Source organism: Moraxella equi, from assembly GCF_002027555.1.
In the GTDB taxonomy this organism is placed as follows: Bacteria; Pseudomonadota; Gammaproteobacteria; order Pseudomonadales; family Moraxellaceae; genus Moraxella; species Moraxella equi.
This window is the reverse complement of record NZ_MXAP01000039.1, coordinates 17,051-69,571: the sequence shown is the minus strand read 5'-3', so window position 1 is coordinate 69,571 and position 52,521 is coordinate 17,051. Positions and strand designations below refer to the sequence as shown.

The window sequence follows — 52,521 nt, the reverse complement described above, 5'->3', positions numbered from 1 at the left end:
GTGAATGTTCAACGTGTTCTTAACTTTTTAAATTAAGTGATCGGATGGCCATTTTTCATGCAAAAATTGATTGAAATTGTTAAACTTTCATCTTATTTTATAAGAGTGCTATCAATGGTAGGCACGCCCTAGTAAATGAGATAAATAATCTATGATAAAAGTGGACTTACACAGTCACAGTGCCTGCTCCGATGGGACATTCTCCCCTGCTTATGTGGTCAAGTTGGCTCATGAGATGGGCATTGAAGTTTTTGCCTTGACCGACCATGACACCACCGCTGGCATTGATGAAGCACGGCAAATGGCGAGTGAGCTGGATATACGCTTGATTGATGGGGTAGAGATTAGTTGTCATCATCAGATGAATGGCGGCTATGGCAAAAATAAATCCACAACCAAGACCATTCATGTGGTTGCCCTTAATTTTAAGGATAAAGAGCGATTAAATCAAAAACTTAATCATTTACAAAACTCTCGGGAAACTCGTGGTCGTGCCATTGTGGTAAAGATGGCGAAGATATTGGCAGACATGGCGGATTTTGCACATATTGATGAGCAGGTATTATGGCAAGCGGTATTGGATAAGGCAAAAGGCAATGCCAAAGCTGTGGGACGGGCTCATATTGGACAAGTATTATTTGAGCTGGGTGTGGTGCGGACGGTGCAGGATGCTTTTGATAAATATCTGGCGGATAATAAGCCAGCTTATGTTGCCATTGATAGCTTAACCATGGGTCAGACCATAGAGCTTATCCATGAATGTGGTGGGATTTCGGTACTGGCTCACCCCACGCGCTATGATTTGTCCGCCACTCGTGTGCGTAAGCTCATCGCTGACTTTGCCATGCTGGGCGGTCAGGCGGTTGAGTTGCCCAGTCCTAGCGAGCCCATGTCTACCCGAGCGATGATAGACGGATGTGTGGCAGAGCATGGGCTCATGGTGTCAGTGGGGTCGGATTTTCACGGGGTAAACATGCCATGGCGAAAACTTGGACAAGTCGCCACACCTAAGGCGGAGCAGGTGGGAGTGTGGGAGCGGTTTGATTAAGCCATTTGATTGCAAAATTATTTTAATGCAAAATTGACCAAAGACAGCCAATTGTTATACAATGCTTACCTGCTTTTGGGCAGATATAGACATATAAGGGGATAGTATGAGTAAATTAGCCAAAGCCTTGCCAGTGGCACTGATGATGGCATTGATGGGGCAAGCACACTCTGCACCACTACTGCAAGCACACTCTGCACCACTACTGCAAACACATGGTGATTATGCGTATGCCAGTCATAAGCACGCCAATGCATGGCTTGAAATTGACGTGGTGACTTTTGAGCAAAACATTGCTTTATTGCAAAGTCGATTGAGTAAAGACACCAAGATTTGTACCATTTTAAAGGCGGACGCTTATGGTAATGGCGTAGATTTGCTCATGCCAAGTATCATCAAGTTGGGCGTGCCTTGTATCGGTATTGCCAGCAATGAAGAGGCGAGAGTGGCTCGGGCTCATGGCTATGAAGGCGCGATTAGTCGTGTGAGAAATGCCAGTCTTGATGAAGTGGCAAGCGGAACAAAATACGATATCCAAGAACTCATTGGCGGATTTGCCCAAGCCCAAGCCATTGACCAAATCGCCCATGAGCAAGGCAAACGTATCGCCTATCATCTGGCTCTAAATGCAGGGGGTATGGATAGAAATGGACTGGATATCAGCACTGATGATGGCAAGGTAGAAGTTCTAGATTTATTAAAATTACCCAACCTTGACATCAAGGGTGTTATGACGCATTACGCCTTTGAAGATGAGGCGTTTGTGCGTGAGCGTTTGGCAGTCTTTAAGGAGCAAGCAGACTGGCTTATTAGTAGTGCCAATCTTGACCGCAGTCAGCTAACACTACACACCGCCAACTCATTTGCGACCGTTACTGTGCCTGAGAGTCATCTGGACATGGTGCGACCTGGTGGGCTTATTTATGGCGATACGGTCAGCAGTGATTATAAGCCCATCATGAGCTTTAAAACCAAAGCGGCAAGCGTGCAATTTTACAAAAAAGGCACAACGGTTGGTTATGATGGTACGCACACCTTGACCCGTGATGCCTATCTTGCCAACCTTCCCTTTGGCTACTCTGATGGCTACCGCCGTGCTTTTACCAATAAAGGCATGGTGCTGATTGCAGGCGAGCGTGTACCTGTGCTTGGCAAAGTATCCATGAACACCACGATGGTGGACATCACGGATATCGCCCATAAGGTCAAAGCAGGCGATGAAGTGGTTATCTATGGCAAGCAGGGCGATAATGCCATTACACAGGCGGAGATTGAAGAGATTAATGACGCTCTACTTGCGGACTTATACACCATTTGGGGGAATTCCAACCCACGCCTAAAAAAGCTGAGTAAATATCTCATCTAATGCTATCAGTCAAAACCCCATTAGCCATTAATGGGGTTTTTGGATTTTCGACCAAATTCTCACACAAGGCGAACAGCACGCTGGTGGCAAAACTACCAGTGGGCAACTCAAAGTCTAGCGTTAGACTGTCATCATGCCATTGCCAATTTAGCCCATGAACTCTTAGGCGTAGGGGACGTTGGGCGAGTTTGACCCCAACTTTTAACAGTCCATTTTTGATAAGCTCAAATTCATCTTGTGCCAATACCGCCTGATAAATGCGTAGGCTCTCATCGGTGTTTTTTGGCTCGCCAACCCCAAACAGTGGAGCGGTGGGGTGAATGTCCTGCTCTGATACTCGTCGAATTATCTCATTGTCAATGTCGGCACAAAAAATAGAACCCGTCCCGTCTAGGTTGAACACATCGCCTGTCACTGCCTTATCCCAACACCCAAGCCGTACTCGCTCACCAAGTAAGGCATTAAACAGCATGCTTCTGGCGGATGACACATATAGGCTGTGCTTATCCATGTCTTTTTTAAAGGGCTTGTAAGGCTTGGTAGATGAGAGTATTTTTTCAAAAAAGGCTTTGGCTTGATTGATGTTATCGCCATCACGCCCAAAGCGTTGCTCACCAAAATAGTTTGGTGCGCCTGCTTGTTTGATGCGAGCAAGTTGTGCGTTGATGGCGGATGTCTCGCCTGCCACTTGTCTTAGGGTGATGGTAAAGGCATTGGCTTTGTGTGTGCCACGGTGGAGTTTTTTGTCATGCCAGTGATGAGCGATGAGCGTTAGGCTTTCACCCTCTTTTAGATGGTTTTTGACAAGCTCATCAAACTCTAATGCAGGCATACCACGCTTGGGTAGTCTTAGGCTAAACCATTGATACGTCTGGGCATGGCGGTCTTTTAGTCCCGAGTAGCCGACATCACGCATAAGAATGCCTGCCCAGTCCGCCAAGAGTTTGGCGACAAAGGCGGTGTTCATGCCGACTTTGCAGACATGTACCCACAAATGCTCGCCTTGCCCACTAAAATCAACAGGCATCAGCTCTTTGACGATAAAATCAGTAGGATAAGTCTTAAAATCAGCCGAGATGATGGCAGGGGCAAAAGGGCGGTGTAGGGCGTGATGAGTCATGATAATGTTCTTTAACAATGATAAAATTAAAAACGCCCAAGCAAAGACTCGGGCGTTAGTATTGTAGCATGTTTGGCGAGGGTATTTAGCTGTTTGCTGTCGGCACTGATTGGCTTGGCTTGTAGTAGCCATTGTACTTGCTCTGAGCAAGGCGGGGTGGTAAGTGAGCCGTTATAGGCATAAGTTTTGCTGTCTTTGGGCATGATGGTGGAGACATCAAAGGCGGATAGTGTGCCTTTATATTTGCCGTCTTTGGGTAGGTCGGTTAGGATTTTGCCAAGGTCAGCATTGGTCGCTCCTTTTTCTACCAAACCGCCAACCACCGCCAAACCGCCATTGGCATTTTGGTGAACAAAGTGAATCTCTAATGGATAAAACGCATTCATCACGGTGTGTTCACTAGGTACATGGTAGTGAAATTGTAGCAGTTTATAGTCCACGCCATTGACATTTAGGGTGTTTTTGTCATCTTTGACATTAAAGACGATGGTGTGACCGTTGTTTTCAACTTCAAAATCGCTGGCGGTGTAGCTCGGGGTTAGGGTGAAGTTGCCTTGTGAGTCAGGACGTGGCTTGACTACGGTGTCAATGTTAATGGGTGACTGCTCTACGCCCGTGCCACACAGTTTGTTCACTTCTAGGTCGCCCCATTTTTCTGGATGGGCATAGTCCCAGCCGTGGTCATGGTTGTGATGATGGTCATGGCTATAAGCATGAGCGTGTTCAGGCTTGACGATTTGGGTAGTGGTACAAGCAGATAAGGCTAGGGCAAGTACGCTGATGGCAAGAGTAGGCTTTAACATAGCAGATCCTTATTAACAATGGGCTAAAAGGCACAAATGTACATGAGAAAAAACATTATAGTCCAAATTTTGCCTATATGTTACCCGTTTATCCCATAAAAAAGACATTTCGTAACTTAACAGCAATAAATAAGGGTAAAAATGTTACTATATATCAATAATTTATAAAAAGCGATGAGATCACTATTGATACATGTCCCTGCCTATTTCAAGCACCAGCATTTGATAAACTACTGCCAATCCTTTATTAAGAAGTTCTACATTATCGGCAGGATTGCCCAGAGCGATAATGGGCGTAAACATATAAACTTCGCCATTTTGCAAATTGCCATGACGTTTTTGGGCGGACAAAAACAAATCCAGTCTTAGCCACTCTTGGCGAAAGTCATCATCGGTTAGGGTTTCGTTAAGAAAATCATCAAAATCCCAATCTAACACTTCATATTTGCGATATTGGATATTTAGCAAGCACACGTCTTCATCACCAACATCGCTTAAGCGGCGATAATAAAACATGTCGCCAAAGGCATTGATTGCAAATGGAGTGTAGTTTTCTTGTTTGTCACCTAGCCATTGCCATAAGTTTTCTTCGTAGTCTTGGGGATTGATAAATTCAATCAGCCCATCACCGTATTTGCCAAAACCTGTCGTTTGCCAAATGTCAATCAGTCTAGGCGGCACTTTATGGCGATAGCTTGCGATGATGTGCGGGGGTACTGCCTGTACATCGGTTGCGGGATAATAACTTTCAAAAGGCGGTTTTTGCTCGCCATGATTGTTCATTTGCATCATAACCGCCTGTGGAGCAGGTGGTGTTTCTTGCATGGCATGATTGATGTTAAGTGGCAACATTTTTATATCCTTGTGTTTTAAAATAAAAGATTTGATAATTAACAAAATATCCAGTATTGATTTAAAAATCAGTAAAAATAAAGCAATAACCGATAATGATAATAAGCGGAAAATGGCATAAAGTAGTTTAAACATATTTATCAATGAGATAGAATGCAGTCCAAATTTTATCATAATTAAGGGCATGTCTGTAAGATTTGCTATAAAATGACAAAACCGCCCAAACTGAGCGGTTTTGCGTAGGTATTATTTTTCCTTTAATCTATTTTCCCAAAACGTGGCGTTTTTGATACCGAGTTTGACAGGGTCAAAGGTGTATTCTTTTACGCCCGCTTTACGTTGATTTTCATAGTCCTTTAACGCATTCATGGTAGGTTTTAGCATAAAAAACATAACCAGAATGCCCACGATGTTTAGCCATGCGGTCATGCCCACACCCACATCGCCCATGTTCCAGATATAGCCTGCACTATTTAGACTGCCATATCCAACCACAAAAACCACCGTAATTTTTGGAATCCAAGCACCAATTTTTTGAGTGCTAAGTTTCATACGGCGGGTAAGATAGGCGATATTTACTTCGGCGATATAATAGTATGCCAAAATTGTGGTAAAGGCAAAAAAGAAAATGGCAATGGCGATAAAGTAGTTGCCAAACACCCCAAAAGTCGTCTCTAATGCCATTTGAGTAAAGGCAGGCGTGCCGATTTCTACCGATTTGTCCACATTTAGCAAGATAAATTCTTTGGTTTTTTCATTTTGAACGTTGTAGGTTCCCATGGTCAAAATCATAAATGCCGTTGCCGAGCAAACCAGCAAGGTATCTACATATACCGAGAATGCTTGTACTAGACCTTGCTGGGCAGGGTGAGACACTTCGGCGGCCCCAGCATGATGTGGACCTGTACCTTGACCGGCTTCGTTAGAATACACGCCACGCTTAACACCCCAGCCAATTGCCGCTCCAAGAGTTGCCATTGGATTTAAGATATCACTCATAATAAGCCCAAACACAGCAGGAACTTTATCAATGTTCATCACCATGACAAACAAGGCAAGGGCGATATAACCCAACGCCATAAATGGCACGACAAGCTCCGCCACACGAGCAATCCGCTTAATCCCGCCAAAGATAATCAGGGCAATGCCCACCACGATGACCGCCATGACCGCCACACGATAATCGCCCACGCTCATGCCCAAAAAGTTCATGGTGTCGCCCTCGCCTGTGATGCGAGTTACTGCACTGACCACGCCATTGGCTTGTACCCCAGGTAGGAACACACCGCATGAGATGACCGCTGAGATGGCAAACAGCACGGCATACCATTTTTGCCCCAAGCCTTTTTCAAAATAATAAGCAGGGCCACCACGGTATTGCCCTGTAATCGGGTCTTTTTCTTTGTAAATCTGGGCAAGTGTGGATTCTACATAAGCGGTGGATGCTCCTAAAAATGCTACCACCCACATCCAAAACACCGCCGAAGGTCCACCAAAACCAATGGCGGCTGCCACCCCTGCGATGTTACCCACGCCCACACGGTTGGCAAGTGCCACCACAAACGCCTGAAAAGATGAGATACCGTCCGCACTTTTGACACCGCTAAACATGAGCTTTATCATCTCGCCCAGCATACGAACTTGTACAAAACGGGTCATGACGGAATAGAACAGACCTGCCCCCAGACACAGATAAATCAGTGCAGGACTCCAAATAACCCCATTTAACCAATCAATAGTCTCACTCACGCTCATGAGAAATCTCCCTATCGCCTTGCCCAGTCAGCGGGCAGTTAAAATATGTTACTAAAATGGTAATTCTTATCCCTTTGTCCAGATGGCGGACAAAACCTAAAAATCCCTGTTGCAATTTGCCATAAAATTGTCATAATTGCTAGTGCTAAATGCAACTTTTTGTTAAAAAATTCATCAAATTTTACAATTTTATTTATCCATCAGCATTTTCATTTAAAATAATAAATAAATACCCTTGTTTTCATCAATTTTTTAAATAAAAATGCTCTTGTAAGGATTCACGCAGGTTGTGTTATGCTTGTGTAAGAGTTAAGCAAATAGACTTGTATTTTGCCAAAAAAGTTGTCATGATACGCACAAATTTTATTTTCCTATTTTGGTTTTTAAAGAAGGTTAAACATGAATCACGCCAAAAAACTCATCACATCAGCCCTGCTTGCCAGTACTTTGAACCTATCAGGTTGTGGCTATAACAACTTACAAGCCTTAGACGAAGACACCAACGCCAAATGGTCGGAAGTGGTGAACCAATACCAACGCCGTGCCGACCTTGTGCCAAACCTTGTGGCGGTGGTGGAGCGTTATGCCGAACACGAAAAAGAAGTCTTGACCGAAGTCGCCCAAGCCCGCTCTCGTGTCGGTAGCGTTCAGCTGACCCCTGAGACCCTAAACGACCCTAACGCCATGAAGCAATATCAAGAAGCTCAGGCGGGCATGACATCTGCCTTATCACGGCTTATGATGGTAACCGAAAATTACCCACAGCTCAAAGCGGACGGTATGTTCCAAGATTTGCAAGCCCAGCTAGAAGGCACCGAAAACCGCATTACGGTGGCTCGCAACAACTACATCCAAAGCGTACAAGGCTATAACACAACGGTTCGCCAGTTCCCAACCAACCTAACCGCCAAAGTGTTCGGTATGCAGACCAAAGCCAATTTTAGCGTAGAAAATGAAAAGGTGATTAGCACCGCCCCAACGGTCAATTTTGGTAATAATAGCAATAATGCCAATACAGGCAACGCCAATTCAGGCTCGGCAACGGCAGGGGCAAATTCAGGTTCGGCAACCGCCACAGCTCAATAACCTTAGGTGTTTTGTAGGGGTGAATCACATTCGCCCTTATTCCCTTTATAAAAATATTCGGTGGTAGCTCAAAAAGTATGCTGAATTAGGTTTTCCGTTCGCCCTGAGCCAAGTCGAAGGGTGAAAGAAAACCTTTTCATGGTTCGACAAGCTCACCACGAACGGTTTTCTGTTTAGCATACTTTGCAAACCAGAGCTAAACATTCATTAAGATTAAGATTATCATAAAAAGGCAACCCATGACCCCAATCACAACCCGTTATCGTTCATTATTTGCCACGCTTGGCATGAGTGTGGTGCTTGGGGTCGGTGTACCTGCTTTTGCCAACAACACGGCAACCGCTACCGCCCCTAGCTCTGAAAACACCGCCATAGCAACCGCTACCGCCCAAAGCGAAGGACAAGCGGTGGAGAATTTGATTGTTTTAAATGAATTAAATAAAGCCAAAAATCAAGCCCAAGCCCAAGCCCAACAAAATGAGACTCAAACAGACAGCCAAAACCAAGCCACACCACGCCAATCCACCGCCCCTGCCGTCTCTCATGACAAGCTGATTTTAAATAACCCAGTTGTTGATGAAGCCCACATTTTGACCGCCAGCGAAAAGGCTCATTTGGAGACTCAGCTTAGACGGATTTATGATGACGGCTTGGCTCAAATGGCGGTGGTCATCGTGCCGACCACAGACGGCATGGACATTTTTGATTATGCTATTAATGTAGCAAACCGTTGGCAACTTGGGCAAAAAGATACCGATGAAGGCATTTTAATGGCGGTGGCGATTAACGACCGCAAGTTGCACATCGTTACAGGCTATGGCGTGGAAGGTGTGTTGCCCGATGCCAGTTTGAACCGCATTATCCGTGAAGACATCACGCCCAGTTTTAAGACAGGGGCATACGCCCAAGGCATATCGGCAGGGATAGCACGCATTGATGAGCGACTGCGAGCCGACCCCGAGACCCTTGCCCGAGCGGACGCACAGCAGGTAAGTGCCGATGAAGAGATTAGCGTGGTGCCGTTTTTTATTTTTGCCATGTTTTTTGGTACGGTGTTAAGCGGTGCTTTGGGGCGGTTTTTGGGGGCGAGCGTGTCCACAGGCGGTTTTGTGCTACTGGCGACTTTGTTTGGTGTGGGGCTACTGACCGCCATTGGGGCAGGCATTTTGCTTTGGATATTGCTCATTCTTGGCGTGTTTTCAAATGGCGGACGCCGTGGCGGTGGTACGTATGTCGGTGGGGGCGGATTTGGTGGCTCTGGCGGATTTGGCGGGGGCGGTGGCGGATTTGGCGGTGGCGGAGCAGGTGGCTCTTGGTAATTGATTGAAAAACAAGGATAAAGTATGAGACACATTCCCCAAAAAAGCCTAGCACGCCTGTTTCGCCAGATTGTTTTTGTGCCATTTTTGCACAATCGCTGGCTAACTGCCGAACTCAAAATTGCCCTTGCCGAGCGTATCGCCCGAGCCGAAAAAGGTCATCGGGGCGAGATACGCCTTATCATTGAAAATCATCTGCCAGTCGGTCTCGCCTATGATAACGACTGCCGTGGGCGTGCCTTACAGCTTTTTGGCGAATATGGCGTGTGGGACACCGCTCACAATACAGGCGTGCTGATTTATGTCAATCTGTGCGAGCATGACCTTGAAATCATTGCTGACCGTGGCATTGATACGTATGCCTGCGATGATTGGCAAAATCTTTGCCAAAACACGCTAGATTATTTCAAAAAAGGCGACATGGCGGACGGCTTGGGGTGGCTTATTGATGAGATTGGGCGACTTTTAAATCAATACTTCCCTTGTGATGATACAAGTGGTAATGAATTGCCTGATAATGTGGTGTATTTAAGGTAGGCAAAAATGAACGCAACACAGCTTTTTATTGGACTTATTGCACTCTTTATCGGGCTGTTTGTCATCGCCCTAATCAAGCCCTATTTTGCCAAAAAGCCTGCCAGTATTGATGATTTTAAACGTGAACTTGGTAGGCTACTGCCCAATCATGACCTGATGATAAAACACGGTTCGCAATCTCGTATCATCGTAAGCCTTGACGGTATCCAAAAGGCGATTGTGATTATGGATAAGCCAAAAGCGGATTATGTCATGGGTGGTTTGCCGATTTTTACTACGGATAAAGTGGGCAAACTAAAACCCATTGCCGATAAAATCGGGGCGAGTGCGGTGGTGGTGAATTAACCAAAAATAAAAAAGGTTGTAGTCTAAAAAGTATGCTGAACTAGGTTTTCCGTTCGCCCTAAGCCTGTCGAAGGGTAGGAAAACCGTCATGGTTCGACAAGCTCACCACGAACGGTTTTCCCTGTAGCATACTTTCTGAACCAAGACCCAAAAAAATAAAAAGGACGAAAACTCGCCCTTTATTTTCATTTAGCACTTAAATCACAAACTATCCAAATATTTCTCTGCATCCAACGCCGCCATACAGCCCGTCCCTGCTGATGTAATCGCTTGGCGGTAGATGTGGTCTGCCACGTCCCCACAAGCAAACACGCCGTCAATACTGGTGGCAGTGGCGTTGCCATCCAGTCCGCTTTTTACCACGATATAGCCGTCTTTCATGGCAAGCTGACCGTCAAAAATGGCGGTGTTGGGCTTATGCCCGATGGCAACAAACATACCCATGGCATCTATTTGCTTAGTGGTTCCGTCTGTGTTTTGGATAACCACGCCTGTTACGCCCATGTCATCGCCCACGACTTCTTTGACACTACTGTTCCACTCTATCGTGATGTTGCCGTTTTTGACTTTTTCAAAGAGTTGGTCTTGCATGATTTTCTCGGCACGCAAACTATCACGGCGGTGGATTAGGGTCACGTGGCTTGCGATGTTGGATAGATACAAGGCTTCTTCGACGGCGGTGTTACCCCCACCGATGACGACTACTTTTTGGTTTTTATAAAAAAAGCCGTCGCAGGTGGCACACGCTGACACGCCACGCCCCATAAATGCCGTCTCACTGTCAAGCCCCAGATATTGGGCGGTTGCCCCTGTGGCGATGATAAGAGCATCGCAAGTATAAGTACCGTTGTCGCCTGTTAGGGTGAAGGGGCGGTTTTGTAGGTCGGCGGTATGGATGTGGTCATAGATAAGCTGTGTCCCAAAACGCTCGGCGTGTTCTTTCATGTTATCCATGAGTTCATTGCCCGTTAAGCCTTCTTTTCCGCCTGTCCAGTTGTCAATCTCGGTGGTGGTGGTGAGCTGCCCACCCAGTTGTAACCCTGTGATGATGACGGGGTTTAGATTGGCTCGGGCGGCATACACCCCCGCTGAGTAGCCTGCTGGCCCTGAACCTAGAATGATGAGTTTGTGATGAGTGGTCATGATATTTCCAAAGGTAAGAAGGTAAGATGAATGCGTTTAACTTTTAAGCCATCAATCAATTAAGGTTATAAAGAAAAACAAAAGCCAAAGAGTAAAGCCATAATATGTGTCTGCCTGCCCAAATTACAAGCACCACACACGCTAAAATTTAAAATCCGATGATTGATAAATGCGATGATGGCTTGTTTGAATGGCGTTTAGACAAAATCAGGCACGCCACTATGAAAACGTAACTCACTGTCAGGGCTATCTATCAGCTCGGCTTCCACCGCCCGAAAAAATGCCACTCGCTCATCTATCGACTCATCAGATACCGACTGAGCAAGAGCCAGATAGTCTTCATAATGACGGCTTTCGGATTTGAGTAGGTATTTATAATATTTTGACAGCTTTTCATCATCGATGACATCCGCCAGTGCTGAGAACCGCTCACACGAACGAGCTTCGATGAACGCCCCGATGATAAGCATGTCTATCATGCCCGCAGGCTCCCACGTGCGTTTGTGCTTTAACAGCCCCTTGGCGTATCGCCCCGCAGGCAGGTGCGACCATGCGATACCACGCTCTTTCATGAGTTCTAGCACTTGCTCGTAGTGGAGCATCTCTTCACGCACCAGCTGAGCAAGTTTTTCTTGCAAATCTCTGTGAAACTCATAACGAAAAATCAAATTCATCGCTGTTCCCGCCGCTTTTTTCTCGCAGTTGGCGTGGTCTTGCATGAGCAGGGGCAGGTTGTTCTTAGCAACTTCTAGCCACTTTTCGCTGGTACTCGCCCCCAAAAAGGCATGGATGTGGCTAATGTCGGTTTTGGCTTTGGCACGGCTTGCGATGGCGTGCAGGTCATCTTCGGGCAGTATGTCGGTCATGATGATTCCAATATCGGTTATGCTAAAATGATGGCATATTTTAGCACGATTTTGATGATTTAATCATAAATAAGAGCCTTTTTGATTGTCACGTATAGTCACAAATTGATGATTTTTTACACAATGGTGCAATATAACACTTGTAAAACATTAATACATTTATCCAAAATTAACACGGATAATCTCGTATTTTGCCAAATAAATACTTCCAATTAAAAAATATTCTCAATGTTTACAAATTTTTTGGAAATCAGTAACATTATAAATTATTGATAAATATATATTTTTTTAAATTTATTTAAAAAAGTGTGAATTTTTGTGATAAAAGGTGTTGCAAAATATGACAAAATTGGTATTCTATACACACGGTATGGGATTAATGCTGTTTTGATTTATTTGTTGCATTTGATGTATGATTTAATCGTGTTTTATTAAAGATTGCAAAGATTGTCATGAATACGTCACGAAACTATGATGAAATACCCATATTGGAAATAACTTAAAAAAAGCCGTGATAAGCCATTGAGCAATTGATAGCTTATCATACTGGGTGCAAGCGTACAGCAGCCCCATCACTAAAAATGTCAGTGGAGAAACCCATGAAAAAACTACTTTTAGCGTCAGCTGTTGCTGCTTTGTCTATCACAGCCGCCAATGCTGCCCCACAAGTTTACGGTAAAGCATTCCTAACTCTTGATGTACAAGATGGCAACAGCAACAGTGCAAGCAAAGACTCTCGCACTCAACTAAACTCTAACGCCTCTCGTATCGGTTTTAAAGGTTCAGAAGCCCTAACTGCCAATACTGACCTTGTTTATCAACTAGAATACCGTGTTGAAGTTGATGATGATACTCGTACCTTCGAAGCTCGTGATAGCTATCTAGGTCTGTCTAACAAGCAATATGGCACCCTACTTGCTGGTCGCCTAACAGCGATTGATGGCATGGTTGACTATGCTACTGTTGCCCAAGGTGGCGTGATTGGTGGCGACAACGTATTGGCATCATTTGATGCCCCACGTGCTAACAATGCTTTTGCTTATGTATCACCCAACTACAATGGCGTTAACTTCCTAGGTATGTATGTTCTTGATGAGAATAATGATGCAACAGATTCTTTGACTCGTGATGCTTGGGGTGTTGGTGCTCAATTTGAACCTGAGAATACTCCATATCGTGCGGGTGCTACCTATATCCAATCAGGTAAGACAAAAGCTATTCGTGTAAGTGGTGCTTATGACCTAAGTCCTGCTACTACTGTAGCTGCCTTATACCAGAATACTCAATATAGCACTCTACATCAAGATGTTTTAGAAACTGGTTCTGAGAAAGAAAATGCATTTACTGTGTCTGCTGAACATAAGTTGGTTCAAACTCCATGGACTGCTTACGGTCAGCTAGATTTTGTTGATAATGCAGAAGGTTTTAAAGATGCTGAGGTTTTCCGTACTGTTGTTGGTAGCAAGTATGCCTTTAACCAAGCAACTACTGGTCATCTGTATGGTGCTTACCAACGTTCTGAAAATGTAAACCTAAGAGCAGATGCTGACGGTAATAAAGCTAACGCCTATGGCATTGGTGCAGGTCTAGAATACAAATTCTAATTTGTATCACACCCTTACAAAAACCCGCCTTATGGTGGGTTTTTGCTGTTTGGATGTTTTATTAGCAACCATAATTATTTGATGGACATAAAAAATTTTGAAAAACCCTGCCATTATCCGATATAATAGACAGCTAAAACTCTTAACCTGCCCCCCAATCATGAAAAAACTATTACAAAATCAAAACATTGCCGAGATTCTTAGCCGTATGCCTGCCATCAAACGCCTGTTTTTTAGTGTGTTTGGTACGGTGGTGCTTGGGTTTTTATTTTTATCATTATTATCTTACAACACCTTAGACCCTGCGTGGTCGCATGTTGGTGGCAGGCAGGAGATCACCAATGTTGGCGGTCGCCTTGGGGCGTGGCTTGCCGATATTTTGCACGTGTTTTTTGGGTATGGGGCATGGTGGCTGGTGCTGGTCATGATGTACGAAGTGGCACTTTTATGGTGGCGACAGTCGCAGGTGATGTGGCAACTTCGGGTGTTGGCGTATGGTTTTTTGTTGGTGTGCCTTAGTGGTCTGCTAGCAGGATGGAGGGTGGCAGGTGAGTATAATACAGGACTGGTAACTGGTGGTGTTTTGGGGTTTGAGCTTTATCAGGGGTTGATGCATCAGTTTGGTAGTGTGGTAACGGCTTTATTTTTATTAACCCTCACGACCATCATTATGATATTGGTGTTTGAGGTGCGTCCTTTGGCAATTTTCCATTGGTTAATGGGATGGCTTGATAATGACAAGGTGGCTAGTCAAGATCGGTCAAGTGCACCATCGGAAGAGGATAACAATCCTTTTGAGTTGATTGAAAATGAATTGACTGAAAAACCAGTGGTTTACACCCAACAGCAACAGGATGATGAGGGTTTGTCAAAGTTCCTGCAAACATCAGGACTTCGTGATGAAATACTGGCAAATGTTCATCAGGGCAAACAAGACGAAGAGCCACAAGCAAGCCGTGTGGAGATCCATGCTGATGAAGTGGTGTTAAAAGTAGATAGTCTGACACTAGATGCCAATCAGTTACACACTCGGCAGACGGATGGCGTTAATCATGAGAGTGAGAGTAAGCCGTTAGCGTCCATGAATGATGATGAGCTGATTGAGATTCTAAATCATGATTCTGATGATATCGTTGAGTTAACATCCAAAACTAAGGTAAAAATTGTCAGTGCGAATGATATTAATGAGCAAGTAAATGTCAATGATAATCAAACTGTTGATGGAGGGATGGGGATTGAGATAGATGTTGATGACGAGGTGGATTTTGTCTACCAAAACAACCGAACTAATCAAACCACTAACATCAGTCGTGATAATGTTTTTGACGATGAGTGGATGAGATTATCAGAGGATTTGCTAAATCAAGAAGTGCAAGAACAGGATTTGCGGGTTGATACGCAAGAGAGATTAAATGGGGACGTGCAAATAAACTCATCAGGTAAAACTGATGTTGAAAACAATGTAATAACAGATGGGATGGCAGGGATATTGGACGAAGAGCTGGCCCAGCCACCTTTACATCCTGATAATTTTATCCCTAAAAAACCGTTGCCTGTAGAAGATACGCCCAAGCAGGCACATTTTAAAGATGTAGAGGCGGATGTACCAAATCCACAGCGGTCACGAGCGATGGATACACTCACCCATCGCATGAGCCTATCGCCCATTCCTGAGCTCTCTATCCTAGATAGACCTGACCCCAACAAACAGCCGAGCTACACCGAACAAGAACTGCAACAGTTATCTGAGCTTTTGGAAATTAAATTAAGAGAGTTTAATATCAAAGCAACCGTAGTCAGTGCCATGGTCGGGCCTGTGGTGACTCGCTTTGAGGTGGAGCTAGCGGCAGGGATTAAAGCAAGCCGAGTAACGGGAGCGGCACAGGATTTGGCACGGTCGCTTTCTATGGCGAGCCTGCGTGTGGTCGAAGTCATACCAGGCAAGCCTTATATCGGTATTGAAGTACCCAACAAAAAGCGAGAGATGGTGCGACTCATTGAACTGCTGGATACCCCTGATTACAAAAACCCTGATAAGCAAATCGGTGTCGCCATCGGTAAAGACATCGGCGGCAAGGTGGTCATCGCTGACCTTGCCAAAGCCCCACATATGCTGGTGGCAGGTACGACAGGCTCAGGTAAGTCGGTTTTTGTGAACTCTATCTTGCTCTCCATGCTCTTTAAATACACCCCTGATGAGCTCAAACTGGTGCTGATTGACCCTAAACAGCTAGAACTTGCCAACTATGGCGACATACCACACCTGCTCACGCCTGTGATTACGGACATGACTGAGGCGACCGCTGCTCTGACGTGGTGCGTGAACGAGATGGAGCGACGTTATCAGCTCATGAGCTTACTGCGTGTGCGTAAAATCTCAGAATTTAACAAAAAAGTGCTACAAGCTGAGACGTCAGGCGAGCCGATATTTGACCCACTGTGGCGAGCGGACGAAAATGTCGGCATCAAGACCGCCCCCAAACTCAAGCCTTTGCCACTCATCGTTATCGTGGCGGATGAATTTGCGGATATGATTATGCAGTTAGGTAAAACTGCCGAAGAGCCGATTGTTCGCCTTGCCCAAAAGGCTCGTGCCGCTGGCATTCATCTGGTGCTTGCCACTCAGCGTCCAACGGTGAATGTCGTCACAGGTCTGATTAAGGCAAATATCCCGTCTCGTGTCGCCCTACGAGTGAACTCAAAGGTGGACAGTCGTACCATCATCGAAGAGGGTGGGGCAGAGAGTATGCTTGGTAACGGTGACATGATGTTCATCGGGCCGGGCGAGAACACTCCACGCCGTGTGCATGGGGCGTATGTGGATGATGATGAGGTTAACCGTGTCTGCGATGCGTGGCGTGAGCGTGGCAGACCTGATTATATTGACCTGTCAAATAGTTACACTTTTGAAGGCGAAGGGTCGGGCGATGGACTGGGTAAGGGTGGTGATGATGAATATTATCATCAGGCGGTGACCTTTGTCATGGAAAGCCGTAAAGTCTCCATATCCAGCATTCAGCGTAAACTGGGCATTGGTTATAACCGTGCCGCCCGTATCGTGGATATGATGGAAGAGGCAGGATTGGTCAGTCCGATGGATAATGCTGGTAAACGGCAGATTTTGATGTGATAAGATGACAATCTGCCTTGTTGTAATAAAAAAAGAGCCTATGCCTAGGCTCTTTTTTAAGGCACTTACGGCAGTTCCCGCCAATTACGTAGCATTGGGTAGCTGACACCAACCTCATTCCGGAAATGATGAGAGACAACCCAATAAGAGCTATCACAATATCGACACAATGGGGATTTTGGTATTATATCTTTATTTTTAAATAGTTGCAAATAATTAGGGCGTGCCTGCCTTTTGTATTTGCAATGAAAAATGAGAAAAATCGTACGTTTTTCAAGGAAACAGCTTGTTTGATAGTCATTCTATCAAACGAGCTTTTATTATGAAAAACGAGATTTAGCCATTTTTCATGCAAAAACATTATTTTATTTCTAAAACATTTCTATGTTTTAAATTGTGTTATAAAGGTTCAGCACGCCCTATTTAGGTCTTATGATGGCAAAACAAAAAATTAAACACTTAAAAAGAGAGTAAATCTAAATTTACTCTCTTGATGGATTATCAACCCTTAACAGTTTTACCTTTTAATTGCATAAAGGCTTGTTCTACACGTTCACTGTGGTCACGGATTTTTTGTTCCACTTGGGCGAACTGTTCTTTTAGGTATTCATCAGCTTCATGCAAGCGGTTGGCAAATTCGGTGCGTTTTAGCTCCATGGATTTGGCTTTTAGGGCGTGCCATTCTTCCACGGTATTGGTAAAGGCGTCGTATTCGGCACTGATTTTATCTTTGAACAGCATGAGCTTATCATCTAAGGACAAATCCCCACCTGCAATGCGAGCTTCGGCACGTTTAAACTGCATGGTAACTTCGGCGTGCTTGATGGTTAGGTCATCGACCGTTTTTAGCTCTTTGGCAAGACCGATTTTGGATAAGCCTGCGATGAGCCATTTGGTTGGGTCGTATTGCCACCATTTGACCCCATTGCGATAGTCGTATTGGAAATAATGATGGTAGTTATGATAGCCTTCGCCCCAAGTAAAAATCGCCAAAATCGGGTTATCACGGGCGGTGTTTTCATCAGTATAAGGGCGTGTGCCGAACATGTGGCACAGCGAGTTGATAAAAAAGGTAAAATGATGGGTTAGTACCATACGCAGTAGCCCCACAATGATAAATGCCCCGAGCATGTCGCCAATGATAAGCCCGACAGCACTTAGGATGATGACATTGGTCAGTAGCACCCACAGTCCATAATGCTCATGTTGGTGTACCAGTACCTTGTCTTTTTTCAGGTCAGGGATGTTTTTGTAGTCGTATTGACCGCTGGGGTATTTTTTTAACATCCACTGCATATGGCTAAACCAAAAACCACGACGTGCCGAGTAGGGGTCATCATATTCATCATCGACATGGCGGTGATGGACACGGTGCCCTGAACACCAGTCAAAGGCAGAGCTTTGTACCGCCAAGGTCGCCCCGATGAGCAAAAAATATTTGACAACGGGGTGAGTTTCATAGGATTTATGGGCAAATAAGCGATGATAGCCTGCGGTGATGGACAGTCCCGTCCACGCCATAAATAGCGAAAAGGCAATCCACAGAGCAGGACTGGTGTCATGCGTCCATAGATACCACGGCACCAAAATCAAGGCGAGCAAAGGCGTGCTGATGAGAAAAACAGCAGGCACCCAGTTGATGGGGGGATTTTCAAAATCTTGGGGGTTGTGTTTGGCAGTCATGGTGTTTTCCTGTGTTGCCTGTTTTGGTGTACTATTATACATGAATTTATCAAGGATGTGAACGCCTATGCACAAAAATTTATTAAAAATGAACATTTGTTAAGCAATAAGAAGTGATTGTTTTTTAATAATTTTTTATCAAAATTTTGGGAATGAATGGTGTGTGGCAGGATGGATGGTTTTAAAATATTTCACAATGTTTAAAATTTTGTTATAATTGAGAAGATTTTACATTTTTGCCCACTCAGGGAATAAAGACATGAGCAGTCGTAAAGAACAGTTTGAGCACCGAGAACGGCAGATTTTGGCGACTGCTGAACAGTTGTTATTAGAATCAGGCGATTATGATTTGACCTTGGACAGTTTGGCACGCCATTTGGATTTGGCAAAGGGGACGTTGTACAAGCATTTTGTGAGTAAGGATGAGCTACTGTTGCGACTGCTCATAGAGTACGAAAAACGCTTGTATGAGATGAACGCCATTGATGATGGGGCAGGGGCGGGTGTGGCTCGTATGGTGTTACAACTGCTTTTGCGTCCACAGCGAGCGATGATGTTTCACCACCTAGAAGACAAGCTGTCATCGACCGCGTCAGGGCTAAACCGCCTGTTCGGTGAGCTGTATAAGATTCGCCGTGAACGCATGAAGCGTATTTATGAGATTGCCGAGCGGTATCTGTCTGAGCAGAACAGCACCATGGCAACCCGAGATTTTTTGGCAAGTATTTGGGCGTTGGGACAAGGCGGGGCAGGGCTGTTAAATTCCAGCTTTTATCAGCGTTATCTGGGTGACAGAGACACCTTAAAGTATGCCTTTGTCGTGCAAATGCTGGACTTACCAAAACTCTACATCCAGGACATTGCCCAACATGCTGTTAAAGACCCCAACCAAGACACTGCGGTCAAGCCAATATCGTCACAGACAAACGACAAGACGGACATTGCCCCCACCAGCGATGAGCAAGCCCCTGCTATCACGCCCAAACTGATTAAGCCATTAACACCGCCTTTGGTGTGATGTTATTGGATTTATTGCCTTATTACTACATTGCATTTACCCCTGATTTTCGGTACAATCATTCATCACCAATAACCACACGACAATTAAGGATTAATGCATGCTCACCATTCTCACCGCCAACCAAAAAGGAGGCTGTGGCAAGACATCAATCAGTCTGACCCTAGCTGTCGCCTTGGCTCATGAAGGCTATAAAGTTGCCATCGCAGACGCCGACCTCCAAAAATCCGCCTTGCGTTTTTTAAAATACCGCCCCGATGACGTCACGCCCATCATGGGCATTGACTGGCGAGACAGCGACGACATTGGTGATTTGCCCAAAAATATGGACAAAGCCAAGCCCGATGTTCTCATCATCGATGCCCCAGGAGCGGTGGCAGGTGAGCGTGCCGAACGGCTTATTGGCGAGTGTGATTTGATGTTTGTGCCGGTGTTGCCGTCCTTTTTTGACATAGACAGCACCAAGCGATTTTTAAAGAACATCGCCGACATCAAGCGAATCAGAAAAGGTAAAGTGGACGTTCATCTCGTCGCCAACCGCATACGTCCACAGCTCATGGATGGGGGTGTGCCAAGCGACAAACTGTTGGCGATATTTGATGAGATAGGGCAACGCCCTTTGGCTTATATCAGTGAAAAAAGTGCCTACGCTCAGCTTGCCGATGACGCCCTAACCATCTTTGACAAGACACAAAAACTCTATCAAGATGCCAAAGGGCAATGGCAACCGATATTAGCACTCATCAAAAATAAGCTGTCAGGCAACGGCAAATGTTCGGGCATGAGTACGGACGGCAGTTGGTTTTAAGATTTGCCCCAAACCTGCTCAAATCATGACTGCTAGATAATACTGATAAAATTATGACAACAAAAATCCCGCCATAAGACGGGATTTTTATAAAGCAGATGATTATACATCTTCTTCTTTATATTGTGGTACAGGTTTTTTGAAACCACCTGTCTTGATACCAAGCCAGATAAAGCCCAAGAACGCCCAGAACAGACCCACACCAAAGGTTGTGCTGTCCACTTCTAGCCACATCAAGAAGATACTGATAAAGCCAATCACAGGTACAACAACATAGCTGATGATTTGTTTAGGCGTTTTAACCATCTTATCACGCACCGCATAGCGGAAAATGACCGATAGGTTTACAAAGCTAAACGCCGTCAATGCACCAAAGCTGATTAGGTTTACCACCGTCTCCAAGCTAATAAAACCTGCGGTCAAAGCCACACCGCCAGCAATCAAAATGTTATTGACAGGGGTTAAGAATTTGGGGCTTAGCTGACCAAAGATTTTGTTGCTAATCACGCCATCACGACCCATCACATACATGAGGCGAGACACGCCAGCGTGAGCCGAGATGCCAGACGCCATCACCGTTACAATGGCAAAGCCCAACACAATCGCTTGGAACGCTGAACCACCCACCAATAGTAGGATTTCGGCTTGGGTCTCGTCCACCGCTTCAAAATACAACTCAGGGTTACTTGGCAAATAAGTCTGCATAAAATAAGCACTGACAATAAACACCGCACCTGCGATTAGGGTGGTTAAAATCATCGCTTTTGGCAAGGTGTTTTTGACGTCTTTGGTCTCTTCGGCAAGGCTGGAGATTGAGTCAAAGCCTGTGAACGAGAAACACAAAATGGTCGCACCCGTAATCAAAGCTCCTACCGAAGTCATCTCACTCCAAAACGGCTTTAAGCTCCACAGCTCATAGATGTCTTCTGGGTTGGTGTTGGCGGCGTACTGTGCCATTTGTAATTTGCTATAAATCAGGTAGGTAAAGACGGCAATCACAAGTAGCTGTACTGCCACAATCCAACTGTTAAAGTAGGCAACGGTTTTTGAGCCAAAGATATTGACCAGAGTCATCAGTCCCGTCAGACCAATCACCCACACCCAGTGGTTCACCGCAGGGAATAGGGCTTCAAGATACAGCACGGCAAGGATAATGTTTACCATGGGCGAGAGCAGATAATCCAGCCAGCTTGACCAGCCGACCATAAAGCCCATAGACGGGTTAATTGCTCTTTGTGTATAAGTGTAAGCTGAACCTGATGACGGATAGGCACGAATCATATGCCCATAGCTGATTGATGTGAGCAAAATGGCAAACAGTGCAAAAAGATAAGACATCGGCACGTGTCCACCACTATCACGGGAGACCATACCAAAAGTATCAAGCAAAGTCATCGGCTGAATATAAGCCAAACCAATGATGATGACGTGCCATAGACCAAGATTTCGCCGCAATTTTGCAGCTTGGGTAGTAACAGGTGTACTCAACGTAGAGTCCTCCAAAAAGCGTGCGTAAACGCAAAACTTCAGAAAAGGCGTTGGGGGTGCTAATACTGTTATCAAACGTACTTTTGGCAGATAAAATCTGTTAGCGGGCGTGTTTGAGATTTGATTAAGCTATCAACTCCGAGTTAAAAAATGATTGACCGAAATGGCAATCTCTTTACAAATTTTTACAGACGTAAAAAAACGGCTAATTTTACCCCAAAAATTGACCCATGCCAATCAATTTTTTAAAAATCTAGCCATATTTAACAAGATTTTTGTAACAATGGTTAAATTCTATTAAGTAAAAATCCCTATAAAAATTAGGGTTTTGCCAATTTTGTTTTTTAATTTCCTGTAAAACCAGTTTTCCGCTCGCCCTGAGCTTGTCGAAGGGTGCAAGGAAAGTCTTTCCTGCAAATTACCCACCCCTTAACGTCAAACTTCGTCCACCGTCCACCGCCAAAATCTGCCCTGTGATATAAGGAGCATTCGCCAAAAATAGCACCGCTTGGGCAATGTCATTAGGCGTACCGATTGTTTGTAAGGGGACGGAACTCACAAGTTCGTCTTTGGTGCTGTCGTTCAATTCATTATTTTTGTTATCTTCTGGAAAAATATTCACACCGGGGGAGACGCCATTGACCCGTACGCTCGGGGCAAGCTCCAACGCCAAGGACTGCACCATGCCCAAATGTGCCGATTTTGCCATGTTATAAATGAGATAACCGATAAAGGGCTTATCTCGTGCATGAATGTCAAGCAGGCTGATAATCGCCCCATGATTTGTGATAAGCTCATCTTTAAAAGCGTGACTTAAAAATAATGGAGCTTTGGCATTGGTCAAAAATAAATCGTCCCAGTCCGTTTGCCATTTATCAAAATCATCATTGACATCACTTGGATAAAAACTTGACGCATTATGCACCAACACATCAATCCGCCCAAATAAAGCTATGGCGTGATTTTTAAAATCTGCCAATGTATTTTTATCATTAACAATACTCAAATCTGCCTTGATGATTTTGGCACTATTATCACAAATGGCATTTAATTCATCTGCCAAATTTTGAGCATCTGTTTGGCTATGATGATAATGGATAATAATGTTAAAGCCGTTACTGTGAAAGGCTTGGACGATTGCCTTGCCAATGCGTTTTGCTCCGCCTGTGATTAGGGCGACTTTTTTCATAAAATTGCCTTTTTTAAAAATTCGCTTAATTTTAATGAACGTAACCGTGTCAGCTCATCGCCAATTTGTTTGCCTTTTAATGATTTATCAATATCGTTAATCGTTACCGATTGATAAAGGCTCATGGCGTGATGAAAAAACTCACGATTGATTGTTTTATTATTTACTATTTCTACCGCATCAATCAAATCAAATAATACCGTTTTGTCTTTTTGGGCTTTGGTATTTTCTATTAACATTAATAATTTATCGGCAGAACTGTCTTGATAATGGGTTAAGTCATCAAAATGCGTGATAAATAATTGGGCAAATTGTGTGATGGCTTTGGGCGTTAATAATCGCTCGCACAGTTTTGATAAATCCGCTTTATTGTCCAAAAATCCATAGGTTAATATGGCAAATTTGATATGCAATGGCTTATCGTGGGCGGTTTTTAATTTGTCAAAAGTGGTTTGGCAAATGGTGTTATCTTGCCAAATGGTGTTTAGCTCGGGTAGAATTTGTTTTAAAATATCTAAGTTAAATAACAACTCAAAAAATGCAAACGCACACGTCTCATCAAAAGCCTTCACGCATTCTGTCCAAATCCGCTCACGGCTAAGGTGCAAAAGCTCCCCCCGACTGGCAATGGTCTGCATAAGGCGAGCGGTGTCAGGGGCGACCGTAAAACCCAGCTCATAAAAGCGGGCATAAAAGCGAGCGACTCGCAACACACGAAGCGGGTCTTCGCTAAATGCAGGGGATACATGGCGTAAGAGCTTGTGGCGTAGGTCATTTTGTCCGCCATAAAAGTCCACCACTTGCCCTGTGCGTGGCGTGTCGTCAAACAGTCCGACAACTTCTATGGCAAGGGCGTTTATCGTCAAGTCTCGGCGAGCCAAGTCATCTTGCAAGCTCACCCCGTCCGTCTGTACGGCAAAGCCTTGATAGCCCTTGCCGTTTTTGCGTTCGGTGCGGGCAAGGGCGTACTCATTATGGGTGTGCGGGTGTAAAAACACAGGAAAATCCGCCCCCACTTGGGTAAAGCCTTGGGTGCGCAGGTCGGCAGGACTTGCCCCCACCACCATAAAATCTTTGTCTTTGATAGGGCGAGATAGGAGCATATCACGCACCGCCCCACCGACCAAATATACTTGCATGGTAAATCTTTTTTTGATAAATTTGGCTCATTGTAGCGTAAATTTAAGCATAAAAAAAGCACCCTGATGAGTGCTTTTTTGGGGTTTGGTAGGCTTATTTTACCATATCCTGAGCGTCCGATACCGAGAGGGCGGTCATGTTGACGATACGGCGAGCGGTCGCAGAAGGTGTCAAGATATGCACTGGCTTGTCCGCACCGAGCAGGATAGGCCCTAGAGCAGCCGAGCCTGTGGCGGTTTTTAGCAAGTTAAAGGCGATGTTGGCACTGTCAAGCGTTGGCATAATGAGTAGGTTTGCCGAGCCTTTTAGGGTGCTAAATGGATAGCTGTGCTGACGCATACGCTCATCCAGGGCGATGTCGCCATGCATTTCGCCATCAAACTCAAAGTCTACGTTCATCTCGGTCAAGATGTCATGTACTTGACGCATTTTGAGAGCAGAAGCACGGTCAGATGCCCCAAAGTTAGAATGCGACAGTAGGGCGACTTTTGGTGTGATGCCAAAACGACGTACTGCTGCCGCTGCCAAAATGGTCATCTCGGCAAGCTCTTCGGCGGTTGGGTCTTCGTTGATGTAGGTATCAGCGATGAACAGGTTGCGGTTTTGCATGAGTACGGCACTCATGGCGTAGAAGTTGGATACGCCGTCTTTTTTGCCAATGACTTGATTTAGGTATTTTAAATGCAAGTGATAAAAACCAAACGTACCACAAATCAAGCCGTCCGCATCGCCAAGCTCGACCATGAGTGAGCCGATAAGCGTGGTTTTACGGCGAACATCACGACGAGCCAGCTCTAGGCTGACACCATTGCGTTGATTGGCTGTGTAGTGATATTCGACATATCTGTCGTAGTGGGGGTTGTTGTTGGGGTTGATGATGGTGATGTTCTGACCATCGACCAAACGCAGACCGAGATTGTCGATTTCTTGGTTGATAATCTCGGGGCGACCGATAAGGATAGGCTGGGCGATTTTCTCGTCCACCACCACTTGCACCGCACGCAACACGTTGATGTCTTCACCTTCGGCATAGACAATGCGTTTGGGGTTGGCTTTTGCCTTGTTGAAGATGGGCTTCATGGCAAGGGCGGTGTTATAGACGAACTCGGACAGTTTTTGGCGATAGGCATCAAAGTCTGCAATCGGCAAGGTTGCCACGCCTGTGTCCATCGCAGCCTTGGCAACAGCAGGGGCAATCTCTAGGATAAGATTTGGCTCCAAAGGACCGGGGATAAGGTACTCACGCCCAAAGCTTTTGCCAGTTTCGTCTTTTTGGCTGTCCATAGACGGGGTGGATTCGGTGTGAGCCATCGCTGCGATGGCGTGTACGCACGCAAGCTTCATCTCTTCATTAACGACTGTCGCCCCAACGTCCAATGCCCCACGGAAAATATAAGGGAAACATAGAGCGTTATTGACTTGGTTGGGGTAGTCTGAGCGACCTGTCGCCATAATCACGTCCGAACGCACCGCATGGGCAAGCTCGGGCATAATCTCAGGGGTTGGGTTGGCTAGGGCAAAGATGATGGGGTCTTTTGCCATTGAGCGTACCATATCTTGGCTGACCACACCTGGCCCTGACAGACCCAAAAATACGTCCGCCCCAACCATGACTTCTGCTAAGGTGGTCTTGTCGGTATCACGAGCAAAGCGGGCTTTGGATTCGTCTAGGTTTTCACGGCTTGTCGTAATAACACCTTTTGAATCAAGCACATAGATGTTGTTTTTGTTGGCTCCAAGTGCCACAATCAAATCAAGGCAACTAATCGCTGCCGCCCCTGCCCCTGAGCAGACAAGCGTAATCTCGCCGATGTTTTTGCCGTTTAATTGTAAGGCGTTTAGCAGAGCGGCGGCTGAGATAATGGCGGTGCCGTGTTGGTCGTCATGGAACACAGGAATGTTCATGCGTTCACGCAGTTCACGCTCGATTTTGAAGCACTCAGGTGCTTTGATGTCTTCTAGGTTGATCCCGCCAAAGGTTGGCTCTAGGCTTGCCACTGTCTCAATGAATTTGTCGGGGTCGGTCTCATTAATCTCAATGTCAAAAACATCAATGCCAGCGAACTTCTTAAATAGCACGCCTTTACCTTCCATTACAGGCTTGGACGCTAACGCACCGATATTACCAAGCCCAAGCACCGCCGTACCGTTGGTAATCACGCCAACTAGATTGGAGCGGGCGGTGTATTTGGCGGCAAGTTTGGGGTCTTTTTCGATTTCAAGGCAAGGCACCGCCACGCCAGGGGAGTAAGCAAGAGCCAAGTCTCGTTGGTTGGCAATTTGTTTGGTGGGGGTGACAGAGATTTTACCAGGGCGGGGGTGTTCGTGGTAATGCAGGGCGTTTTGTTCAAATTGTAAACGCTGGGCGTCCGCTTCGGATAAAAAGGCGGTATCTTGGGTTTTGTCCTGTGCAGGGACATCTTGATGTGCCATAGTGGTTTTCCAAGTTGTTGTGAAATAAAATCGCCCTATTTTAGCATGATTTTGGGGGTCGTGCTAGGTTTTGTTGACGAGTGTCTTGGATGGATGTGATTGATGAGTTGGTTGGGTTGGTGAGTGTGTTCAAAGATGGGCGTGTTTTAAAACACCACCCCAATCCACCTAAATTTCACCGCATTATCATAGATGATTTTTAAGGCGATGACAGTAAGTAGCCACGGTAAGACAGTTTTAACCCATGCCATAGGCAAACGGTTACGCAGTTTGACCCCTGCCCATGAGCCAAAGGAGGCGGACACTACCATAAGTACAATCACTTGCCAATAGTCAAAAAACGCAAACCCCAAAGCGACATAGACCGCAAGTTTTAGGACGTGTACCAACGACATCATGAGCGAGCCGACCGTTACGACCACGTCATTGTTGTCGTATTTTTTCATGAGTAGGGGTAGGTGCAAGGGGCCGGGGGCTCCGACAAATAACCCAATGCCTGTTTGTAAAAAGCCGATGAGATAAAAACTCTCAAAGCTCTTTAATAGGCGATTGACCGTGCTTGACCACTGAGTAAGTAAGATATAAATGGCGATAAATAGGGGGATTAAGTCTAATTTGACAAATTTTACTGCCATCCCAAAAAACGCCATACCCACCACCGCTCCGATGACAAACGGACGAAAATGAGTAAAATCCAAATCACGCCGACCGAACCACACACGGCTGACGTTGCTTGCCAGTTGGGTGGTGCCATGAATGGGGATAATGGCGGATGCAGGCAAAAACATGGGCATAAACCCAAGCAAAATCGTCCCACCGCCAAGCCCTGTAATCCCTGCTAGGGCGGACGTAAAGAAGTTGATGATACCTAAAATGACATCACTCATAAGGGTTATTGAGACCTAGCCCACTCAAAATCTCAATCTCAAAGCCCTCCATCTCGTCCTGCTTCTCCTGCCCAAGCTCATGGTCAAAGCCGAGCAAGTGCAATACACCATGTACGATTAGGTGCGTCAAATGCTTGTCCACCGTTTTGCCTTGCTCATCTGCTTCACGCACCACGACCTCATGACAAATCACCAGCTCGCCCAGTGGTATATTATTCATCATTTGACAGACATCGCTCGGTATGTCGCTTGGGTAGGATAAAATGTTGGTGGCGTAGTCTTTGCCCCGAGCGTCAAGGTTGAGCTCACGCCCCTCGTCTGTGCCACAGACATAAATATCCAAAGATTTTGGCAAATCTATCCAGTTTTGAGCAGGTAGTTCATCAAATGGATAATAGGGCAACGCCAAACCGTGCGTGATTTTGTCATTCATCACCGTTAAGGCATGATTAAAAATCTCTGTAATTTTTATTTCATTATAAATTGGCAACTCAGCAAGACCTGCCACATCATCGGCAAAACTGAGCGTTATCTCATTCATCATTGCCGTCCTTCACCTTGACCGCTTTTGTCGTCTTTTATGCTATTTAAAAAGGACAAGGCGTTTAACGTACGGTTTAGCTCTTGTTCTTGACGTTGTTTTTTGCGGATTTCGGCTCGCTCGCTCTCAATCTGATTCTCCACCACGTCATGAGCGTCATAGGCATCAATAATTTTTTGCACCAGATGATGTCGCACGACATCTTTACTGCTAAACTGCGTGATGTGAATGTCATCAATATTTGCCAAAATTTTGAGAGCCTGAGACAGTCCCGACTTATGACCACGAGGCAAATCCACCTGCGATGTGTCGCCTGTGATGACCGCACGACTCCCAAAGCCTAGCCGTGTCAAAAACATTTTCATCTGCTCAGGCGTGGTGTTTTGGGCTTCATCCAGTATCACAAAGGAGTTATTCAGCGTTCGCCCACGCATATAGGCAAGCGGAGCAACTTCGATGATTTGGCGTTCTAGGAGCTTACCCACCTTTTCAAAACCAAGCATTTCGTACAAGGCATCATACAGAGGGCGTAAATAAGGGTCAATTTTTTGGGTCAAATCGCCCGGCAAAAACCCCAATTTTTCGCCCGCTTCCACCGCAGGGCGGACAAGCAAAATCCGCTCAATCTCGCCACGCTCTAACATATCCACCGCCACCGCCACGGCAAGGTAGGTCTTGCCTGTGCCAGCAGGGCCTACACCAAATGAGATGTCGGAGAGCAGAATATTACGCACATATTCGGCTTGGTTGTGTCCTTTTGGCGTGATTTTGCCCTTGCGAGTCGATAGGTTCACAGGTGTGTGCGTTTGGGTGGTGTGTGGATTTCGTGCAAGGCTTGCTTGGATAAGTAGGTGCAAGTCCTCTGGGGCGATGTCGTCTGATTTTTTGGCAAGCTCATAAAGCTCACCCAGCACATATTGGGCGCGCTCCACTTGGGTCAAATCGCCTGTGAGTATAAAATCATTGCCACGATTGACAATGCTAATATCAAGGCGGTCTTGTAGGTATTTTAGGTGCGTGTTGTATTCGCCAAGCAGGGTGCGAAGCTCAAAGGGGGTCAGCTCAAAACTAAGGGTGCGAGTTAGGCTCAAATGGGTTTCCTTTTTAAAAATAAAATAGGTGTTGTCAATCATGCTTTGGAATATGATTTTGGGGTAAATGCGGTTGATTAACCTTAATATATACCAATTCTGCATTTTAAAAATCATGTTTTTGTAGGGGCGTGCTGAGCAAGCCTGTTGATATACCCCAAATTTAACAACACCAAAACAAAAATCATCAAGGCTTATATGCTTTCAAAAAACAAAAAATCAAGCCGTAAAATAACATTCAAACAACAAAAAACCCTTTTCCAAAATAGAAAAGGGTTTTTTAAATATGGCTCCCCAACCTGGGCTCGAACCAGGGACACACGGATTAACAGTCCGATGCTCTACCGACTGAGCTATTGGGGAATAACTTGTCGTATCAAGTGATTGCGTATTATATAGATTTTTGACAACTTGTCAAGCAAATTTTTCAAAAAATGATAAAAATTTTAATATCAAAAATATTTTTGTTTAAAATCAATATTTTAAAAGCATAAAAAATAAAAAACCGAAACACCGCTGTCAAGTGTTGCCCATGAACCAAGTAGTTCAAGGCGGGTAAATCTTTGCTGTTTTAGGTTTCCCGATACATCAGATGATGCGGGCATACACACCACAGCAAACAGTCATTACCCTGTAAGTGTGATTATCGGCTCAGGTGTATTCTCAACTGGCGAATGTTTCAGTGGCTCTATTGTACGATAATTTTGTAAAAATTTCAAGATTTGGGCGGTTTTTGCCGTGCCGAATGGGGGTATTTTGTGATAAAATGAGAAATGATTTATCATTTTTGATTTGTTAAAAAGGCTTTATCATGAAAAAAATTCCCCATGTTTTGATGATTTTGGACGGTGTCGGACATCGAGAAGACTCCCGAGACAACGCCGTTTATACCGCCAAAAAACCCAATTTAGACATGCTCATGGCGACCTGTCCGCATGGGCTTATCTCAGGCTCAGGGCAGGATGTGGGCTTGCCTGACGGTCAATTTGGCAATTCAGAAGTGGGGCATATGAACCTTGGGGCAGGGCGGATTTTGTACCAAGATTCTACCCGTATCATGAACGACATCAGCTCGGGCGAATTTTTTAATAATGACGTGCTGGTTAAGGCGGTCAAGGACACGATAGACAATGAAGGGGCGGTGCATATTTTGGGCTTGCTGTCGGACGGTGGGGTTCATGCTCACATTGACCACATCAAGGCGACCGCCAAACTTGCCGTAGAGCAGGGGGCAAGCCAAGTGTTTGTTCATGCGTTTTTGGACGGGCGAGACACCCCGCCAAAATCGGCAGACGGCTATGTGGCGGATTTGGAGCGGTATTTGGCAGCTCTTAGCCAAGAGTTTGATGCCGAAGCCAAAATCGCAAGTTGTATCGGGCGCTTTTTTGCCATGGACAGAGACAAGCGGTGGGATAGGGTGGAGCAGGCGTACGACCTGATGACCCAAGCCAAGGCGGTGCGTGAAGCGGACAGTGCCAGTCATGCCATAGAGCTTGCCTATGGGGCGAACGAGACCGATGAATTTGTACAGGCGACCATCATTGATGATAATGGTGTGATAGCGGACAATGACGGCGTGATTTTTGTCAATTTTCGGGCTGACCGTGCCAGAGAGATTAGTGGGGCCTTTGTGAGTGCTGATTTTGATGGCTTTAATCGTAAGGCAACGCCCGAGCTGTCTGCCTTTGTCATGATGACTAAATATTCTGATGAGTTGGAGGCTAACCCCAAAACAACAGTGGCGTATTATCCCACAAGCCTTGCCAACACACTGGGCGAATACCTGCAAAATCACGGCAAAACTCAGCTTCGCATTGCCGAAACCGAAAAGTACGCTCATGTTACGTTCTTTTTTAGTGGTGGACGTGAAGAGCTGTATGACGGCGAAAAGCGTATTTTGGTAAACAGCCCTGATGTTAAAACCTATGACCAAAAGCCCGAGATGAGTGCTTTTGAAGTTACCGATAAGCTAAAAGAGGCGATACTCTCAGGCGAGTTTGATGTGGTCATCATCAACTACGCCAATGGCGACATGGTAGGGCATACGGGCGTGTTTGATGCGGCGGTCAAGGCGGTGGAAGCGGTAGATACCTGTATCGGCGAGATAGTCGGTGCGGTGCGTGAGATGAGAGGTCATCTGCTCATCACTGCCGACCACGGCAACTGCGAGCAAATGCAAGACTATGAGAGCGGGCAGGTGCATACTCAGCACACGACCGAATTTGTGCCGTTTATCTATGTGGGCGACAAGCAGGTGAGCGTGCGGACAGGCGGACGACTGTGTGATGTCGCTCCGACCATTTTACACCTGATGGGTATGCGAAAACCTGCCGAGATGACGGGGATAAGTCTATTGGTGGATTTATGAAACTGACAAAAACACTACTGGCGAGCATGGTGGCGTTGTCGCTAAGTGTGCCGACAACAAGCCATGCCGAGCTACCCAAAGCCATCAGTACGCCCATCAATAAAGTGGCAAATCTGCTTGGCTTTGGCGATGATGTGCAAGCTGACAGCGGTCTGGATGTTGAGGCAAAGACAGGCGAGCAGATGGCAGATGGGGAGCAGATGGATGTCCAGGACCCGACAAGCCCGACACTTGATGCCTTGGAGAGTAAGCCCAATACACTGCATGGCATAGAAGGGCTTCATCAGGGGCGTGTGCCGTTGGGGGCGGTGTCGCCAAACACCCTAAAAACCTTTGTGTCGGTGGTGGATTTGGTGCGTCGTGACTATGTCGAAGAAGTTAGTGATGAGAAGCTCTTTGAAAATGCGATGAGTGGCATGCTGACAGGGCTAGATAGCCATGCTGAGTTTTTGGACAAAGAAGCCTTTGCCAATCTACAATCATTCACCGCAGGCAACGTGGCGAACATCGGACTGTCAGCAGTGTGGCAAGCTGATGAAGAGCATTGGGTTGTCACCGATGTTCATGAAGACTCATCTGCCAAGCGTGCTGGCGTGAAAGTGGGGGACTATCTACATCAAGTGGGTGATACTAAGCTGTCCGACAGTCATAGTGAAAATGACGTCAAGCAGTTATTAAATGGCATTGCAGGCACGCAGGTAGACATTGTAATATCAAGTGCAGGGCGTAACAAAAGACGACTTACCGCTCAGCGTAACGAAGTGATTAAAAGCAATGTTGAAACCAGTATCGTCGGCGGGGTAGCCATCATTAAGCTCCCTGTGTTTCAAAATAACACCCGTCAGCAGATTTTGGAGAGCTTGGGGCGGGCGGGCGTACCCATATCAGGGGTGATATTGGACGTGCGTAATAACCCTGGTGGGGTCTTAGAGTCGGCAGGGGCAGTGGCATCGCTCTTTATGCGTAATCAGACGTTGGTGCAGGTGGCAGGGCGACAAGGGGTGGAGCGAGAGCTAAAAACCGAAGGCTCACCACTGCTGATTGATTTGCCAGTGATGATACTACAAAACCGTTATTCGGCATCGGCCGCCGAAGTGCTTGCCAGTAGCTTGCAGTCGCAAAAGAGAGCATTGATAGTGGGTGAGACGAGCTATGGTAAAGGCTCGGTGCAGTCGGTCATCCCTATCGATGACAATCAAGCGGTCAAGATGACCACCGCTCATTACCTGACTGCTGATGGCAAGCAAATTGATGGGGTAGGGGTCGTGCCTGATGTGGTCTTTGACAATACAACCAGTCGTATTACCACCACTGATATCTCGGGTATAGGCTCGGATGTGTGGTTGTCGCAGGCACTAATTCTGATGAACAGTGCCAAGCTGACCACAGGGATAGATTTTGCTCCTGTGGGTGGTTTTTGAGAAAAGCATGATAATAAAAAAGGACGTTTAATACGTCCTTTTTTGGCAAGCTAAGGAATATTTTGGTACTTATTCGTCATCGTGGTCACTCGTGTCGCCACCGTCATCAATTTCTAGCTTTTTCATGCGATAACGTAGGGAGCGAAAGGTCATGCCAAGCAGTTTGGCAGCTTGGGTTTTATTGCCCTCTGCTTGCTCTAAGGCGGTGCAGATAAGCTGACGTTCTTGGTCAAGCAGGTAGGCTTCAAGTCCTTCATTGGGTAGGGTGTCTTTTTTGGTGGTATCAGCAGGCATGGATGTGCTGATTGATGATTTGTTTTTTGGTAAATCTGTCAGCTCGTTAGTAGATTTATCTTTTTGGCTAGGAGTGGCAAGCGGTGTACCGTAGTTGGCAGTGGCATTAATGTGCAAACCTTGATTGGCACGTTTGGCGATCGGCTCTTTGATGACGGTGTTGGCGATATAGGTGGGACGTTGGTCATGGTAGGGCGATGTTCTGCCATTGCCATTAGGATGAATCTGAGTTATGTCTGCCATGATAGATGTTGTGGGTGAACTATTTTCATCAGCCAGTGGGCTGACAATAGTGAGCGTCTCAATATCGTTATCATCATCTATGATATCGTCCAAATATTCAAGTTCGGCAGGGTTATCATCCAACATGAGATGATGGGCATCAATCTCATCACTGTCGCTCATGGTAACAGCACGTTCTAAGATGTTTCTAAGTTCACGCACGTTGCCTTTAAAATTATGATACGTCAGTACATCAATGGCATCATCGGTCAGGCTAAGATTATCAAGTCCCCAATCTTTGGCAATCAAACCCAGAAAATGCTCGGCCAGCATGGGAATGTCATCACGACGGTCATTTAAGGCAGGGAGTTTCACTTCGATGACGTTAATGCGATAGAATAGGTCTTGACGAAATGCTCCCTTTTGTACTAAATCTGCCAAATCCTTGTGCGTGGCACAGACAATGCGAATGTCCACAGGCACTTCTTTGGTATCGCCAATGGCTCGCACGGTTTTTTCTTGGATGGCACGCAGGAGCTTGACTTGCATGGCAAGCGGTAAATCTGCCACTTCATCTAAGAACAGCGTTCCGCCATTGGCTTGTTGAAACAGTCCGATTTTGTCCGATGTCGCCCCCGTGAAACTGCCTTTTTTATGTCCAAAAAATTCAGATTCCATGAGTTCTGATGGTATCGCCCCGCAGTTGACAGGGACAAAGCTGCCATCACGGCGAGGACTTAGGTCATGAATGAGTCGTGAAACTACTTCTTTGCCCGTGCCCGAACCACCCCACAAAAATACAGGGGCTTGCGAGCGAGCCAGTTTTTTGATGGTAGAGCGTAGCTGTTTCATGGGGCGAGAGTCGCCAATGAGACGACCGCCAAAGATGTCATCATCGCTGATGGATGGGGCAGGGGCGGGCGATTTGTCTTGTTTGGTACTGCTTTTGGTGGGTTTGGGTTTATTTGTGCTTGTCTTGGTGGGTGCAGTGAGAGTGCCTGTCAAAGGGTTGGCGGGAACAGCCGTGTTGGATTTTTGGTTGTCTTGGCTTTTTTGATGGGTCTCTTGTGACTCACTTTCATTTTTGCCATCTTTGACGATGGTTTCATTGACTTTTAGGGCAGACTGAGCCAACTGACGCAGACGTGGCAACTCTAAGGGTTTGTTCACAAAATCAAATGCCCCGATTTTCATGGCTTCAATGGCAACATTAACATCGCCATGAGCGGTAATCACCGCCACGGGCGTGGTTGTGGTGTTGGTGATAAGCTCTACAATCTCCATGCCTGAGCCGTCAGGTAGAGCAAGGTCAGTCAGACAAAAATCATAATGGTTGTTCGCCAAAAAGGCTTTGGCATTTGCCACGTCATAGGCGACGTGCGTATCCACACCCATTTTGTTTAGAGTGATTTGCATGAGACGACACAAGTCGGCTTCATCATCGATGACTAAGGCGAGTGGCTTATCTTGCATGAATGTTCCTAATGACTCAGATAAGGGCTATTATATAGGATTTTTATACAAAACCCAACATGTAGAGATTTTACGGTAAAATTAGGTGGATAAATGCATCAAAAAGATGGTTTTGGCAGTGGATGAATATTAGGGCGTGCCCACCCTTTATAACACAATTTAAAACATAGAAATGTTTTAGAAATAAAACAATGTTTTTGCATGAAAAATGGCTAAATCTTGTTTTTCATCGTCAAAAGCTCGTTTGATAGAACGACTATCAAACTTCACTTTTTCCTTGAAAAACGGGCGATTTTTCTCATTTTTCATTGCAAATACAAAAGGCAGGCACGCCCTAGACAACTGGCGTATTAGAGACGATTAGGCGAAAACAGCTCTTGTTATCTTCTCGAAAATAGCGAATTTTGGCGTTGTTGGCTTCACTAAATGATTGGGATAGATACAGCCCAAGTCCTGTGCCTTTTTTGCTGGTGGTAAAAAAGGGATTAAATAGACTTGCCAAATCTTTCTCGCTTACGCCCTCGCCATGGTCTAGCACATCAATAAAGGCTCCTGTGTCGGTCTTGGTGAGACGTATCTCAACATCATTATCCTGAAACTGATGAATGGTGTGGCGTAAGGCATTATTGATAAGATTGGTCATCACCTGCTCAAGCTGACTAATGTCAAAATAAAAAGAAATGGGCATGTCTGTGTCACCAGTCATGACGATGAATTCATGGGGGTAATGCTCCGCCAAAAACTGAGCCATCCATGTTGAAGCATCAATGATGGATTGATTGGGTGGCTCTTGGCGAGACAGACTTAGCACGTCTAAGATGATGGTATTGACTCGCTTGGTCTGCTGATAAATCATCTTATAAAATTCAGCATTAGTATCATCATCACGCACCTCTTCCATAAGAAGCTGACTGGCTTGGCTGATGGCGGCGAGTGGATTTCTGATTTCGTGAGCGATACTGGCGGAGAGCTGACCGAGACTGGCGAGTTTTAGCTGTTGGGCGTGACTTTGTTCACGGCTTAAATCTTCGATGATGAGAATTTGCCCATGTTCAAGTAGGGGTTTGGAGCTGATACGCAGTTTGTCGGTGACTCGTTCTTGATTGGCGTATACCTCCTCTGCTTTGGGAGGTGGGTCATAGATAAGTTCGGCAGATTGATTGGGGGCGAGTGAACGATACCAACCGATGATGTTAGGATGTTCTTTAATGATGATGCGAGACAGTTCTAGTATTTTAGCAGGGCTGTCACAGGCATTGTCATCAATGGGTAGATGTAGCAAGCTCTGGGCGGCATTATTTATCATGACGATGTTACGCTCAGGGTCAAGCACCAATACGCCATTGACCATGTTCTTGACTACTGCTTGATTGATGATGTGTAGCTTTTCAACTTCGTCTGCATGTAAAAGTAGTGAGCGTTCGGCTGTGGCAAGTCGCTGAGAGATGGACCAACTTAAAAAGCCGACAGCAACAAGACTCACTGACAGCAACAAGCTGTCGTTAAAGGTCAGTAGGTTGTTTTTCTCATTTGCGACGCCATCAAAGAAAAAGCGAAAAAACTGCTGATACAGCACAGATGATACGGTAAGTAGTGTAACGACAGTAGCACGAGACAGCGACAATAGCATGTAGCTTGCAGCGATGACCACCATGTATAGCAAGATGATTTGAAAATCACTGATTTTGCCATATAGAGTAAACAAGGTCAAAAATATCACATCAAGCACAAACCCTGCCATCAGTTGTGATCTTGCTTGCTTTTTTATGATAAAAAAAGCAAGAAGCATGAGCAGGGCGATGATGATGTATAAGCCGAACATCGCCTGCTCAACCGTGTTCGGCTGTGTGGGCAGTCCCATCTGGTCACGATTTAGGACGAAGTTTGCCATCAATAAAAAACTGGCGATGATAAAGCGATACACGCCATACACCAGTCCGAGCTGACGCACTCGTACCGCTGAGATAAGGGCTTCTTCATGGACATTGGCTGATAAGAACCACAGCTTTCTAACCCATGTTTTGGTGTGTTTTAGGGGGGATTTGCTCATGTATTGACCAGTCCATAACGCATGGCAAGATGAGTGAGCTTAACATCAGAGTCTACACCGAGCTTTTCAAAGATGCGATAGCGATAGGTGTTTACGGTCTTAACGCTGACAAATAAACTCTCGGCAATCTCGCTGGCACTTTGGCAGTTTGCCACCATCATGGCGACTTGTTTTTCACGTTCAGACAAACTGTCAAAAGGGTTGGCTTTTTTGTCAAGCACGCTTTGGGCAAGCACATCGGCAATCTCATGACTAAAATATTTACCGCCTGCCTTGACTTTTTTGATGGCGGTTATCATCTCGCCAATGGGCGTGCCTTTGGTGATGTAGCCGTCTACCCCTGCCTTTAAAAGCATGGATGGGTAAGGTTCAGCCACCAAGCTAGACACTGCCATAACCTTGATGTTTTCATCAAGCTGTTTAATCCGTCGTGTCGCCTCTACGCCACCGATGTTGGGCATATTGACATCAAGCAGTACCACGTCAGGAGCGAACTTGCGGGTCATTACCACTGCCGTCTCACCACAGCCTGCTTCACCAACAACTTCAATGTCAGAATCATCGCTAAGCATGCGACTGATGCCCATCCGCACCAATTCGTGGTCGTCTACAATGAGTACTTTTATAGTCATCTTGCCCACCTAACTCTAAATCATGCTAAAATTGTTAAAATCGCTTAAAATGTGTACAATTAAGCACTTAAATTTAAAAAATCATCCAAAATGGCTCAAAAATTGCAACATTCATTGGGCTAATCATTGATTGTTGTTATCTTTAAATAAGCTTGATAATTGTAGCAACTAAATTTTAATCAATCAAACTTTTTTAACAAAATGTTCGCAAATTTTGCTTATAATTTGCCAAAATGTTATAAAAATTTTACCCAATTCTTACGATAAGATATAACTGATAAACTCATCCTTGATTGGTATAAGAATGTGTTAAATTTGCTTACAAATTTACTTAAAAACTTTGATTTTTAACATAAAAAAGTGGTTTTGTTATGTTAGAATAAAAAAATAGGCGGCTCTCGTCTCATGGTATTAGCCACTGGCGTTAAGGAGGATGCTAAGTGGTGTAGAGGACTGTATTACTGACCTAAGCTAGGTTGCCAAGGTCTAAAAGCAAGTCCGCATTTCGTCACACACCAACCAGAGTAACATTTATGTCATACAGCCCAAAACCTAGCCGCGCCAAGCGTCTTATCAGCTCCCTGAGTGTATCAGTACTGTCATTGATGACGGTGTCTGCCCATGCCTTTTTGGTTGATAATAGTCAGCAAAAGACCATCTATATTGGCAAGGGTGATGCCCACAATATGCAAGCGGTCAAAGTCCAAGAGATCCAATCAGTCCCACCTGCAACCACCACCGTCCAGCAAACTCGTACATATGGCAATACCAATACAGCACCTGCCAACACTTATAACCAAGGCTACACCAACACTCAGGTAACCCGAAGCTCTGTTCCTGCTGGTACGACCACTTCTCAGCCCTTTGCCATTCAGCCTTATGGACAGCAGACCAGTTATGGCAGTAGTTACCAATATGGCGAGCAGTTGCCTATTAGCACAAAGTCTGCCGCCGCCATCGTATTTGACCTACAAACCGGTCAGCCCATCTATCAAAAAAATGCCGATGCTGTACGCTCTATCGCCTCTGTAACCAAGATTATGACAGCGATGGTGCTGATGGATGCAGGGCTTGACATGCGTGAAGAGATTGTGATTATACCATCTGACTTGGTTGGAGCGAAAAAAGCAAGCTCTAACCTACGCTCGGGCGACCGCATGAGTCGTAGTGAGTTCATGCTCCTTATGCTCATGAAATCAGAGAACCCTGCTGCCAAAGCTCTAGCCCGTACTTACCCTGGTGGTTATGATAACTTTATCTGGGCGATGAACCAAAAAGCCAAAAGCCTGGGCATGAACAGTACCAGTTATTCAGACTCATCAGGTCTAGACCCACGCAACCGCTCATCAGCGAACGACCTAGTGAAGATGATGCGAGCGGTGAATTCTGACCCACGTTATCAGACTGTGCGTAACTTCTCAACCGCCCCAAACTATGACTTTTATGTCAATAACTACAATTCAGGTTCACGCACTTACAAAGCTCAAAATACCAGTCGCCTTGTCCGTGCAGGCAATCACCCGATTGGCGTGTCAAAGACAGGCTTTATCCGTGAGGCAGGTTATTGCTATGTGATGGAGACCCACGTCAATAACCGTCCTGCCGTCGTTGTACTGCTCGGTGCCAGTGCCTCTAACAGCCGTTGGGATGACGCTGAGGACATCCTAACTCAGCTTGCTTATCGTTATTAATCGTCCTGTCGACAGCGAAAAAAGACCCGACCATTGGGTCTTTTTGTTATTTATTATTTTGATAAATTGACTATAATATCAATATATCCAAGAAACATTAAAGTTACTACAAACGCAATGATGTGTGGATGTAGGGGCATGCTGAGCATGCCTTATAAAAAACGACACATCAAAGGGTGTGCTCAGCACACCCCGACAAAACCCGTGGTAAATATCAAGTTCGTTAGGCATACCAACCAGCCCCACTCCAAGGATGACCCATGACCGCCCCTAAATTATACCTGCTTACCAATGATGAAGACATTCATACCCTAAGCGACAAATTAGAACGTGCCTTTGATACAGGCGTGGTGTCGCTACTACAAGTCCGCCGTCAGCAGACCGCCCATGTTTTTGATTTGATTACACTCTATCAAGAGACTGAGATTCTCATCAGTTTAGCGGACAAATACGACATTCCCACGGTCATTAATGAAAACCTAGAACTCGCCTCTCACTTTAACACAGGGCTACATCTGTCAGGGACGATGAGTGTGCGAGTGGCACGAGAGATACTGGGCGATGGTGTGCATGTCGGTCGCAGTTGTCATGGCGATGTGGCGGTATTTAGAGAAGCCAAAAAACAAGGGGCAAGCTACGGGGCGATGGGAGCGATGTTTGGCACGATGACCAAGCCACTGGCTAAGACCGTCAGTAGCGAGACGCTATCTCGTGCTCACAAAGTGGGCTTGCCCCTATGTCTGATTGGCGGGATAAGCCTAAATAGCATGGACGAGCTTCGCCAAAAGGTCGGTGAGATACCTATTGATTATGTCGCTGTGACCACGGACATCCTGCACCACAGCCCTGAGATGGTCACAGCCAAATGCCAAGCATGGCGTCGCTACCTAGAAACATGGGATTGATGGTTTTTAAAAACAAAAGAACATCATTATAAAAAATACCATCATTTGCTATCATGATAACATTGAGAAAATCCAAAAAGTTATGCTAAAATAGCGTTACTTTATGTCACCATTCATATCATGACCAAAAGGAAGACCCATGAGCATTACTTATCTCTCTGGCTTAGACGTATCGGGCAAGACCGTCCTTATCCGTGAAGATTTAAACGTACCCATCAAAGACGGTGTCATCACCAGCGATGTCCGTTTACAAGCCTCCCTACCCACCATCAAAGCATGCCTTAACCAGGGGGCGGGCGTGATTGTTTGCTCGCACCTAGGTAGACCCACCGAAGGCGAGAGCGAGAGCAAATATTCATTGGCTCCGATTGCCGACTATTTGGCGGACAAATTGGGCGTGAATGTGGCGTTCTCCACCGATTATCTGGATAATGGCGTGTCGGTCAAATCAGGCGAGGCGGTGCTACTAGAAAACGTCCGTTTTAACGTGGGCGAGAAGAAAAACAGCCCTAAGCTGTCCAAGCAATACGCCGACTTATGCGACATCTTTGTCATGGACGCTTTTGGCACCGCTCACCGAGCCCAAGCGTCCACCGAAGGGGTGATTCGTGCGTGTATCGCAGACGGTAAGCCTGTGTGTGCAGGTAACTTACTCTCTGCCGAGCTTGATGCCCTATCCAAAGCCTTAGACAATCCCGCCAAACCTGTACTATCTATCGTGGGTGGCTCAAAGGTGTCCACCAAACTTGACGTGCTAAACAGCCTAGCTAAGCTATGCGATAGTATCCTAGTCGGTGGTGGTATCGCCAACACCTTTTTGGTGGCGAGTGGCAAAAATGTCGGTGCCTCCCTATACGAAGCCGACCTTGTGGATACCGCTCGTGACATCATGACCAAAACAAACATCCTACTACCCACTCATGTCGTGGTCGCGGACAAAGGCGAGATTGATTTTGATGACTTTTTGGACTCACTTAGCCGAGCGACTGCCATCATCAAATCCGTGGATGAGATTGGCGAGCATGACATGATACTAGACATCGCCCCTGAGTCGGCGAGTAAGCTGGGCGAGCATATCAAATCCGCCAAAACCATTCTATTTAATGGGCCTGTGGGCGTATTTGAGGTGGACGCATTCGGTCAAGGTACTGCCATCATCTGTCAAGCGGTGGCAGACAGCGAAGGATTTAGCATCGCTGGCGGTGGCGACACCTTAGCTGCCATTGACAAATATAGCGTGGCAGATGGTGTGGACTACCTATCCACAGGTGGCGGGGCGTTCCTAGAATTTGTTGAAGGTAAGCCCCTGCCTGCCATCACTGCGTTAGATACGCCCTAATAAGTATCTGATTGATATATAAAAATGATAAAATACAACAAAAACATTTGTTAATTTTTGTTGTATTTTTTATGTTTGCCCTTGCCAAATACCATCATTCTGCTAAACTATGACTAGATTTTAAGACATCTTTAAATGTTGGTGTTTTTATCACTTTAAAGATGTACTGCCATTACTAATACATACTTCCTTTGGAGTACTTTATGAAAAAATTAATCCTAACCACGCTTGTCGCTACCCTTGCTTTGACAGCGTGTAGCAAAGAAGCCAGCGATAAAGCTGCCGAGACGGCTCAGTCTGCTGCCACTGACACCGCCAATAACGCCAAAGCCGCTGCTGATACTGTGGCTGCCGAAGCCGAGGCTGCCGCGAACAATGTGGCTGCCACCGCTAATGATGTGGCGACCAATGGTGTGGAGAACGCCAAGAACACTGCCGAAGCTGCCGCAGGCGTGGTAACTGACGCTGCCAACGCAACCGCCAATGCCGCTGTTGCCACAGCTGATGCTGCCAAAGATGCTGTAACCGGTGAGAACACTGCCGAGGCGACCGCTGAGCAAAAAGCCCCAGAAGACCAAAAATACTAATAGTTACTATAACTATATAAGTGATAAATGCAAAACCCCGAGCGATGTTCGGGGTTTTGTTTTGTAAAAAACTTCCTGCAAAAATACAATCAAAGAATTTTGAAGTTATCACAGATTTATGATACGCCCAACGAATTTGATATTTACCACGGCTTTGTAGGGACTGGCTCTGCACGTCCTTTGATAACACACCAATTTTTATAGGCGTGCGAAGCTATCCCCCACACACATCATAAATTTGTGGTAATTTTAAAGTTTTTTTGATTGTATATGGGTGTAAGGGTGTGTTGAATACGCCCTTTGGTGGTGCTAAATGTTAAAAACTGACAAAATTCGACACTTTTATCACATATTAGTGCATATATGTATCAAAACTTCATCAAAAACTGACAAATTTCGCCCATTGATGGCTAGGCTGTCAAATTTTGCTAACATTTTTTGGTAGGGCAAAAAATGTCCATGTTAAAAATTTTAATGATTGTGAAAAATTATCACCAATCTTACAAAAATTGCCAAATTGACAAAATTTGCCACTCAAAAATTAACAAACAATGGTTAAAATTCAGTCAAATTTCAAATTTTCAAAAATCATAGCAATAAAATGATATTCGAGCGAAGGTATTTTTGCATAAAATTTAATCTAATTAAAAAGTAAATTTAAAAAATGACTAATTTTTGGGCAAAAATATCAAAAATTCTGAAAATTTTTCTAAATTTTTAGCAAAATAATGACTTTTTGGTAAAAATAGCCAAAAAGTTGGCACAGACAATGCAACAGTATTAGTGTAAGTAACAACAACTAACTTCCAAAAGTTGTTCGCTTAAGTACTAAACTTAATATTAATCTCGGGCAATATCGCCCACCATGAACGAAGGAGTTCACCATGAACGCTCAAAAAGGTTTCACCCTTATCGAACTAATGATTGTTATCGCCATTATTGGTATCCTAGCTGCAATCGCTCTACCTGCTTATCAAGACTATATCTCCAAGTCTCAAACTACTCGTGTAGTTGGCGAACTAGCTGCTGGTAAAACTGCTGTAGATGCTGCTTTGTTTGAGGGTAAAACTCCCAAACTAGGTAAAGCTGCTAACGACACTGAAGAAGACATCGGCCTTACCACTACTGGCGGTACCGCTCGTTCTAACTTGATGTCTGGTGTTAATATCGGTGGTGATGCATTTGCAACTGGTGCTGGCACTCTAGAAGCTACTTTGGGTAACCGTGCCAATAAAGACATCGCTGGTGCTGTCATTACTCAATCTCGTGATGCGGAAGGTGTATGGACCTGCACCATTAAAGGTTCTGCCGCTCCAGGTTGGAAATCTAAGTTCGTACCTACTGGTTGTAAAGAGTAATCCAAACTCGTACAATGTGTACAAAAACCATCTCGTTTTGAGGTGGTTTTTTGCATAAATACATCATCAGCATCGCTACACAACAGACCACTATTAACATCTCTTAAAAAGAGTGATTAACATCAAATATAAGAAAAACCGCCACTCAAAGAAGTGTTAGCGTACCAGCTCAGGTTGCACATTCAAGTCTAACCACACTCAATTCATATCAAAATCATACAAAAACCGTTCGCTCTGAGCCTGCCTGCGGGTGAAGCGGTTCTCCGTTATGGGCGGGCCTTACCACGAACGGAAAACCTTTGTTGTGCTTTGAATAGAATTTACCATACAAATTGTCAAATATTGCTTATTCTTGGTGGTATATTTGTGCTGATAGTTGGTTTTTATAGGGTAGGTAAGGAGATGGTGTGATGTGTATGGTGTAATGATTTAAGGTTTTTCGATGAAAAAAGATAAAATGACTGTTATGCTTGATGTTCTCACCCAAGATAAACTCTTCATCACCGTTTGCCACCAAGATATAATAAGGGCGATTCTCTACTTCAATAATATCATAACCCGTAAAAAAGCTGAACGCAAATACCCTATCGAAAACGCAGAAACGACCACATACACAAAAATAAAAGCCATAAAAATCTGATAATATTTTTCGTTACTCATCAACTCCCTAAGACGAATAGAAAAAGAGATTGCCCGTCCGAACTTATGGCAAACTAAAGAAATGGCTAAAATAGAAAGCACACATCCCATCAGACGGTATGATGACAAAATACCAACATAAAAATACAGTAGCAACATGATGGGTGTTGATACGATCGCCAATAAAATAAAAATTTTGACAAACCCCAAATGAGATGCACCCCAAGAGACATGTAGTAGCTCAAAAAATCTCTTAATAAACTTAAACGCCTGATATCCGATCAAATAGCCAATAACAAAAACCATGGATACCACACAGACATAAGCCAAACTTCTGGCAATCATGCTACCACCTTGCACCACATGCCACCATGGGTAGCCATGATATGCTGCTTGACCCCAACCATAAGCGTAAGCCGTCGCCCAACTTAATACAGCCAAATACGCCATTGATACCGACGAGGCGACAAATTTATTAAAATTATTTAGCATGACTTGAGTATCTTTTAAAACAAGAATAAAAAGAAATGGATAATAATTGTGATTGATTATTTTAGATAAAAAATATACAAGTGTTTTCTTATTTTTGTATATTTATTGTAAATATTATGTCTTTATGTTAAAAAACACCACTCCATAAGGAGTGGTGTTTGGTAGCCCAAAGTTGGACTTGTTATTAGTTACTTGTACAACCAGTTGGGTTGAACTTCTCTTTGTATTTAGCTGCTTGAGAACCATTGATTTTGCAAGTCCATACACCGTCAGTAGTACGTTCTTGTGTAATAACAGTTTTGGCGATGTCTTTATTAGCTTTGTTACCCAAAGTAGCAGAAATAGTACCTGCACCATTGTCAGCAAAACCAGTTAGTTCAACAGAAGCCATCAGATTGGAACGTGGTTTTGCGCTAGTTTCTGAGCTAGTCAAACCAATATTTTCTTTTGAAGTGCTAGATGCTTCACTTAGCACAGGAGTTTTACCTTCAAATAGAGCAGCATCTACAGCAGTTTTACCAGCAGCTAGCTCACCAGAAACACGAGTAGTTTGAGACTTNNTGCAGCTAGGATACCAATAAATGTTATTCATGAATGCGTTTGTCAAAAGGGCGATTTTGGCGAATAACGGCATGGCTGATGGTGAGTAATTTGCGCATGATGGCGATGATAATTTGTTTTTTGGTTTTGCCTTTTTGTTCCATGCGTTTGACGAACTTTTGAAAAGCGGGATATCGACCAAAGCTGACTATGACAGCGGGCATAAAAAGGGCTGAACGTAGTTCTTTTTGTCCGCTAAATCCAATGGAAGACTGCTTGTGAATACTAATGCCTGATTGATGATGACGAGGGGCAAGCCCAGCATAGCTTGCTAGATGTTTGGCACTTTGAAATGATGAACCATCTCCAATGGCAACCAGTAAATGTGGCAGTGTCTTTTTGCCAATTCCAGGTATTGTGGCAAGTAGGCTGGCACGGTGATTTAGCTCGGGCGTGCAATTGATGAGTTGCCAAATTTGATGATCGAGCTGTGTGATGCTGTCACTCCAATGACGAATGTTGTCATCAGTATACGATTTCACATAAATAGACAGAGCTTCCTGTCGAGTGCGTTCTTTGATGAGTTGCCGTTTGTGGTGTTCACGTTGTCTTAGAAGGGCAGTCAGTTTTATTTCGTTGTCTGATTTAGGCTGCCATAAAGGTGGATTTTCTTTTGCACCATAGCGTGCCAAGAGAATGGCATCCTGCTTATCTGTCTTGGTGCGTATGCCTAGACTTTTGGCGTATGCATGAATATATAAGGGGTTGACAATACTTACCTTATGATGATGAGAGATTGCCCAATGAGCTAATTTTTCCCAATAAGCCCCCGTTGCCTCAATAATCAAATGTAAGGTAGATGTGTTATAATGATGTGCTTGAATCCACAATGTTAGCTCCATAAAACCCTGGTGGTTATTTGTGAATGTACAGTTTTGCCAAGTGTTATGGATAATAAAGCAGGCATCAAATGTGTTTTTGGCGATATCAATCCCAATGTAAGTTTTAGACATGGTAGTATAAAGCACCAAACTAGTTTGGTAAAGGAGTTATCTCAACCTAGCTTGCGGGTTTTGCTCCCAGGATACCAAGCGAGTTTTCCCCAATATTATTGCACAATGCATGAATTATAGAGGATTTGATCTATAAATGCAAATTTAACGGTAATTGTTCTATGACCATAAAAAAGAATTCTTCTAAAAAATATCCCGATTGGCTCGTTCATGATTACAAACTGCCAAAGCTTGATTGGTTGCTTTTGGCACAGGCATTGATTTTTTTGCTGATTCCCAATGTTTTTTTGCTGATTGGTGCGTATTTTGTGGGTGTGTCTCGGCCTCTTATTAACATTGATTATTTTGTGGCATGTGTGCTATTTGCTCTGCCTTATCGGTTTTTTCGTGTGTTGGCGATGTTGGTGCTGCTTTGCACCATAAGTCTTGATGTTGTGATGATGACCATGCAATTATTCCCATTTTTGGATATTTTTGCAGCAATATCACTTGCTCCATTTTTGGTCAATGCCCCCTTGCGTTATATGGTGCTTGTAGGAATTGTGGCGACATATCTTACCGTTATGCCCTTTATTATGAGACGACTTGCCAAACCTTTTATGATTAAGACAGGATGGCTTTATGTGTTATTTGTGTCACTCGTTGGTTTTTTTGCGTATAGCCACTTTAATGAAATCAAATATGTAGATAGACATGGTGAACGATTTGCTCAGTCAGATTACTTTGTCATTCATAGCCAGTACAAACGCTATCGGTGGGTGGTAGATAGTGAATTTGTTAAACATTTTGGCAAAGTACCAACCATGATCCCCATCGACATTGATAACGCTTCTGGCTATTTTGGCAATTCTGATAAAAAATTACTCATTGTGGCAGAGTCATGGGGGGTGGCACGTCATGATAGCACTCAAAAAGATATTTTGGCAGGTATTTACAATCAAACTGACAGACTGGAGTTTATCAAGGACGGTTATTTTGACTTTGCAGGAGCAACGGTGGAAGGTGAGCTTAGGGAGCTGTGTTTGCTTGACGTAGAGGGTGGTTATGCCTTTAATAAAGTTGCTAATAAAGAATTTGACAACTGTTTGCCTAATCAATTAAAGCGGATGGGGTATCATACCATAGGCATGCATGGTGGATTTAGTCAGATTTATGAAAGAGATTTCTTGTATCCAAAAATGGGTTTTGCTGAGACGGTCTTTGCTGAACATCATGGCGACAAAAAACGTTGTGAGGCTTTTAATGGTATTTGTGATAACGAACTGTTTGATATTGTTGCAGAAAGTTTTGCCACCCATGATAAAAACTTCTTTTATTGGCTAACCCTAACCAGTCATTCCCACTACCCTAGAGGTGACATCATCAATCACCGACTAGACTGCAATAAGCACAACCTACCCAAAGGCGATATTTGTAATAACTTTATGCTACACGCCCAGTTTTTTGATGGATTAGGCGAACTTATCAAACGCCCTGAGATGGCAGGTGTTGAGGTAATTGTTGTGGGCGATCATATGCCTCCGCTGATGATGCGGGAGCCTATCCATCCGCACATTCATTGGCAGCGGGTGAGCTGGTTGCATTTTAAGGTTAAAGCATGATGTTAAGAGATTGGTTTTTCGCCAAATTTTGCTACCAAGTTAAAGTCTTCATCAAGGGCGAAGTATGCTCCATTGTATTTTGCCATGACAGATAAGATATACAGCTTGCCGTATTGTTTTTCCAAACTTTGCAGGACGGCTGAATCATCCATATTTTGAGCAAGAGTACGTCGATTGGCTAGATCGGTTTCTTTAATAACATCCAAAGATTGTAACATGGACTGATAAGGGTGCTTTCGATCTGGTGTATAGACAGCCGCAGGTAATTTGCCTAGTTTTTCATATTGCGATAATTCGCCCAATTCAAAATCGGTCATCTCGCGTTTATTGATAACCGTTGCTGAGCTTTTGGGGTAGATGATGACTGCTTGAGGTTGTTCTTTGTAGAGTGTGGTCAGACCATATACCAAGGCGGCAATCTGAACGGCACCAATGATAACCAAGTCAGAGATGATTTCTTTTTTGGGTTTGGCAGGATTGTACACCAAAAATGACAACAAAGGGCCTAGCACGACATCTATCAAGAAGACCAAGGTAAGCCCCTGTATCGCCCCCGCCATGGTAAAGTACACGTCAGGATAAGCAAAAAAGTATACCCAAGCTACCACAAAACAGAAGATGAGCAACGAGATGGTAAAGTGAGTGATACCGGCGTTAGCTTTGGTTTTTATCAAAGAGAGGGTAAGTGATGTCATAAAATAAAAGTTGGTACAGAAATTGCTTAATTATATCAGATATTAATTTCTTTACTAGAGTTATGATGAAAAACAATTTAAATGCCCAACAGGGCTTCACCTTAATAGAGTTGATGATTGTGGTAGCAATCATTGGGACGTTGGCAGCGATTGCCTTACCTATGTACCAAGACTATATCGCCAAAGCTCAGGTGAATCGTGTGCATTACGAGGTTAATGCGACACGCACCATCATTGATTCCATTTTGGCAGATGGACGATTGCCCACACTTGATCCGCAGGTTGCCAATAGCAATGATAATTATGAATATATTGGTATGACCGAAGATCCTACTTCCAATTTGGTATATATTGCTAGTATTGATATTACTGGCAATAGATTTAATAAATTAACAGCTGAATTTGGCAAGCAGTCCTATGTTGCACTAAAGGGAGCAAAAATATCAATGGTGCGTAATGTAGATGGATTGTGGTCGTGTGTATTGGAAGAAAGATCATCTGGCTGGAAGGATAAATATACGCCAATATCATGCAGAGAATGATAAAATAAAACCACTCATCATGAGTGGTTTTATTTTTTGGGTTATTTAGGTACTATCAAAACAACACACGCACCTTGATGGTCTGCGGTACGGAACGCAGGCGTTCTAGGGCTTTGGCAGAGTCGTTGTCGTCCACGTCCATGACCAGATAGCCGACATCGCCACGAGTCATCATCGACTGAGCGGTGATGTTGATACCAGCGTCCGCAAAGGAGGCATTGACCTGCGAGAGTACACCAGGGACGTTTTGGTGAATGTGTAGCAGGCGGTGGCTCTTGTCCGTGAACGGAATGGATACGTTGGGGAAGTTTACGCTACTTGTCGTGTCGCCCATGTCAGAGTAGCGGACGAATTTGTCAGCGACTTCTAGACCGATGTTGGCTTGGGCTTCTTGGGTAGAACCGCCGACATGAGGGGTGAGAATGACGTTTTCAAAGGCACGAAGGGGCGAGATAAACTCTTCATCAGCCGATTTTGGCTCTTTGGGGAATACGTCAATGGCAGCCCCGAGCAGTTTGCCACTCTCCAAGGCGGCGGCTAAGTCGTCAATGTTCACACACCCGCCACGAGCAGCGTTGATAAAGAACGAGCCGTCTTTCATAAAACCAAACTCACGAGCGGTCATCATATTACAGGTGCTAGGCAGGTCAGGGACGTGCAGGGTTACCACGTCAGCTTTTTTTAGGAGTTCATCAAAACTGCCTACTTGCACGGCATTACCCAGTGGCAGTTTGGTTAGCACGTCATGATAGATGACTTTCATGCCCAGTCCTTCGCACAGGACGGACAGCTGTGAGCCGATAGAGCCATAGCCCACGATACCCATGGTCTTGCCACGCACTTCATAGCTGTCTTTGGCGGATTTGTTCCAGCCACCACGATGGACGACCGCATTTTTCTCAGGAATGCCACGCATGAGCATGATGGTCTCAGCAAGCACCAGCTCCGCAACCGAGCGAGTGTTTGAGTAGGGGGCGTTAAAGACGGGAATGCCCAGCTCCAAGGCAGCATCCAAATCCACTTGGTTGGTACCGATACAAAAACAGCCGATACAGATGAGTTTTTCGGCAGATTCTAGCACTTTGCGAGTCAGCTGAGTGCGCGAGCGGATGCCGATGAAATGGGCGTCTTTGATTTTTTCGATGAGTTCATCTTCATCAAGGGCGGTTTTGATGTATTCGATGTTGGTGTAGCCAGCTTCGTTTAGCACTTTTAGGGCGTTGTCATGCACGCCTTCTAAGAGCAAAAAGCGGATTTTGTCTTTGTTAAGGGATAAAGTCATGAAAAATCCTTACAATAAAGAGTGGTTGGCAAAGACATAGTTATACACCCATTTGGCAGATTTTGCAAAGGATTTTGGGGGTTTTTTGTAACTTAATTAGAAATAAGGTCATTGGCAACTTGACTTTTGCAAAATTTTAAAGGAAATTTAAAAAATTCTCATCATGTATGTAAATGTTGGTTATCGGTAACTTTTTGTTTTGTCCTAAAAAACCATGATACAATAACTTAAATCGGCAGCAAAATGAAATTTTAGTTGTCAAATTTTGAACATGTGCTATAATTTGCCACTTTTAAATTTTTAATAAGTTTACATTTGTTCTATTAAATTTAAAAGTGTATTGCCGTGCAAGCGGTCAAATCATTATTTATGATTACTCTTGCAAAACTGGTGTGCAATGGATGTTCATTTTTCCTTCATGGTCCATTGAACCACACGCCGAACGTCATGACCTTGTTAAACCCAAATTTTATTGATAAATTGGGTTTGGGTTTAGGGATACAGTCATCAAATTTTCATATGTGATTGATAAGATTGAGATTGTATTCATAGGTTTTTCTTTTAACCCTTATCTGAGATGGTAATCCGATATGAGCGTTCATTCTGTAAATCATGCCCCAACAGCCCCCAAAGACGGTGCAACCAACGACTACTATTTGACTCGTCAAAACCAAATGGAGTCAAATGTCCGTAGCTACCCCCGTAAACTTCCACTAGCCATTGCCAAAGCACAAGGGTGCTGGGTAACAGATGTCGAAGGCAACGAATTCCTTGACTGTTTGGCAGGGGCTGGCACGCTAGCCCTAGGACACAATCACCCTGCTACCATCAACGCCATTAAAGACGTGCTAGAAAGCGGTTTGCCACTGCATACCCTTGATATTACCACGCCGATTAAAGACGCATTTACCGAAAAATTGTTGTCATTTTTTCCAAAAGATTTTGTCCTACAATTCTGCGGCCCAACAGGGGCAGACGGCACAGAAGCCGCCATCAAACTTGCCAAAACCTACACAGGGCGTGATAATGTCATCGCATTCTCTGGCGGTTATCACGGCATGACGCACGGCTCACTTGCCATGACAGGCAATTTGTCCGCCAAAGAAAAAGTCGGCAATCTTATGGCGGGCGTGCAGTTTATGCCTTATCCGCACGAATACCGCTGTCCGCTTGGGCTTGGTGGGGAAGCGGGCGTGGACGCATTGACTTATTATTTTGAAAACTTCATCGAGGATGTAGAAAGTGGGGTTGTTAAGCCTGCTGCCGTTATCCTAGAGGCGATCCAAGGCGAAGGCGGTGTTGTCCCTGCTCCCAAAAAATGGCTCCAAAAAATCCGTGAAGTTACCGCCCGCCACGACATCGTGTTAATCCTAGACGAAGTACAAGCAGGCTTTGCCCGCTCTGGCAAAATGTTCGCCTTTGAACATTCTGAAATCGTCCCTGATGTGGTGGTGATGTCTAAGGCGGTGGGCGGCGGTTTGCCACTTTGCGTATTGGCGATTAACAAAAAATTTGACGCATGGGCACCAGCAGGACATACAGGTACTTTCCGTGGCAATCAGCTGGCAATGGCGGCAGGTTATAATGTTTTAGAACAAATCACCAACAACAACCTTGCCGAAAATTCACGCATTCAAGGCGAATTTTTGCGTGATGAACTGCGTAAAATTGCACAAGAATTCCCCTGTATCGGTCATGTGCGTGGACGTGGTCTGATGACTGGTATTGAGATTGTAGACGAGCGTAAATCCGCCGACCACATGGGGTCATACCCTGCTGACAGTGAGCTTGCGGTCGCTATCCAAAAAGCGTGCTTTGATAATAAGCTGTTATTGGAGCGGGGCGGTCGTGGCGGTACGGTGGTGCGTTTGCTGTGTCCGATTACCATTACTCGTGAAGAGTGCCAAGAGGTCATCACTCGCTTTAAAAAGGCGGTGGGCGAAGCGGTGAAAGCGGTGCGTGGCTAGGCGTTAATTGTAATTTAAAAATAAAGGCGTGCTAAATGGTACGCCTTTATTTTTGCCAAAAACTGGCTTTATGTTTATCAAACAATTTGTTAAAATAAAAAATTTTACTTGACACTTGCTATGGAAAATCGCAAAATGAACCAACCAACCAACCAACC

The 52,521-nt window shown here is 44.9% G+C and carries 42 protein-coding genes, 1 tRNA gene and 1 other RNA gene; 20 read left to right on the top strand and 24 right to left on the bottom strand.

Annotation, left to right across the window (positions count from 1 at the left end; all coding sequences use genetic code 11):
* The first annotated feature begins 151 nt into the window (after positions 1 to 151).
* A complete protein-coding gene (locus B5J93_RS04120; RefSeq protein ID WP_079324850.1) occupies positions 152 to 1,048 on the top strand; it encodes a PHP domain-containing protein in 897 nt (298 codons plus the stop codon).
* Positions 1,049 to 1,154: 106 nt separating this feature from the next.
* Positions 1,155 to 2,414 (top strand): alanine racemase, encoded by a 1,260-nt coding sequence (gene alr, locus B5J93_RS04115; RefSeq protein ID WP_079324848.1) that lies wholly within the window; start codon positions 1,155 to 1,157, stop codon positions 2,412 to 2,414.
* On the opposite strand, the gene truD is transcribed toward alr, so the two are convergent.
* The 4 genes from truD to B5J93_RS04095 form a co-directional block, all read right to left on the bottom strand.
* Positions 2,407 to 3,534, bottom strand: coding sequence for a tRNA pseudouridine(13) synthase TruD (gene truD, locus B5J93_RS04110; RefSeq protein WP_079324846.1), 1,128 nt, complete (start codon positions 3,532 to 3,534; stop codon positions 2,407 to 2,409). The genes alr and truD overlap by 8 nt on opposite strands.
* Before the next feature lie 26 nt (positions 3,535 to 3,560).
* Positions 3,561 to 4,337, bottom strand: coding sequence for a carbonic anhydrase (locus B5J93_RS04105; protein WP_079324844.1), 777 nt, complete (start codon positions 4,335 to 4,337; stop codon positions 3,561 to 3,563).
* 183 nt (positions 4,338 to 4,520) lie between these two features.
* Entirely contained in the window at positions 4,521 to 5,189 is a 669-nt protein-coding gene (locus tag B5J93_RS04100; RefSeq protein ID WP_158080681.1) for a GAD-like domain-containing protein, read from the bottom strand.
* Between the two features lie 246 nt (positions 5,190 to 5,435).
* The gene (locus tag B5J93_RS04095) at positions 5,436 to 6,944 is read right to left on the bottom strand and encodes an alanine/glycine:cation symporter family protein (protein WP_079324840.1); all 1,509 of its coding nucleotides are present in this window, start codon (positions 6,942 to 6,944) and stop codon (positions 5,436 to 5,438) included.
* 399 nt (positions 6,945 to 7,343) lie between these two features.
* Between B5J93_RS04095 and B5J93_RS04090 the strand changes: the two genes are divergently transcribed.
* The 4 genes from B5J93_RS04090 (at position 7,344) to B5J93_RS04075 (ending at position 10,231) form a co-directional block, all read left to right on the top strand.
* A complete protein-coding gene (locus B5J93_RS04090) occupies positions 7,344 to 8,030 on the top strand; it encodes a LemA family protein (RefSeq protein ID WP_079324838.1) in 687 nt (228 codons plus the stop codon).
* 239 nt (positions 8,031 to 8,269) lie between these two features.
* On the top strand, positions 8,270 to 9,349 hold the full coding sequence (locus B5J93_RS04085; RefSeq protein ID WP_079324836.1) for a TPM domain-containing protein: 1,080 nt from the start codon (positions 8,270 to 8,272) through the stop codon (positions 9,347 to 9,349).
* A 24-nt stretch (positions 9,350 to 9,373) separates the two neighbouring features.
* Positions 9,374 to 9,886: a TPM domain-containing protein gene (locus tag B5J93_RS04080; RefSeq protein ID WP_079324834.1), complete on the top strand. Its 513-nt coding sequence runs from the start codon at positions 9,374 to 9,376 to the stop codon at positions 9,884 to 9,886.
* Between the two features lie 6 nt (positions 9,887 to 9,892).
* Entirely contained in the window at positions 9,893 to 10,231 is a 339-nt protein-coding gene (locus B5J93_RS04075) for a hypothetical protein (protein ID WP_079324832.1), read from the top strand.
* 201 nt (positions 10,232 to 10,432) lie between these two features.
* Here B5J93_RS04075 and trxB read toward each other — a convergent pair whose 3' ends face one another.
* Together trxB and B5J93_RS04065 are read right to left on the bottom strand one after the other, a co-directional pair.
* The gene (gene trxB, locus B5J93_RS04070) at positions 10,433 to 11,374 is read right to left on the bottom strand and encodes a thioredoxin-disulfide reductase (RefSeq protein WP_079324830.1); all 942 of its coding nucleotides are present in this window, start codon (positions 11,372 to 11,374) and stop codon (positions 10,433 to 10,435) included.
* A 197-nt stretch (positions 11,375 to 11,571) separates the two neighbouring features.
* Entirely contained in the window at positions 11,572 to 12,240 is a 669-nt protein-coding gene (locus B5J93_RS04065; protein ID WP_079324828.1) for a MiaE family protein, read from the bottom strand.
* Between the two features lie 599 nt (positions 12,241 to 12,839).
* Here B5J93_RS04065 and B5J93_RS04060 point away from each other — a divergent pair.
* Together B5J93_RS04060 and B5J93_RS04055 are read left to right on the top strand one after the other, a co-directional pair.
* Positions 12,840 to 13,844 carry a porin gene (locus B5J93_RS04060; protein WP_079324826.1) on the top strand — a complete coding sequence of 335 codons (1,005 nt, stop codon included), beginning with the start codon at positions 12,840 to 12,842 and terminating at the stop codon, positions 13,842 to 13,844.
* A gap of 160 nt (positions 13,845 to 14,004) precedes the next feature.
* Positions 14,005 to 16,974 carry a DNA translocase FtsK gene (locus B5J93_RS04055; protein WP_228144864.1) on the top strand — a complete coding sequence of 990 codons (2,970 nt, stop codon included), beginning with the start codon at positions 14,005 to 14,007 and terminating at the stop codon, positions 16,972 to 16,974.
* A 501-nt stretch (positions 16,975 to 17,475) separates the two neighbouring features.
* Here B5J93_RS04055 and B5J93_RS04050 read toward each other — a convergent pair.
* Positions 17,476 to 18,657: an acyl-CoA desaturase gene (locus tag B5J93_RS04050; RefSeq protein ID WP_079324824.1), complete on the bottom strand. Its 1,182-nt coding sequence runs from the start codon at positions 18,655 to 18,657 to the stop codon at positions 17,476 to 17,478.
* A gap of 259 nt (positions 18,658 to 18,916) precedes the next feature.
* Between B5J93_RS04050 and B5J93_RS04045 the strand changes: the two genes are divergently transcribed.
* Positions 18,917 to 19,675, top strand: a complete 759-nt coding sequence (locus B5J93_RS04045; protein WP_079324822.1) for a TetR/AcrR family transcriptional regulator — start codon at positions 18,917 to 18,919, stop codon at positions 19,673 to 19,675.
* 100 nt (positions 19,676 to 19,775) lie between these two features.
* Entirely contained in the window at positions 19,776 to 20,483 is a 708-nt protein-coding gene (locus B5J93_RS04040) for a ParA family protein (protein ID WP_079324820.1), read from the top strand.
* A gap of 102 nt (positions 20,484 to 20,585) precedes the next feature.
* Here the strand turns inward: B5J93_RS04040 and B5J93_RS04035 are convergent, their stop codons facing one another.
* From B5J93_RS04035 to ssrS, 9 genes are all read right to left on the bottom strand, one after another.
* On the bottom strand, positions 20,586 to 21,971 hold the full coding sequence (locus B5J93_RS04035; protein WP_079324818.1) for an APC family permease: 1,386 nt from the start codon (positions 21,969 to 21,971) through the stop codon (positions 20,586 to 20,588).
* Between the two features lie 418 nt (positions 21,972 to 22,389).
* The gene (locus tag B5J93_RS04030; RefSeq protein ID WP_079324816.1) at positions 22,390 to 23,160 is read right to left on the bottom strand and encodes a pteridine reductase; all 771 of its coding nucleotides are present in this window, start codon (positions 23,158 to 23,160) and stop codon (positions 22,390 to 22,392) included.
* On the bottom strand, positions 23,157 to 24,299 hold the full coding sequence (locus B5J93_RS04025) for a tRNA nucleotidyltransferase/poly(A) polymerase-related protein (protein ID WP_079324814.1): 1,143 nt from the start codon (positions 24,297 to 24,299) through the stop codon (positions 23,157 to 23,159). Before B5J93_RS04025 ends, B5J93_RS04030 begins: the two co-directional genes overlap by 4 nt.
* 94 nt (positions 24,300 to 24,393) lie before the next feature.
* On the bottom strand, positions 24,394 to 26,733 hold the full coding sequence (locus tag B5J93_RS04020) for an NADP-dependent malic enzyme (protein WP_079324812.1): 2,340 nt from the start codon (positions 26,731 to 26,733) through the stop codon (positions 24,394 to 24,396).
* A 146-nt stretch (positions 26,734 to 26,879) separates the two neighbouring features.
* Positions 26,880 to 27,620, bottom strand: a complete 741-nt coding sequence (locus B5J93_RS04015; protein ID WP_079324810.1) for a TSUP family transporter — start codon at positions 27,618 to 27,620, stop codon at positions 26,880 to 26,882.
* The gene (ybeY, locus tag B5J93_RS04010) at positions 27,613 to 28,164 is read right to left on the bottom strand and encodes an rRNA maturation RNase YbeY (protein ID WP_079324808.1); all 552 of its coding nucleotides are present in this window, start codon (positions 28,162 to 28,164) and stop codon (positions 27,613 to 27,615) included. The genes B5J93_RS04015 and ybeY overlap by 8 nt, the downstream gene beginning before the upstream one ends.
* The gene (locus B5J93_RS04005; RefSeq protein ID WP_079324860.1) at positions 28,161 to 29,252 is read right to left on the bottom strand and encodes a PhoH family protein; all 1,092 of its coding nucleotides are present in this window, start codon (positions 29,250 to 29,252) and stop codon (positions 28,161 to 28,163) included. The genes ybeY and B5J93_RS04005 overlap by 4 nt, the downstream gene beginning before the upstream one ends.
* Before the next feature lie 287 nt (positions 29,253 to 29,539).
* A tRNA-Asn gene (locus tag B5J93_RS04000) sits at positions 29,540 to 29,615 on the bottom strand.
* Positions 29,616 to 29,750: 135 nt separating this feature from the next.
* A non-coding RNA gene (gene ssrS, locus B5J93_RS03995) (6S RNA) lies at positions 29,751 to 29,941 on the bottom strand.
* Between the two features lie 122 nt (positions 29,942 to 30,063).
* On the opposite strand from ssrS, the gene gpmI reads away from it, so the two are divergent.
* Together gpmI and B5J93_RS03985 are read left to right on the top strand one after the other, a co-directional pair.
* Positions 30,064 to 31,620 carry a 2,3-bisphosphoglycerate-independent phosphoglycerate mutase gene (gene gpmI, locus B5J93_RS03990; RefSeq protein WP_079324807.1) on the top strand — a complete coding sequence of 519 codons (1,557 nt, stop codon included), beginning with the start codon at positions 30,064 to 30,066 and terminating at the stop codon, positions 31,618 to 31,620.
* Positions 31,617 to 33,041 carry a S41 family peptidase gene (locus B5J93_RS03985; RefSeq protein ID WP_228144862.1) on the top strand — a complete coding sequence of 475 codons (1,425 nt, stop codon included), beginning with the start codon at positions 31,617 to 31,619 and terminating at the stop codon, positions 33,039 to 33,041. The genes gpmI and B5J93_RS03985 overlap by 4 nt, the downstream gene beginning before the upstream one ends.
* Positions 33,042 to 33,110: 69 nt before the next feature.
* Here the strand turns inward: B5J93_RS03985 and B5J93_RS03980 are convergent, their stop codons facing one another.
* The 3 genes from B5J93_RS03980 to B5J93_RS03970 form a co-directional block, all read right to left on the bottom strand.
* The gene (locus tag B5J93_RS03980; protein WP_079324805.1) at positions 33,111 to 35,030 is read right to left on the bottom strand and encodes a sigma-54-dependent transcriptional regulator; all 1,920 of its coding nucleotides are present in this window, start codon (positions 35,028 to 35,030) and stop codon (positions 33,111 to 33,113) included.
* 334 nt (positions 35,031 to 35,364) lie between these two features.
* Complete coding sequence (locus tag B5J93_RS03975; RefSeq protein ID WP_079324803.1) at positions 35,365 to 37,080, bottom strand: sensor histidine kinase; 1,716 nt, start codon at positions 37,078 to 37,080, stop codon at positions 35,365 to 35,367.
* Entirely contained in the window at positions 37,077 to 37,712 is a 636-nt protein-coding gene (locus B5J93_RS03970; protein WP_079324801.1) for a response regulator, read from the bottom strand. The genes B5J93_RS03975 and B5J93_RS03970 overlap by 4 nt, the downstream gene beginning before the upstream one ends.
* A 533-nt stretch (positions 37,713 to 38,245) precedes the next feature.
* Between B5J93_RS03970 and B5J93_RS03965 the strand changes: the two genes are divergently transcribed.
* From B5J93_RS03965 to tfpQ, 5 genes are all read left to right on the top strand, one after another.
* Positions 38,246 to 39,403 (top strand): D-alanyl-D-alanine carboxypeptidase family protein, encoded by a 1,158-nt coding sequence (locus tag B5J93_RS03965; RefSeq protein ID WP_079324799.1) that lies wholly within the window; start codon positions 38,246 to 38,248, stop codon positions 39,401 to 39,403.
* A 260-nt stretch (positions 39,404 to 39,663) separates the two neighbouring features.
* The gene (locus B5J93_RS03960) at positions 39,664 to 40,308 is read left to right on the top strand and encodes a thiamine phosphate synthase (RefSeq protein WP_079324797.1); all 645 of its coding nucleotides are present in this window, start codon (positions 39,664 to 39,666) and stop codon (positions 40,306 to 40,308) included.
* Between the two features lie 139 nt (positions 40,309 to 40,447).
* Positions 40,448 to 41,647, top strand: coding sequence for a phosphoglycerate kinase (locus tag B5J93_RS03955; RefSeq protein WP_079324795.1), 1,200 nt, complete (start codon positions 40,448 to 40,450; stop codon positions 41,645 to 41,647).
* Positions 41,648 to 41,850: 203 nt separating this feature from the next.
* Positions 41,851 to 42,234 (top strand): hypothetical protein, encoded by a 384-nt coding sequence (locus B5J93_RS03950; RefSeq protein ID WP_079324793.1) that lies wholly within the window; start codon positions 41,851 to 41,853, stop codon positions 42,232 to 42,234.
* Positions 42,235 to 43,118: 884 nt separating this feature from the next.
* Positions 43,119 to 43,592, top strand: a complete 474-nt coding sequence (gene tfpQ, locus B5J93_RS03945; RefSeq protein ID WP_079324791.1) for a type IV pilus major pilin TfpQ — start codon at positions 43,119 to 43,121, stop codon at positions 43,590 to 43,592.
* 537 nt (positions 43,593 to 44,129) lie between these two features.
* Here tfpQ and B5J93_RS03940 read toward each other — a convergent pair.
* The 3 genes from B5J93_RS03940 to piv all read right to left on the bottom strand — a co-directional run bounded on the left by B5J93_RS03940 (position 44,130) and on the right by piv (position 46,276).
* On the bottom strand, positions 44,130 to 44,723 hold the full coding sequence (locus B5J93_RS03940) for a hypothetical protein (RefSeq protein WP_079324789.1): 594 nt from the start codon (positions 44,721 to 44,723) through the stop codon (positions 44,130 to 44,132).
* A gap of 184 nt (positions 44,724 to 44,907) precedes the next feature.
* Positions 44,908 to 45,315: a pilin gene (locus B5J93_RS03935; RefSeq protein WP_158080680.1), complete on the bottom strand. Its 408-nt coding sequence runs from the start codon at positions 45,313 to 45,315 to the stop codon at positions 44,908 to 44,910.
* Complete coding sequence (gene piv / locus B5J93_RS03930; RefSeq protein ID WP_079324785.1) at positions 45,308 to 46,276, bottom strand: IS110 element transposase-like pilin switch DNA invertase Piv; 969 nt, start codon at positions 46,274 to 46,276, stop codon at positions 45,308 to 45,310. The genes B5J93_RS03935 and piv overlap by 8 nt, the downstream gene beginning before the upstream one ends.
* Positions 46,277 to 46,437: 161 nt before the next feature.
* Between piv and B5J93_RS13740 the strand changes: the two genes are divergently transcribed.
* Positions 46,438 to 47,877: a sulfatase-like hydrolase/transferase gene (locus B5J93_RS13740; protein ID WP_115237001.1), complete on the top strand. Its 1,440-nt coding sequence runs from the start codon at positions 46,438 to 46,440 to the stop codon at positions 47,875 to 47,877.
* A 2-nt stretch (positions 47,878 to 47,879) separates the two neighbouring features.
* On the opposite strand, the gene B5J93_RS03920 is transcribed toward B5J93_RS13740, so the two are convergent.
* Positions 47,880 to 48,572, bottom strand: a complete 693-nt coding sequence (locus B5J93_RS03920) for a hypothetical protein (protein WP_079324783.1) — start codon at positions 48,570 to 48,572, stop codon at positions 47,880 to 47,882.
* A gap of 65 nt (positions 48,573 to 48,637) precedes the next feature.
* Here B5J93_RS03920 and B5J93_RS03915 point away from each other — a divergent pair, with 65 nt between their 5' ends.
* Complete coding sequence (locus B5J93_RS03915) at positions 48,638 to 49,114, top strand: pilin (RefSeq protein ID WP_158080679.1); 477 nt, start codon at positions 48,638 to 48,640, stop codon at positions 49,112 to 49,114.
* A gap of 55 nt (positions 49,115 to 49,169) precedes the next feature.
* Here B5J93_RS03915 and serA read toward each other — a convergent pair whose 3' ends face one another.
* On the bottom strand, positions 49,170 to 50,396 hold the full coding sequence (gene serA, locus B5J93_RS03910; RefSeq protein WP_079324779.1) for a phosphoglycerate dehydrogenase: 1,227 nt from the start codon (positions 50,394 to 50,396) through the stop codon (positions 49,170 to 49,172).
* 590 nt (positions 50,397 to 50,986) lie between these two features.
* Between serA and B5J93_RS03905 the strand changes: the two genes are divergently transcribed.
* Entirely contained in the window at positions 50,987 to 52,363 is a 1,377-nt protein-coding gene (locus B5J93_RS03905) for a diaminobutyrate--2-oxoglutarate transaminase (protein WP_079324777.1), read from the top strand.
* Positions 52,364 to 52,521 lie beyond the last annotated feature (158 nt).

Excerpts from the sequence above, each read along its gene's own strand:
- B5J93_RS03965 (WP_079324799.1), top strand. The coding sequence starts at position 38,246 with ATGTCATACAGCCCAAAACCTAGCCGCGCCAAGCGTCTTATCAGCTCC.
- B5J93_RS04025 (WP_079324814.1), bottom strand. The coding sequence starts at position 24,299 with ATGCAAGTATATTTGGTCGGTGGGGCGGTGCGTGATATGCTCCTATCT.
- piv (WP_079324785.1), bottom strand. The coding sequence starts at position 46,276 with ATGTCTAAAACTTACATTGGGATTGATATCGCCAAAAACACATTTGAT.
- B5J93_RS03905 (WP_079324777.1), top strand. The coding sequence starts at position 50,987 with ATGAGCGTTCATTCTGTAAATCATGCCCCAACAGCCCCCAAAGACGGT.
- B5J93_RS03960 (WP_079324797.1), top strand. The coding sequence starts at position 39,664 with ATGACCGCCCCTAAATTATACCTGCTTACCAATGATGAAGACATTCAT.
- B5J93_RS04015 (WP_079324810.1), bottom strand. The coding sequence starts at position 27,620 with ATGAGTGATGTCATTTTAGGTATCATCAACTTCTTTACGTCCGCCCTA.
- B5J93_RS03985 (WP_228144862.1), top strand. The coding sequence starts at position 31,617 with ATGAAACTGACAAAAACACTACTGGCGAGCATGGTGGCGTTGTCGCTA.
- B5J93_RS04060 (WP_079324826.1), top strand. The coding sequence starts at position 12,840 with ATGAAAAAACTACTTTTAGCGTCAGCTGTTGCTGCTTTGTCTATCACA.
- trxB (WP_079324830.1), bottom strand. The coding sequence starts at position 11,374 with ATGACCACTCATCACAAACTCATCATTCTAGGTTCAGGGCCAGCAGGC.
- B5J93_RS03975 (WP_079324803.1), bottom strand. The coding sequence starts at position 37,080 with ATGAGCAAATCCCCCCTAAAACACACCAAAACATGGGTTAGAAAGCTG.
- B5J93_RS04105 (WP_079324844.1), bottom strand. The coding sequence starts at position 4,337 with ATGTTAAAGCCTACTCTTGCCATCAGCGTACTTGCCCTAGCCTTATCT.
- B5J93_RS04080 (WP_079324834.1), top strand. The coding sequence starts at position 9,374 with ATGAGACACATTCCCCAAAAAAGCCTAGCACGCCTGTTTCGCCAGATT.
- B5J93_RS04040 (WP_079324820.1), top strand. The coding sequence starts at position 19,776 with ATGCTCACCATTCTCACCGCCAACCAAAAAGGAGGCTGTGGCAAGACA.
- B5J93_RS04045 (WP_079324822.1), top strand. The coding sequence starts at position 18,917 with ATGAGCAGTCGTAAAGAACAGTTTGAGCACCGAGAACGGCAGATTTTG.
- B5J93_RS04100 (WP_158080681.1), bottom strand. The coding sequence starts at position 5,189 with ATGTTGCCACTTAACATCAATCATGCCATGCAAGAAACACCACCTGCT.
- B5J93_RS03920 (WP_079324783.1), bottom strand. The coding sequence starts at position 48,572 with ATGACATCACTTACCCTCTCTTTGATAAAAACCAAAGCTAACGCCGGT.
- alr (WP_079324848.1), top strand. The coding sequence starts at position 1,155 with ATGAGTAAATTAGCCAAAGCCTTGCCAGTGGCACTGATGATGGCATTG.
- B5J93_RS04085 (WP_079324836.1), top strand. The coding sequence starts at position 8,270 with ATGACCCCAATCACAACCCGTTATCGTTCATTATTTGCCACGCTTGGC.
- ybeY (WP_079324808.1), bottom strand. The coding sequence starts at position 28,164 with ATGATGAATGAGATAACGCTCAGTTTTGCCGATGATGTGGCAGGTCTT.
- B5J93_RS03940 (WP_079324789.1), bottom strand. The coding sequence starts at position 44,723 with ATGCTAAATAATTTTAATAAATTTGTCGCCTCGTCGGTATCAATGGCG.
- B5J93_RS04030 (WP_079324816.1), bottom strand. The coding sequence starts at position 23,160 with ATGAAAAAAGTCGCCCTAATCACAGGCGGAGCAAAACGCATTGGCAAG.
- B5J93_RS04020 (WP_079324812.1), bottom strand. The coding sequence starts at position 26,733 with ATGGCACATCAAGATGTCCCTGCACAGGACAAAACCCAAGATACCGCC.
- B5J93_RS04065 (WP_079324828.1), bottom strand. The coding sequence starts at position 12,240 with ATGACCGACATACTGCCCGAAGATGACCTGCACGCCATCGCAAGCCGT.
- B5J93_RS04090 (WP_079324838.1), top strand. The coding sequence starts at position 7,344 with ATGAATCACGCCAAAAAACTCATCACATCAGCCCTGCTTGCCAGTACT.
- B5J93_RS03950 (WP_079324793.1), top strand. The coding sequence starts at position 41,851 with ATGAAAAAATTAATCCTAACCACGCTTGTCGCTACCCTTGCTTTGACA.
- tfpQ (WP_079324791.1), top strand. The coding sequence starts at position 43,119 with ATGAACGCTCAAAAAGGTTTCACCCTTATCGAACTAATGATTGTTATC.
- B5J93_RS04075 (WP_079324832.1), top strand. The coding sequence starts at position 9,893 with ATGAACGCAACACAGCTTTTTATTGGACTTATTGCACTCTTTATCGGG.
- B5J93_RS04120 (WP_079324850.1), top strand. The coding sequence starts at position 152 with ATGATAAAAGTGGACTTACACAGTCACAGTGCCTGCTCCGATGGGACA.
- B5J93_RS04055 (WP_228144864.1), top strand. The coding sequence starts at position 14,005 with ATGAAAAAACTATTACAAAATCAAAACATTGCCGAGATTCTTAGCCGT.
- B5J93_RS13740 (WP_115237001.1), top strand. The coding sequence starts at position 46,438 with ATGACCATAAAAAAGAATTCTTCTAAAAAATATCCCGATTGGCTCGTT.
- B5J93_RS03970 (WP_079324801.1), bottom strand. The coding sequence starts at position 37,712 with ATGACTATAAAAGTACTCATTGTAGACGACCACGAATTGGTGCGGATG.
- B5J93_RS04050 (WP_079324824.1), bottom strand. The coding sequence starts at position 18,657 with ATGACTGCCAAACACAACCCCCAAGATTTTGAAAATCCCCCCATCAAC.
- B5J93_RS03915 (WP_158080679.1), top strand. The coding sequence starts at position 48,638 with ATGAAAAACAATTTAAATGCCCAACAGGGCTTCACCTTAATAGAGTTG.
- serA (WP_079324779.1), bottom strand. The coding sequence starts at position 50,396 with ATGACTTTATCCCTTAACAAAGACAAAATCCGCTTTTTGCTCTTAGAA.
- B5J93_RS03980 (WP_079324805.1), bottom strand. The coding sequence starts at position 35,030 with ATGCAAGATAAGCCACTCGCCTTAGTCATCGATGATGAAGCCGACTTG.
- truD (WP_079324846.1), bottom strand. The coding sequence starts at position 3,534 with ATGACTCATCACGCCCTACACCGCCCTTTTGCCCCTGCCATCATCTCG.
- gpmI (WP_079324807.1), top strand. The coding sequence starts at position 30,064 with ATGAAAAAAATTCCCCATGTTTTGATGATTTTGGACGGTGTCGGACAT.
- B5J93_RS04095 (WP_079324840.1), bottom strand. The coding sequence starts at position 6,944 with ATGAGCGTGAGTGAGACTATTGATTGGTTAAATGGGGTTATTTGGAGT.
- B5J93_RS03955 (WP_079324795.1), top strand. The coding sequence starts at position 40,448 with ATGAGCATTACTTATCTCTCTGGCTTAGACGTATCGGGCAAGACCGTC.